54 protein-coding genes (2 of these 54 cut by a window edge) are annotated in these 57,151 nt (G+C 57.8%); 23 read left to right on the top strand and 31 right to left on the bottom strand.

Annotation, left to right across the window (positions count from 1 at the left end; all coding sequences use genetic code 11):
- Positions 1-705: the 5' portion of a LysR family transcriptional regulator gene (locus tag F0319_RS13465; RefSeq protein ID WP_149367179.1), read on the bottom strand. The gene continues 177 nt to the left of window position 1, outside the view; 705 of the gene's 882 nt are visible here — the first part of the coding sequence; it begins with the start codon at positions 703-705; its stop codon lies beyond the left edge, outside the window.
- 99 nt (positions 706-804) lie between these two features.
- Between F0319_RS13465 and F0319_RS13460 the strand changes: the two genes are divergently transcribed.
- The 8 genes from F0319_RS13460 to arnF all read left to right on the top strand — a co-directional run bounded on the left by F0319_RS13460 (position 805) and on the right by arnF (position 9,011).
- The gene (locus F0319_RS13460) at positions 805-1,308 is read left to right on the top strand and encodes a phenolic acid decarboxylase (protein WP_008503103.1); all 504 of its coding nucleotides are present in this window, start codon (positions 805-807) and stop codon (positions 1,306-1,308) included.
- A gap of 327 nt (positions 1,309-1,635) precedes the next feature.
- Positions 1,636-2,775, top strand: coding sequence for a UDP-4-amino-4-deoxy-L-arabinose aminotransferase (gene arnB / locus F0319_RS13455; RefSeq protein WP_149367178.1), 1,140 nt, complete (start codon positions 1,636-1,638; stop codon positions 2,773-2,775).
- A gap of 1 nt (position 2,776) precedes the next feature.
- Complete coding sequence (arnC, locus tag F0319_RS13450; protein ID WP_149367193.1) at positions 2,777-3,760, top strand: undecaprenyl-phosphate 4-deoxy-4-formamido-L-arabinose transferase; 984 nt, start codon at positions 2,777-2,779, stop codon at positions 3,758-3,760.
- Complete coding sequence (arnA, locus tag F0319_RS13445; RefSeq protein ID WP_149367177.1) at positions 3,757-5,739, top strand: bifunctional UDP-4-amino-4-deoxy-L-arabinose formyltransferase/UDP-glucuronic acid oxidase ArnA; 1,983 nt, start codon at positions 3,757-3,759, stop codon at positions 5,737-5,739. The genes arnC and arnA overlap by 4 nt, the downstream gene beginning before the upstream one ends.
- Complete coding sequence (gene arnD, locus F0319_RS13440) at positions 5,736-6,638, top strand: 4-deoxy-4-formamido-L-arabinose-phosphoundecaprenol deformylase (protein ID WP_149367176.1); 903 nt, start codon at positions 5,736-5,738, stop codon at positions 6,636-6,638. Before arnA ends, arnD begins: the two co-directional genes overlap by 4 nt.
- Positions 6,635-8,290 carry a lipid IV(A) 4-amino-4-deoxy-L-arabinosyltransferase gene (gene arnT / locus F0319_RS13435; protein WP_149367175.1) on the top strand — a complete coding sequence of 552 codons (1,656 nt, stop codon included), beginning with the start codon at positions 6,635-6,637 and terminating at the stop codon, positions 8,288-8,290. The genes arnD and arnT overlap by 4 nt, the downstream gene beginning before the upstream one ends.
- Positions 8,290-8,625 carry a 4-amino-4-deoxy-L-arabinose-phosphoundecaprenol flippase subunit ArnE gene (gene arnE, locus F0319_RS13430; protein ID WP_223582496.1) on the top strand — a complete coding sequence of 112 codons (336 nt, stop codon included), beginning with the start codon at positions 8,290-8,292 and terminating at the stop codon, positions 8,623-8,625. Before arnT ends, arnE begins: the two co-directional genes overlap by 1 nt.
- Positions 8,622-9,011: a 4-amino-4-deoxy-L-arabinose-phosphoundecaprenol flippase subunit ArnF gene (arnF, locus tag F0319_RS13425; RefSeq protein WP_127732535.1), complete on the top strand. Its 390-nt coding sequence runs from the start codon at positions 8,622-8,624 to the stop codon at positions 9,009-9,011. Before arnE ends, arnF begins: the two co-directional genes overlap by 4 nt.
- Here the strand turns inward: arnF and acpT are convergent.
- The 20 genes from acpT to F0319_RS13325 form a co-directional block, all read right to left on the bottom strand.
- Positions 8,959-9,576, bottom strand: a complete 618-nt coding sequence (acpT, locus tag F0319_RS13420; RefSeq protein ID WP_149367173.1) for a 4'-phosphopantetheinyl transferase AcpT — start codon at positions 9,574-9,576, stop codon at positions 8,959-8,961. The genes arnF and acpT overlap by 53 nt on opposite strands.
- Positions 9,577-9,578: 2 nt before the next feature.
- Positions 9,579-10,808, bottom strand: a complete 1,230-nt coding sequence (locus F0319_RS13415) for a beta-ketoacyl-ACP synthase (protein WP_149367172.1) — start codon at positions 10,806-10,808, stop codon at positions 9,579-9,581.
- Positions 10,805-11,536 (bottom strand): 3-ketoacyl-ACP reductase FabG2, encoded by a 732-nt coding sequence (locus tag F0319_RS13410; protein WP_149367171.1) that lies wholly within the window; start codon positions 11,534-11,536, stop codon positions 10,805-10,807. Before F0319_RS13410 ends, F0319_RS13415 begins: the two co-directional genes overlap by 4 nt.
- On the bottom strand, positions 11,533-12,006 hold the full coding sequence (locus F0319_RS13405) for a hotdog family protein (protein WP_115876830.1): 474 nt from the start codon (positions 12,004-12,006) through the stop codon (positions 11,533-11,535). Before F0319_RS13405 ends, F0319_RS13410 begins: the two co-directional genes overlap by 4 nt.
- Positions 12,003-13,172: a beta-ketoacyl-[acyl-carrier-protein] synthase family protein gene (locus tag F0319_RS13400; RefSeq protein ID WP_149367170.1), complete on the bottom strand. Its 1,170-nt coding sequence runs from the start codon at positions 13,170-13,172 to the stop codon at positions 12,003-12,005. Before F0319_RS13400 ends, F0319_RS13405 begins: the two co-directional genes overlap by 4 nt.
- 1 nt (position 13,173) lies before the next feature.
- Positions 13,174-13,752, bottom strand: a complete 579-nt coding sequence (locus F0319_RS13395; protein ID WP_149367169.1) for a DUF3261 domain-containing protein — start codon at positions 13,750-13,752, stop codon at positions 13,174-13,176.
- Complete coding sequence (locus tag F0319_RS13390; RefSeq protein WP_149367168.1) at positions 13,749-16,073, bottom strand: MMPL family transporter; 2,325 nt, start codon at positions 16,071-16,073, stop codon at positions 13,749-13,751. Before F0319_RS13390 ends, F0319_RS13395 begins: the two co-directional genes overlap by 4 nt.
- Positions 16,042-16,647 (bottom strand): LolA family protein, encoded by a 606-nt coding sequence (locus tag F0319_RS13385; RefSeq protein ID WP_008503088.1) that lies wholly within the window; start codon positions 16,645-16,647, stop codon positions 16,042-16,044. Before F0319_RS13385 ends, F0319_RS13390 begins: the two co-directional genes overlap by 32 nt.
- On the bottom strand, positions 16,644-17,066 hold the full coding sequence (locus F0319_RS13380) for an acyl-CoA thioesterase (RefSeq protein WP_008503087.1): 423 nt from the start codon (positions 17,064-17,066) through the stop codon (positions 16,644-16,646). The genes F0319_RS13385 and F0319_RS13380 overlap by 4 nt, the downstream gene beginning before the upstream one ends.
- A gap of 3 nt (positions 17,067-17,069) precedes the next feature.
- Positions 17,070-18,761 (bottom strand): glycosyltransferase family 2 protein, encoded by a 1,692-nt coding sequence (locus F0319_RS13375; protein ID WP_149367167.1) that lies wholly within the window; start codon positions 18,759-18,761, stop codon positions 17,070-17,072.
- Positions 18,752-19,105: an ApeI family dehydratase gene (locus F0319_RS13370; RefSeq protein WP_149367166.1), complete on the bottom strand. Its 354-nt coding sequence runs from the start codon at positions 19,103-19,105 to the stop codon at positions 18,752-18,754. Before F0319_RS13370 ends, F0319_RS13375 begins: the two co-directional genes overlap by 10 nt.
- Positions 19,092-20,453: a class I adenylate-forming enzyme family protein gene (locus F0319_RS13365; protein WP_149367165.1), complete on the bottom strand. Its 1,362-nt coding sequence runs from the start codon at positions 20,451-20,453 to the stop codon at positions 19,092-19,094. Before F0319_RS13365 ends, F0319_RS13370 begins: the two co-directional genes overlap by 14 nt.
- Positions 20,446-21,033 carry a COG4648 family protein gene (locus F0319_RS13360; protein ID WP_149367164.1) on the bottom strand — a complete coding sequence of 196 codons (588 nt, stop codon included), beginning with the start codon at positions 21,031-21,033 and terminating at the stop codon, positions 20,446-20,448. Before F0319_RS13360 ends, F0319_RS13365 begins: the two co-directional genes overlap by 8 nt.
- Before the next feature lie 6 nt (positions 21,034-21,039).
- Positions 21,040-21,291: an acyl carrier protein gene (locus tag F0319_RS13355; RefSeq protein WP_024908875.1), complete on the bottom strand. Its 252-nt coding sequence runs from the start codon at positions 21,289-21,291 to the stop codon at positions 21,040-21,042.
- A 10-nt stretch (positions 21,292-21,301) separates the two neighbouring features.
- A complete protein-coding gene (locus F0319_RS13350; protein ID WP_008503081.1) occupies positions 21,302-21,559 on the bottom strand; it encodes a phosphopantetheine-binding protein in 258 nt (85 codons plus the stop codon).
- Entirely contained in the window at positions 21,540-22,355 is an 816-nt protein-coding gene (locus tag F0319_RS13345) for a lysophospholipid acyltransferase family protein (RefSeq protein WP_133295272.1), read from the bottom strand. The genes F0319_RS13350 and F0319_RS13345 overlap by 20 nt, the downstream gene beginning before the upstream one ends.
- Positions 22,352-23,074 carry a beta-ketoacyl synthase chain length factor gene (locus F0319_RS13340; protein ID WP_149367163.1) on the bottom strand — a complete coding sequence of 241 codons (723 nt, stop codon included), beginning with the start codon at positions 23,072-23,074 and terminating at the stop codon, positions 22,352-22,354. The genes F0319_RS13345 and F0319_RS13340 overlap by 4 nt, the downstream gene beginning before the upstream one ends.
- Before the next feature lie 67 nt (positions 23,075-23,141).
- Positions 23,142-24,206: a methyltransferase gene (locus F0319_RS13335; protein WP_149367162.1), complete on the bottom strand. Its 1,065-nt coding sequence runs from the start codon at positions 24,204-24,206 to the stop codon at positions 23,142-23,144.
- A 69-nt stretch (positions 24,207-24,275) separates the two neighbouring features.
- Positions 24,276-24,665, bottom strand: a complete 390-nt coding sequence (locus tag F0319_RS13330) for a lipoprotein (RefSeq protein WP_111963747.1) — start codon at positions 24,663-24,665, stop codon at positions 24,276-24,278.
- 333 nt (positions 24,666-24,998) lie between these two features.
- On the bottom strand, positions 24,999-26,048 hold the full coding sequence (locus F0319_RS13325; RefSeq protein ID WP_023309517.1) for an AI-2E family transporter: 1,050 nt from the start codon (positions 26,046-26,048) through the stop codon (positions 24,999-25,001).
- Between the two features lie 145 nt (positions 26,049-26,193).
- On the opposite strand from F0319_RS13325, the gene F0319_RS13320 reads away from it, so the two are divergent.
- On the top strand, positions 26,194-27,411 hold the full coding sequence (locus tag F0319_RS13320) for an MFS transporter (protein WP_111963748.1): 1,218 nt from the start codon (positions 26,194-26,196) through the stop codon (positions 27,409-27,411).
- A 4-nt stretch (positions 27,412-27,415) separates the two neighbouring features.
- On the opposite strand, the gene F0319_RS13315 is transcribed toward F0319_RS13320, so the two are convergent.
- Entirely contained in the window at positions 27,416-27,973 is a 558-nt protein-coding gene (locus F0319_RS13315) for a DcrB family lipoprotein (protein WP_111963749.1), read from the bottom strand.
- Positions 27,974-28,045: 72 nt separating this feature from the next.
- A complete protein-coding gene (locus F0319_RS13310) occupies positions 28,046-28,711 on the bottom strand; it encodes a 7-cyano-7-deazaguanine/7-aminomethyl-7-deazaguanine transporter (protein WP_149367161.1) in 666 nt (221 codons plus the stop codon).
- Positions 28,712-28,878: 167 nt separating this feature from the next.
- On the opposite strand from F0319_RS13310, the gene tusA reads away from it, so the two are divergent.
- On the top strand, positions 28,879-29,121 hold the full coding sequence (tusA, locus tag F0319_RS13305) for a sulfurtransferase TusA (RefSeq protein ID WP_017693840.1): 243 nt from the start codon (positions 28,879-28,881) through the stop codon (positions 29,119-29,121).
- A 102-nt stretch (positions 29,122-29,223) separates the two neighbouring features.
- On the opposite strand, the gene yhgN is transcribed toward tusA, so the two are convergent.
- The gene (gene yhgN / locus F0319_RS13300) at positions 29,224-29,817 is read right to left on the bottom strand and encodes an NAAT family transporter YhgN (protein ID WP_003861574.1); all 594 of its coding nucleotides are present in this window, start codon (positions 29,815-29,817) and stop codon (positions 29,224-29,226) included.
- Positions 29,818-29,996: 179 nt separating this feature from the next.
- Between yhgN and asd the strand changes: the two genes are divergently transcribed.
- From asd to glgP, 6 genes are all read left to right on the top strand, one after another.
- On the top strand, positions 29,997-31,100 hold the full coding sequence (gene asd, locus F0319_RS13295; RefSeq protein WP_033146834.1) for an aspartate-semialdehyde dehydrogenase: 1,104 nt from the start codon (positions 29,997-29,999) through the stop codon (positions 31,098-31,100).
- 249 nt (positions 31,101-31,349) lie between these two features.
- Complete coding sequence (glgB, locus tag F0319_RS13290) at positions 31,350-33,536, top strand: 1,4-alpha-glucan branching enzyme (protein WP_149367160.1); 2,187 nt, start codon at positions 31,350-31,352, stop codon at positions 33,534-33,536.
- Complete coding sequence (glgX, locus tag F0319_RS13285) at positions 33,533-35,506, top strand: glycogen debranching protein GlgX (protein WP_149367159.1); 1,974 nt, start codon at positions 33,533-33,535, stop codon at positions 35,504-35,506. Before glgB ends, glgX begins: the two co-directional genes overlap by 4 nt.
- Before the next feature lie 17 nt (positions 35,507-35,523).
- Positions 35,524-36,819: a glucose-1-phosphate adenylyltransferase gene (glgC, locus tag F0319_RS13280; protein ID WP_008503066.1), complete on the top strand. Its 1,296-nt coding sequence runs from the start codon at positions 35,524-35,526 to the stop codon at positions 36,817-36,819.
- Positions 36,819-38,252: a glycogen synthase GlgA gene (glgA, locus tag F0319_RS13275; protein ID WP_008503065.1), complete on the top strand. Its 1,434-nt coding sequence runs from the start codon at positions 36,819-36,821 to the stop codon at positions 38,250-38,252. The genes glgC and glgA overlap by 1 nt, the downstream gene beginning before the upstream one ends.
- Positions 38,253-38,270: 18 nt before the next feature.
- Entirely contained in the window at positions 38,271-40,718 is a 2,448-nt protein-coding gene (glgP, locus tag F0319_RS13270; RefSeq protein WP_149367158.1) for a glycogen phosphorylase, read from the top strand.
- Positions 40,719-40,813: 95 nt separating this feature from the next.
- Here the strand turns inward: glgP and glpD are convergent, their stop codons facing one another.
- Positions 40,814-42,322: a glycerol-3-phosphate dehydrogenase gene (gene glpD, locus F0319_RS13265; RefSeq protein ID WP_111963753.1), complete on the bottom strand. Its 1,509-nt coding sequence runs from the start codon at positions 42,320-42,322 to the stop codon at positions 40,814-40,816.
- 188 nt (positions 42,323-42,510) lie between these two features.
- On the opposite strand from glpD, the gene glpE reads away from it, so the two are divergent.
- From glpE to F0319_RS13250, 3 genes are read left to right on the top strand one after another with little or no spacing between them, the layout of a single operon-like run.
- A complete protein-coding gene (gene glpE, locus F0319_RS13260) occupies positions 42,511-42,843 on the top strand; it encodes a thiosulfate sulfurtransferase GlpE (protein ID WP_008503062.1) in 333 nt (110 codons plus the stop codon).
- Between the two features lie 47 nt (positions 42,844-42,890).
- Positions 42,891-43,721 (top strand): rhomboid family intramembrane serine protease GlpG, encoded by an 831-nt coding sequence (glpG, locus tag F0319_RS13255; RefSeq protein ID WP_111963755.1) that lies wholly within the window; start codon positions 42,891-42,893, stop codon positions 43,719-43,721.
- 16 nt (positions 43,722-43,737) lie between these two features.
- Positions 43,738-44,496 (top strand): DeoR/GlpR family transcriptional regulator, encoded by a 759-nt coding sequence (locus F0319_RS13250; RefSeq protein ID WP_008503060.1) that lies wholly within the window; start codon positions 43,738-43,740, stop codon positions 44,494-44,496.
- A gap of 61 nt (positions 44,497-44,557) precedes the next feature.
- Here the strand turns inward: F0319_RS13250 and malT are convergent, their stop codons facing one another.
- The gene (malT, locus tag F0319_RS13245) at positions 44,558-47,263 is read right to left on the bottom strand and encodes an HTH-type transcriptional regulator MalT (RefSeq protein WP_008503059.1); all 2,706 of its coding nucleotides are present in this window, start codon (positions 47,261-47,263) and stop codon (positions 44,558-44,560) included.
- A gap of 586 nt (positions 47,264-47,849) precedes the next feature.
- Here malT and malP point away from each other — a divergent pair.
- Positions 47,850-50,243 (top strand): maltodextrin phosphorylase, encoded by a 2,394-nt coding sequence (malP, locus tag F0319_RS13240; protein WP_149367157.1) that lies wholly within the window; start codon positions 47,850-47,852, stop codon positions 50,241-50,243.
- Positions 50,244-50,252: 9 nt separating this feature from the next.
- Complete coding sequence (gene malQ / locus F0319_RS13235) at positions 50,253-52,331, top strand: 4-alpha-glucanotransferase (RefSeq protein ID WP_149367156.1); 2,079 nt, start codon at positions 50,253-50,255, stop codon at positions 52,329-52,331.
- 87 nt (positions 52,332-52,418) lie between these two features.
- On the opposite strand, the gene gntT is transcribed toward malQ, so the two are convergent.
- The 3 genes from gntT to gntX form a co-directional block, all read right to left on the bottom strand.
- A complete protein-coding gene (gene gntT / locus F0319_RS13230; RefSeq protein WP_024907902.1) occupies positions 52,419-53,735 on the bottom strand; it encodes a gluconate transporter in 1,317 nt (438 codons plus the stop codon).
- 381 nt (positions 53,736-54,116) lie between these two features.
- A complete protein-coding gene (gene nfuA, locus F0319_RS13225) occupies positions 54,117-54,692 on the bottom strand; it encodes a Fe-S biogenesis protein NfuA (protein WP_008503055.1) in 576 nt (191 codons plus the stop codon).
- Between the two features lie 61 nt (positions 54,693-54,753).
- Positions 54,754-55,437, bottom strand: coding sequence for a DNA utilization protein GntX (gene gntX, locus F0319_RS13220; RefSeq protein ID WP_127732505.1), 684 nt, complete (start codon positions 55,435-55,437; stop codon positions 54,754-54,756).
- A 36-nt stretch (positions 55,438-55,473) separates the two neighbouring features.
- On the opposite strand from gntX, the gene bioH reads away from it, so the two are divergent.
- Together bioH and F0319_RS13210 are read left to right on the top strand one after the other, a co-directional pair.
- Positions 55,474-56,247: a pimeloyl-ACP methyl ester esterase BioH gene (gene bioH, locus F0319_RS13215; RefSeq protein WP_149367155.1), complete on the top strand. Its 774-nt coding sequence runs from the start codon at positions 55,474-55,476 to the stop codon at positions 56,245-56,247.
- 111 nt (positions 56,248-56,358) lie between these two features.
- Positions 56,359-56,628, top strand: coding sequence for a YdgH/BhsA/McbA-like domain containing protein (locus tag F0319_RS13210; RefSeq protein WP_048976276.1), 270 nt, complete (start codon positions 56,359-56,361; stop codon positions 56,626-56,628).
- 33 nt (positions 56,629-56,661) lie between these two features.
- Here F0319_RS13210 and feoC read toward each other — a convergent pair whose 3' ends face one another.
- Positions 56,662-56,898 carry a [Fe-S]-dependent transcriptional repressor FeoC gene (feoC, locus tag F0319_RS13205; RefSeq protein ID WP_149367154.1) on the bottom strand — a complete coding sequence of 79 codons (237 nt, stop codon included), beginning with the start codon at positions 56,896-56,898 and terminating at the stop codon, positions 56,662-56,664.
- Between the two features lie 12 nt (positions 56,899-56,910).
- Positions 56,911-57,151 carry the end of a Fe(2+) transporter permease subunit FeoB gene (gene feoB, locus F0319_RS13200; protein WP_149367153.1) on the bottom strand. It continues 2,078 nt past the right edge of the window, so 241 of the gene's 2,319 nt are visible here — the last part of the coding sequence; the start codon falls outside the window, past its right edge; the stop codon is at positions 56,911-56,913.

Here is a 57,151-nt window from a genome sequence, read left to right as displayed (position 1 = left end):
GCGCTCCTCCGGCAGCCAGCCGTAGCCGACCTGAGAGACCACGGCCTCTATGGCGGCATCGATGGTGGAAAATGTCCACGACTCACTGGCCGCGCGCGCGGCGGGCTGGCTGTCCGCAATCTGGATAAGCGGCCACGGGCGTAGCATGTCGTCGTTAAGAGGTGCGTCGAGGTCAAAGAGAGGATGCTGATGATGGGCCACGGCAACAAAGTCGATATTCATCAGCCATTCGCCGAGCCCGGTAATGTCCTGGCGGCGGGTTAAGACCATCACATCGGCTTCGTCGTTAATGGCATCGGCGCGGGTATTTTCCAGCACCTCGGTCAGACGGACCTGGGTCTGCGGATACTGCTGCTGGAACTCACGTAGAATAGCGAACAGGCGGCGGCGCGGGAAAATGGAGTCCACCACCAGATCCAGCCGTGTGCGCATTCCGTTGCGAAGGGTCGCTGCGCGCGTCTCAACGTACGAAAAGGCTTTCAGCAGCGGTTTAACCTGGTTGAGCAGCAGTTCTCCTGCCGGCGTTAACACCGCCCGTCGTCCTTCCGGCACCAGGAGCGCCACGCCCAGCCGCTCCTGCAGCAGCGACAGGTTATAGCTCACCGAAGACTGGCTGCGGTGCGTTTCTTCCGCGGCTTTGGCAAAGCTGCCCGCTTCGACCACTTTCGCCAGTAAAGACCATTGTTCAAGCGTCGTCTTATGCATGATTTATCTAAAATTTGGATGAATTTGATTAAAACATAGCGTTATTCATTCATTTTTTGAAGGGGTACGATCGTCTCATCAAAACAAAGGAGACATCTTATGAACACCTTCGACAAACACGACTTAAGCGGCTTTGTTGGTAAACATCTTGTATATACCTACGATAACGGCTGGAACTACGAGATTTACGTCAAAAATGAGACCACGCTTGATTACCGTATTCACAGCGGTCTGGTAGCCAACCGTTGGGTGAAAGATCAGCAGGCTTACATCGTGCGGGTAGGGGAGAGCATCTATAAAATTTCCTGGACCGAGCCAACCGGCACCGACGTCAGCCTGATTGTGAACCTGGGCGACAAACTGTTCCACGGCACCATCTTCTTCCCACGCTGGGTCATGAACAACCCGGAAAAAACCGTCTGCTTCCAGAACGACCATATTCCGCTGATGAATAGCTATCGCGATGCGGGCCCGGCGTATCCAACGGAAGTGATTGATGAGTTTGCCACGATCACCTTTGTGCGCGACTGCGGTGCAAATAATGAAAGCGTTATCGCCTGCGCGGCCAGTGAATTACCGAAAAACTTTCCAGATAACCTGTAATAAGCGCGACAATTAACTAAAAAGAAAAGTTCCCGGCTATTTCATATTATTTTGAAATGGCCGGGATTTTTTTTTGTTTGTTGATGTATGGTTTAAATCATCCCATTTCAAAATGTTGCGGAAGATCACATCAAAAATATTTAATATTAAATTAACTTGTTGTTTTTCAATTGGCTGCTAGTTGTCTTATAGCGTTGTAAACGCTGTCTTAATTTTTCCCTAAGGAAAGAGAGATACTTTGATATAAGTTTATGGTTCGTTGAAATAAACGGGCCAGCATTTGGTTAATATCAAAAACGTGCCATTTTGATTGCAAGGAAATTAATAATGAGTGATTTTCTGCCTTTTTCGCGACCGTCGATGGGCGCTGAGGAAATTGCGGCGCTTCAGGACGTTTTGATGTCGGGCTGGATCACCACTGGGCCTAAGAATCAGGAACTCGAAGAGGCATTCTGTCAGCTTACCGGGAATCAACACGCGATTGCCGTCTGTTCAGCCACCGCAGGAATGCACGTCACGCTGATGGCGCTGGATATTGGCCCGGGCGATGAAGTTATTACTCCTTCCCAGACCTGGGTGTCCACGCTGAATATGATCGTATTGCTGGGCGCCACGCCGGTCATGATTGATGTGGATAAAGAAACATTAATGGTGACGCCAGAAGCCGTGGAAGCCGCTATTACTTCGCGTACCAAAGCCATTATTCCCGTTCACTATGCCGGCGCGCCGTGTGAAATCGACGCCATTCATGACATCGGTGAACGTCACGGTATTCCGGTGATTGAAGATGCGGCCCATGCCGCCGGAACGTATTACAAGAATTGTCACGTTGGCTGGAAGGGAACGGCAATTTTCTCCTTCCATGCCATTAAAAACATGACCTGCGCGGAAGGCGGCTTAGTCGTCACGGATAATGCCCAGCTGGCACAGCGGATCCGCAGTCTGAAATTCCATGGCCTCGGCGTAGACGCCTATGATCGTCAGACGCACGGCCGCGCGCCGCAGGCGGAAGTGATCGCACCGGGCTATAAATACAACCTGGCGGACATCAACGCCGCGCTGGCGCTGGTGCAGTTAGGCAAACTGAAAGAGGCCAACAGGCGCCGCCAGGAAATCGCTGAACGCTACCTGCGGGAGCTTGCCGATACGCCGTTCCAGCCGCTCACCATCCCGTCATGGCCGCACGTGCACGCCTGGCACCTGTTTATTATTCGCGTCGATGAAGCGCGCTGCGGGATCTCACGCGACAACCTGATGGCGGCGCTGAAAGAGAAAGGCATCGGTACCGGTCTCCACTTCCGCGCGGCGCACACCCAAAAATACTACCGCGAGCGTTTTCCTGATGTATCGCTCCCGAATTCTGAATGGAATAGCGCGCGTATTTGTTCTCTCCCTCTTTTCCCGGACATGACTCATGACGATACAACCCGCGTCATTACCGCACTCCATCAGCTTGCAGGACATTGATATGTTCAGTGCACCGCCCGTACAAAAAGTTTCCGTGGTAATCCCGGTTTACAACGAGCAGGAGAGCCTGCCCGAACTGATTCGTCGTACAACGGCCGCCTGCGACACGATGGGCAAGGCCTACGAAATTCTGCTGGTGGATGATGGCAGTAGCGACAATTCCGCGCTGATGCTGACCGAAGCCGCACAGGCTGAAGGCAGCCACATTGTGGCCGTGCTGCTCAACCGCAACTACGGCCAGCACTCGGCAATTATGGCGGGGTTTAGCCACGTCACGGGCGATCTAATCATCACCCTGGACGCGGACCTGCAAAACCCGCCGGAAGAGATCCCGCGCCTGGTTGCCAAAGCCGACGAAGGCTATGACGTGGTCGGGACGGTACGTCAGAACCGCCAGGACAGCCTGTTCCGTAAGCTCGCCTCGCGTACCATCAACCGTCTGATCCAGCGCACGACCGGTAAAGCGATGGGCGATTACGGCTGCATGCTGCGCGCCTACCGCCGCCATATTGTCGACGCCATGCTGCATTGCCATGAGCGCAGCACCTTCATTCCGATTCTGGCGAATACCTTTGCCCGTAAGGCAACGGAAATCCCGGTCCTGCACGCCGAGCGCGAGCACGGGGAATCGAAGTACAGCTTTATGCGTCTCATCAACCTGATGTACGACCTCATCACCTGCCTGACCACCACGCCGCTGCGTCTGCTGAGCGTTTTCGGCAGCATCATCGCCGTTGCCGGTTTTGGGCTGTCCGTTCTGCTGGTGGTACTGCGACTGGTCTTTGGTCCGCAGTGGGCGGCGGAAGGGGTCTTCATGCTCTTTGCCGTGCTGTTTATGTTCATCGGCGCCCAGTTTGTCGGGATGGGTCTCCTCGGTGAATACATTGGCCGTATCTATAACGATGTTCGCGCGCGTCCGCGCTACTTTATTCAACGTGTTGTCCGTCAGGAAAACAAAGCATCTCAAGAGGAAATTCACCCATGAAAGCTGTTGTATTTGCCTATCACGATATGGGGTGCACGGGCACGCTGGCCCTGCTGGAAGCGGGCTATGACATTGCGGCAATCTTTACCCATCCGGACACGGCCGGAGAGAACAACTTTTTCGGCTCCGTGGCGCGTATCGCCGCCGAGCGCGGGATCCCGGTTTATGCGCCGGACGACGTCAACCACCCGCTGTGGGTGGAGCGCATTCGCGCCCTCGCGCCTGACGTCATCTTCTCGTTCTACTATCGCAACCTGATCTGCGACGAGATCTTAGGCCTGGCCGCAAAAGGCGCCTTTAATCTTCATGGTTCTCTGCTGCCCGCCTACCGTGGCCGCGCCCCGCTGAACTGGGTGCTGGTGAACGGTGAAACGGAAACGGGCGTCACGCTGCACCGCATGGTACGCCGTGCGGATGCGGGCGCTATCGTGGCACAGCAGAAGGTCGCTATTGATGCGGACGAGACCGCGCTGCAGCTGCATCAAAAGCTGAACGTGACGGCACAGACGCTGCTGCGTGATGCGCTGCCGGGTATCCTTAACGGTAACTTCAGCGAAACCGCACAGGACGAGAGCAAGGCAAGCTGCTTTGGCCGCCGCGCGCCGGAAGATGGTCGTCTGGACTGGAACAAACCGGCACGCCAGCTGCACAACCTGGTGCGCGCCGTAACCGATCCGTGGCCGGGCGCCTACAGCTTTGCGGGCGTAAGCAAATTCATCGTCTGGAAATCCCGCGTGCGTGACGACATCCCGGCCGCTAAACCGGGCACCGTCGTCTCCGTCTCCCCGCTGATTGTGAGCTGCGGCGAGCAGGCGCTGGAGATCGTCACCGGACAAACCGACAACGGCCTGTACGTTCAGGGCACCCAACTGGCGCAGTCTCTGGGCCTGGTGGCCGGGGCGCTGATCACCAGCGCGCCGGTTGTTGCCATCAAACGCCGCACCCGCGTGCTGATCCTCGGCGTGAACGGCTTTATCGGTAACCACCTGACCGAACGTCTGCTCAAGGACGATAACTACGAAATCTACGGCCTGGATATTGGCGCGGATGCAATCAGCCGTTTCCTCGACAACCCGCGCTTCCACTTCGTGGAAGGGGACATCAGCATCCATTCCGAGTGGATTGAATACCATATTAAAAAATGCGACGTGGTGCTGCCGCTGGTCGCCATTGCCACCCCGATTGAGTACACCCGTAACCCGCTGCGCGTGTTCGAACTGGACTTCGAAGAGAACCTGAAGATCATCCGCGACTGCGTGAAATACGACAAGCGCATCATCTTCCCGTCCACCTCTGAAGTGTACGGCATGTGTACCGATAAGAACTTCGATGAAGACACCTCTAACCTGGTGGTCGGGCCGATCAACAAACAGCGCTGGATTTACTCCGTCTCCAAACAGCTGCTGGACCGCGTGATTTGGGCCTACGGTGAGAAAGAGGGCCTGCGCTTTACCCTGTTCCGTCCGTTCAACTGGATGGGGCCACGTCTGGATAACCTGAACGCGGCGCGTATCGGTAGCTCCCGTGCGATCACCCAGCTGATCCTGAACCTGGTGGAAGGCTCGCCAATCAAGCTTATCGAAGGCGGGAAACAGAAACGCTGCTTTACGGATATCAGCGACGGTATCGAAGCGCTGTTCCGCATCATCGAAAACAAAGATAACCGCTGCAACGGTGAAATCATTAACATCGGTAACCCGGACAACGAAGCGAGCATTCGCGAGCTGGCCGAGATGCTGCTGGCCAGCTTTGAGCGCCATCCGCTGCGCGATAAATTCCCGCCGTTTGCCGGTTTCCGCGAAGTGGAAAGCAGCAGCTACTATGGTAAGGGCTACCAGGACGTTGAGCACCGTAAGCCAAGCATTCGCAACGCGAAGCGCTGCCTGAACTGGACGCCGACGGTGAAGATGGAGCAGACCATTGATGAAACGCTCGATTTCTTCCTGCGCACCGTGGAGCTGTCGGAACAGGTCTCATGAAAAAAGTCGGTTTACGCATTGATGTCGACACCTTCAGGGGAACGCGTGACGGAGTACCCAAACTGCTGGAACTGCTGAGCAAGCACGGCGTGCGCTCCAGCATTTTCTTCAGCGTGGGGCCTGACAACATGGGGCGCCATTTATGGCGTCTGATTAAACCGGCATTTCTGTTCAAAATGCTGCGCTCGCGCGCAGCATCCCTCTACGGCTGGGATATTTTGCTGGCAGGCACCGCCTGGCCCGGCAGACGCATCGGCGCGGGTAATGAAGCGGTTATCCGTGAGGCGGCGCAGCATCATGAGGTGGGGCTGCACGCCTGGGATCACCATGCCTGGCAAGCCTGGGCGGGCGTTTGGGATATCCCGCGCCTGTCCCGTGAGGTCGAGCGTGGGATGCTGGAGCTGGAGGCCATTATCGCCCAGCCCGTGCGCTGCTCCGCCGTGGCGGGATGGCGTGCGGATCAGCGCGTAGTGAAGGCCAAAGAAGCCTTCGCGTTTCGCTACAATAGCGATTGCCGCGGAACCGGGCCATTTTTGCCGCTGTTAGGCGAAAATCGCTACGGAACGGTGCAAATTCCGGTTACGCTTCCCACCTGGGATGAAGTGGTCGGGCGCGAGGTGAAAGCGAATGAGTTCAATCGCTACATCCTGGACCGCATTCATCGTGACGCCGGTACGCCGGTGTATACCATCCATGCCGAAGTGGAAGGGATTGCGTATCAGCATGATTTCGACAAACTGCTGACCATGGCCGCTCAGGAGGGAATTGAATTCTGCCCGTTGAGCGAGCTGCTGCCAGACGACCTTAGTACCCTGCCCGCAGGCAAAGTTGTCCGTAATGAAATGGCTGGCCGGGAAGGCTGGCTTGGCTATCAACAAACCGTGAGTCCGGCCCCATGAAAACAGCCCGTTATGGCTTAGCGCTTCTCGCACTGTTTATCGTTTACTACCTCATTCCGGTCGATATCCGCCTGCTCTGGCAGCCTGATGAAACGCGCTATGCGGAAATCAGCCGCGAAATGCTGGCCTCCGGAGACTGGGTAGTCCCGCATTTTCTGGGGCTGCGTTACTTTGAAAAGCCGATTGCCGGCTACTGGATCAACAGCATCGGACAGATGCTGTTCGGGCACACGAACCTCGCCGTGCGCGCCGGGTCTATCTTCTCTACCGGCTTAGCCGCGCTGCTGGTCATCTGGATGGCCTGGCGTCTCTGGCGGGATAAGCGGACCGCCATTTTCTCCGGGCTGATCTTCCTGACCCTGTTCCTGGTGTATGGCATCGGCACGTATGCGGTACTGGATCCTATCATCACCCTGTGGCTGGTGGCGGCGATGTGCAGCTTCTGGCTCGCATCACAGGCCCAAACCGTTGCCGGAAAAGCGGGCGGCTATGTGCTGCTTGGGCTGGCCTGCGGGATGGGGGTGATGACCAAAGGCTTCCTGGCGCTGGCGGTACCGGTGATTGGCGTGCTGCCGTGGGCGATCGCCCAGAAGCGCTGGAAAGAGGTGCTGATTTTTGGCTGGCTCGCGATCCTGAGCTGCGTGCTGATTGTTCTGCCATGGGGGCTGGCCATTGCGCAGCGCGAGCCTGACTTCTGGCGTTACTTCTTCTGGGTGGAACATATTCAGCGTTTTGCCCAGAGCGACGCGCAGCATAAAGCCCCGTTCTGGTACTACATACCGTTCCTGATTGCGGGCAGCCTGCCGTGGCTGGCGCTGCTGCCCGGCGCGTTTCGTCTCGGCTGGAATGACAGACAAAACGCGGGCGGTGGGTTCTATCTGCTGGGTTGGGTGGTGATGCCGCTGCTGTTCTTCAGCATCGCCAAAGGCAAGCTGCCGACCTATATCCTGCCCTGCTTTGCCCCTCTTGCTATCCTGATGGCGCGCTATGCCTGCCTCGCGGCGGAGAAAGGCGCCAGAGCGTTACGCATTAACGGCGGAATTAACCTGGCGTTTGGCGTTATCGGCGTGGTGGCCGCGCTGGTGGTCTCGCCGTGGGGGCTTTCTAAGCATCCGGTCTGGACCTCGGTCGAACTGTATAAAGTGTTCTGCGCGGTGGTCGCGTTCCTCATCTGGGCCGCGGTAGGCTGGTTTACGTTCCGGCAGAGCCAGCAGCGATGGTGGCTGGCGGCTCTGTGTCCAGCAGGCCTGGCGCTGCTGATTGGTTTTGCTATTCCTAACCTGGTGGTGGATTCCAAACAGCCGCAGTCGCTGGTCGATACCGTGCGCGAGCCGCTGCAGGAGAGCCGATTCGTACTCGCCAATAACGTAGGCGTGGCCGCGGGCCTGGCGTGGGAGCTGAAGCGCAATGACATCACGCTGTTTGGTCAGAGCGGCGAACTGCGCTACGGGCTGGATTATCCCGATGTGAAAGATCGTTTTGTCAGTGAAGACGACTTCGCGCAGTGGCTGGTAACGCATCGTCAGCAGGGGCGCGTGTCGCTGGTCATGCTGCTCTCAAAACGCGACGATATTTCACGGGCGAATTTACCGCAGCCGGACAATCTCTATATCCAGGGGCGTCTGGCCTTGCTGGAGTACCTGCCAAAGTGATGACCTGGATCTGGCTGATACTGGCAAGCCTGCTCAGCTGCGCGGGTCAGCTGTGTCAGAAACAGGCTACCCGTCCGGCGAAAGCCGGGCGGCGCGGGACGCACATCGCGCTGTGGCTTGGTCTGGCACTGCTGGCGCTGGGCAGCGGGATGCTGGTCTGGCTGGTGGTGCTGCAACGCCTGCCTGTCGGCATCGCGTACCCTATGCTGAGCCTCAATTTTGTCTGGGTGACGCTCGCGGCCAGGATATTCTGGCGTGAAAACGTCGCGTCGCATCACTGGCTGGGGGTGGGGTTCATCATCATGGGGATTGTTATCCTGGGAGGGAGCCTGTGAAAGGGACTTTCTGGGCCTTATGCAGCGTGCTGTTAGTCAGCGCGGCGCAGCTGTTGCTGCGCGAGGCCATGCAGGCACTGCCGCCGGTCAGCGATGTTCTGGCGCTTATTTCCGCGCTGTGGCACTTCTCATCCGGCACGGGGGCGCTGCTGCTGGGGTTGATGGGGTATGTGGCCTCCATGGGCTGCTGGTATCTGGCGCTGCATCGTATGGCGCTCAGCAAAGCGTATGCCTTGCTGAGTCTTAGCTACATCCTGGTGTGGGCCGCGGCGATCCTGCTGCCCGGCTGGGGAGAACGCTTCTCCTGGCACGGGTTGGTGGGGGTCGGGTTTATTATTCTGGGTGTGTTAGTGATTTTTCTGCCCCGAACGTCCCGACGTGAATAATCGATTCGTGGGTCAGGGTGTAAGGGGTCGATGTACAGACGGCAAGGCTCAGCGAACCGACCTGTAGCTGGCTGACCGCGTGCGTCTGCGCCGTGCTGTCGATGCTGACAATCTGCCAGGCGCTGCCGCCGCGCTGCTTTATGATCGCCTCTTTTCGCGTCCAGATGCGCCAGAAGGCGGCAAGCCGTTCCTCTGGCGCTTCGCGCTCAAGCTCATCATGCTCCGTCATGCTGAAGACCGCATTCGCCAGCGCCTGCCAGTTTTTCCTGGGGCGAATCACTTCGATATCACAGCCGACTTCGCCTTCATCGCTCATCAGCAGGGCGATATCGTCACCGCTGTGGCTCAGGTTAAACCACAGCGGATGACCCTCCGCAAAGGCCGGTTTCCCCTGCTCGCCGTAAATAATGTCGGGGAGTGGGTGAGGGGATAACGTTCTCGCGAGCAGCGTCCTCCCGGCCAGCCAGGAGGCTTGTTGGGCACCCTGAGGCGCCCTGTCTGCGAGCGTTGACGCCAGCGGGTCCGCGCAAAGGGTGGAGATTTTTCCCAGTACAAACTGGTACATAGTTACGCCCAGCGTTTAATGATAATCGAGGTATTGATGCCGCCAAACGCGAAGTTATTGCTCTGCAAATACTCGCAGTCAATCTGACGGGCTTCTCCCATAATATAATCTAAAGCACCGCATTGCTCATCCGGCTGCGTTAAATTGAGCGTCGGGGCAAACCAGCCTTCACGCATCATCTGCAGGCTCATCCACGCTTCCAGCGCGCCACAGGCCCCAAGCGTATGGCCAAAATAGCTCTTCAGCGAGGAAACCGGCACGTTATCACCGTAGATAGCGGCAGTGGCCTGGCTTTCGGCGATATCGCCGCGATCGGTGGCGGTACCGTGCGCGGAAATATACCCTATATCCCGGGCGCTTAATCCCGCCATGGCCAGCGACTGCTCCATGCAAATCTGCATGGTGTCACGCTGAGGCTGGGTGATATGGGCCGCGTCACAGTTGGTGGCAAAGCCCACGATCTCGCCATAGATTGTGGCCCCGCGCGCTCTGGCGTGCTCCAGCTCTTCCAGAATCAGGGTGCCAGCGCCTTCCCCAATGACCAGACCATCGCGCTGCGTATCGAACGGTGAAGGGGTGGTTTTGGGTTCGTCGTTACGCTGGCTGGTGGCAAACAGCGTGTCAAACACCGCTGCTTCAGACGGACACAGCTCCTCAGCGCCACCCGCGACCATCACGGTCTGATACCCGTGGCGAATCGCCTCCCAGGCATAGCCAATCGCCTGGCTGCCGGAGGTACACGCGCTCGACGTCGGGATCACGCGGCCGCGCAATCCAAAGAACAGGCCGGTATTCACCGCGGTCGTGTGCGGCATCATCTGGACGTAGGTTGTCCCGGTGATGTTATTGGTGTGCTTTTCGGTAAGCATGGTGGCGAATTCGCTGACCGGGCCGGTGCTGCCTGTCGAAGAACCGTAGGCGATACCCGTTTGACCATTGGTGAGCACCGCTTCGCCAATCAGCCCCGCCTGCTCCAGCGCCAGCTCGGTGGCGCGGGTCGACATCAGCGACACCCGGCCCATGGCGCGAATACGCTTGCGGGTATAGTGTTCCGGCAGCGTGAAATCATCGATCGGCGCGCCGAGCAGGGTATGCAGGCCATCATAGATCTGCCATTCCGGCATTTTACGCACCGCGTTTTCATACGCCAGCAGCCTGCTGGACACGGATTGCCAGTTTTCGCCAAAGGCGGTCACGCCGCCCATGCCCGTAATCACCACGCGACGCGTCATAGCATTCCTCCGTTAATGGAAATGACCTGGCGGGTAACGTAGCCCGCGATATCCGACATCAGATAGCTTGCCAGCCCGGCGACTTCTTCAGCCTGGCCCATACGTTTCATTGGAATGATGGACATCGCTTCCTTCAGCGCGGCTTCTTCCATCTCAATCATGCCGGTATCAATCAGCCCCGGTGCAATGCAGTTCACGGTGATTTTGCGTTTTGCCAGCTCAATCGCCAGCGCTTTGGTGGCGCCGATAATGCCCGCTTTTGCCGCGCTGTAGTTCACCTGCCCGCGGTTACCCATCACGCCGGACACGGACGATAAGGTGATAATGCGTCCTCCTTTACGGGTGCCAATCATCGGCATAATGCAGGGGTGAATGACGTTATAAAAACTGTCGAGATTGGTGTGGATCACGCTGTCCCAGTCGTCTTCGCTCAGCGCCGGAAAGGCGCCGTCGCGGGTAATTCCGGCGTTGCTGACAACGCCATACCATGCGCCATGGGTTTCAATCTCCTGCTCCAGCACCTCGCGGCACTGTTCGCGGTTGCCCACATCAAAGGCGAGTAGACGACCGTTCCCACCCACCTGCGTGATGGCGTCCAGCGTCTCCTGCGCGCCTGCGGCATCACGATGGTAATGCACGCCTACGGTAAACCCGTCGGCGGCAAGCCGGCGGGCAATGGCGCGCCCTATGCCTTTGCTGGCCCCTGTGACCAGTACGGAACGACTCATGCGTTAGATCCCTGATTAAATAGCGATGTTAATTCTTCTGCGCTCGGCTGGAAGGTATTGACCCGGCCCGTGGCCAGCGTCTCTTCATTAGCGGAAATTGCGCATTCAAAACTGCCGAAGCGTTCGTCCTGCATCAGCAGCTTAACGGTAATGTCCAGCGTCAGGCCTGCGGCGAAATGCCCGCTGGCGCAGACCAGCTCGCGCGCGCCGAGCACCATGCCCAGCGCGATATGTTCCTGCCCCTGCTGCTGACGATGCCAGCCTGACCAGACGCCAACGGTCTGCGCCATTAGCTCAAGCGCGTACCAGCCCGGCAGGTCGCCATCGGCATTGAGAAACGGCGCCAGCACGCTTTGCCCGTTGACTGCCACGCGGCAGACCGCCATCTCGTCCGTAACTTTCTCTACGGACCCCAGCAGCATCATCGGCGCCTCGTGCGGCAGATAGGCTTCGGGTGATAAGTAGCTCATGAGGCTCTCCCCAGCAGAATGCTGGCGTTGTTGCCGCCAAACGCGAACGAGTTAGACAGAATAACCGGCTTTTTCAGCGCGATGTGCCGGTGCAGCAGGCCGCACGGCGCCAGCGTGTCGTCGGGCGCGTAGCGGGCGAAGTCCTGCGGCGGCAACGGTAGATCGCGCGAAAGAATCAGCCAGCTCAGGGCCGCTTCGGTAATACCGGCAGCGCCCAGCGTATGGCCGGTAAGGTGTTTGGTTGAGCTGCACGGCACGCTTTCCCCGAAGAGATCGTGTACCACCTGCGATTCAATCTGATCGTTAAGCGGCGTGGCCGTGCCGTGCAGGTTGATGTAGCCGATATCCTCCGGCTGCATGCCCGCTTCGTTAAGCGCCTGAGTAATCGCCCTTATCGCCCCTTCACCCTGCGGATGCGGGGCGGAAATATGGTACGCATCGCTGGATTCACCCGTCCCGAGCAGCGCCACGTCGGCGGGCTCGCGGCTCAATACCATCAGCGCGGCGGCTTCTCCGATGGTGATCCCCTTGCGGTCGCGACCAAACGGTTCGCAGAGCGTAGGGGAGAAGGATTCAAGGCTGTTAAAGCCGTTGACGGGCATCCGGCTCAGGGTATCTGCTCCGCCGACGATGGCGATGTCAACCAGCCCGGCTTCGATCAGACGTTTGCCGCCGATCATCGCCCGCGCGCTGGAAGAGCAGGCTGTTGAAATCGTATAGGCCGGGCCTTCGAGCTGAAGCCAGTTGGCGAGGAAGCGGGACGGATCGCCAAGCTCCTGCTGCGGGTACTGCCAGCGCGTGCTCGCTTCGCCATGGGTCATGCGCTGTACGTGCTCATCGCCTTCATCCAGCCCGGAGGTACTGGTTCCCAGCACCACGGCCACACGGTCACGACCGACGCGGGCGATAGCCTCGTCGACGGCTGGCTGAATCTGCGCCAGCGCGGCCAGCAGCAGCTGGTTATTGCGGGTGCGGTGTGCGGAGAAGGTGTCCGGGATGGGCGGCAATTCGCCTTCAACGCCGCCCAGAACGGCTTCGGGTGAGTCCTGCAACCAGCCGGTCCGGGCGTGCATACCCGGCGCCACGCCTGCCACCAGGTTCGCGGCAATCATATCAGGCGAGTTGCCCAGCGCGTTGACCATGCCAACAGCGGAAATATAAATCATCTCAGTCACCCAGATATTGAATGGTGATGTGGTATTTGAATATGTGTTGCTCGATGCTGATCGGCTCGCGCTTGCCTTTACGCTGCAGGTAGACAATCTCCGTCACCAGCTTGCCGCTGGCGTTACGCAGCTCGCGTCGATCGCCATTGTCCGTTAGCGTCCAGCCCTTCGGCAACTGCGGCTGCCAGGCGCTAATCGGCCAGTGGCTTAGCATCACGTCCGCCAGCACCTGGCTTGCGGGCGGCAGCTGCGGCACAACGATCGACTGTTCGGTATGAATACCGGTCTCATCGTACGTCGCCAGGAACAGACGGATCCCCACGGAAGAGAGCCCGGCCAGCGTCACCTTATGCGCATCCGCGTTGAGCATCACCAGCAGGGACTGCGTTTGTCCGTTAAAGCTGCCGGTCAGCAGCTGCTGGGAGCTTACTGCCGGGCTAATGCCGGGCGGCGGGAGCGTCACTCTGGTTCCCGGCTGGAGCCAGGCCTGAGGCCGTGTCTCTTTGGTATCGGTCGAATGGCTGCAGCCCGCCAGCAGCAGCGCTGCGGTTAGCGCGACGGCGCGGTAAAAAGCGTTCATTTACGTTTTCTCTCTTTCTTATCCGGCATCGCCAGCGGCGCCAGCAGGAAGGCGGTAAAAATACCGCTCACCAGCACGATACCAAAGCTGCTGATGGCCTGGGTGGCGCTGAAGACGAGCATGCCCAGCGTCAGCAGCGTGGTCATCATGGCCAGCGTAATCGCCAGCATTGAGGTGAGCGGCGTACCGCGCGGATTGCTGAAAAACAGCGTGTAGTTAATGCCAATGCCGAGCACCAGTACCAGCGCCAGAAGTGAAAACAGATTCACCGGGTGGCCCGTTGCGGCCAGGACCGACAGCCCGCAGGTCAGCGACAGCAGGGACGGCACCAGGCTTATCAGCCCTTTACGCCAGCCGAGGCGCAGCATCGCCCCGCAGGCAATCACCGCCAGCGCCGCAAACAGTAGCCCCGTCAGCAGCGTGCGATAGAGGGCAAACAGGCTGTCAAAGCTGGCTTTGCGATCGACCCAGACGACGCCGTCATGGCGCGCGGCTAGCTCACCGAGGTAAGCGCTGTTTTTCGCACCGTCCACCGGCACGAGCACGCCGCTTTCCCCATCGGGCAGGGTCAGCCAGAGCAGACGCCAGCCTTCGCTCGCCGGGCTTTTAAGCCACGCGTCCACGCTGACCGGCATGGCGTCGAGATTCGGGGAGACGGCGTTGAGCCCGGCGCTTTTCAGCACGTTCGTTACCGCAGGTGCGGCGTTCTGTAGAAGCGTAAGATCGCTTTTCTGGCGGGCCAGCGAGTTCAGCGGCAGGGTGCGCCAGCGGACAATCTCTCCCGCTTTTTGCGCCTCCGCCAGCGCCGGGGTAAAGGCTTCCAGCCGCTCCAGCGTTTGCTGAGGCGAGGCGCCGTGAACCACAAACCATTTCTGATCGACGCTCTGTCCGGTCAGGGCGGTAATGGCCTTCTCCTGCGCCAGAATATTTTTCGGCAGCGCCTGCAGCTGGGCGATGTCGTCGTCCACCCTCAGCGTACTCATCCCCACGGCGGAGAGCAGCGCCAGCGCGACGGGCAAACCAACGGACAATTTTTTACTGCGCCGCCAGGCGGCCAGCCAGCGCAGCATCAGGACCATAAATGGAACCGGGCGCACCGGTAACCCACGGCACAGCCACGGATGCCAGAAAATCACCGTCAGGCAGGAGGCGCTCAGCCCCACGGCGGCGAACACCGCCATCTGGCGGATCCCGGGGAAGGGGGCCAGCATCATAATCAGGTAGGCGGCGACCGTCGTCAGCAGCGCCATCAGCAGCGCATTGCGAACTTTGTCCAGGCTTTGCCAGGGGGAAAGCTCCGCGCCGTGCACCATCCGTTCGGTCAGGTAGTAGAGCGTGTAGTCGGCTGAAATACCGATGATGCTCATGCTCATTACCAGCGTCATCAGATGCAGCTCGCCAAAGAGCAGCAGCGTCACCACCGTGCCCGCCAGCGCGCCGATGGCAATCGAGAGCACGCTCAGCAGCAGCGGACGCAAAGAGCGGAACACCGCCACGATGAGCAGGAACACGCCAAGCAGGGTGGCGATGCCCAGCGTTGAGACGTCGCGTTTGGCCTGCTGGCTGGCGTAATCGCTGTAAAACACGGTTCCGCGGGAAAGCAGCTGCGCCTGCGGGTAACGGGCTTTGAGCGTCTCCTGCAGCGCGTTAAGCGTCGTCACGAGCCGGTGGGTCTGCTGCATATCAAACGACGAGCCCGCCAGTTCACCGTGAAGCAGATACCAGTAGTTTCCCGCCTCATCTTTTGTGACCAGCCAGCCGTCCATCAGCCGCAGCTTCTGGCCGTTTTGCGCCAGAGCGAGCTGTGAGCCGCGCATCAGCATCAGGGGATCGTTTTGCAGCTCTTTGCCGCTGACGCCGGAAAAGGCCGAATAAAGCTGAGATAAAATCCACTGCGCCTGCGCTTCTCCGCCGTTTTGCAGGCGGGCGCGGGTGGCGGGGTCGATCAGGCCATTTCGGTGCTGCCAGAAGAACTCTCCCCAGGCCTTTTGCCCTGCGGCGTCCATCGGGCCTTTGACCTCGCTAAGCGAATCAGTGCTTTGCAGCAGCGCCAGCCACTGCTGCGCCACGAGCGGATCGGGCTCTTTGCCGGGGCTGACCAGCCAGACCAGCTGGCGGTCGAGACGCTGCATAAACCCGTCGTTGAGCGCCGGCGGGATCGCCCCCAGCGTCTGTTTCGGCAGCATGGCCAGCACGCTGCTGTTCAGACGCGCGCCGGGCAGCATCGACATCAGCACGCCCAGCAGAATCAGGCATAGCGTGGCCCACAGCAGCGCCGGGCCCAGGGATTTACGGTGCGGCAAAGCGTTGGCGTTCGTCATCGGTCAGGCTGGCGGGCGTCAGTTGGTGGCGTGAAAGGGCGATATCGGTACGGTCGCCCTGTTTGTCGTTGAGGCGAATCGTCTCCAGATAGGTCGCTCCGCCCAGATCGAGGGTGGCGAAAATCTTGTCCAGCGGCGTCGTTTTTGGCGTAAGCACCAGCGACCAGCGGCCCGCCCCCAGGTCTTTAAAATCGATGCGGAAGTTCTCTTCCAGCACCTTGCGGTCGGCCTGGAACAGGGCGCGCAGAAGATGATTGAACTGGAACATCTGCGGATTATTGTCGGCAGTGATGGTCTGCGGCGGCTGGCCGTTGATTGCCTGAACCATCCGCTTGTCGTCCAGCAGCAGCGTCATCGGAAAAGGCGCTTTTTGATCCCACAGCAGGCCGCTGTCGCGGGCGATCAGCATTTCGCCCTGCGAGCGCAGCGGCTGCGGCATATCTTTTATGGTGCGAACCTGTTCGAAGTGCGCGCGCACCACGGGCTGCTCGGTGAAGCGCTGCTGCAGCTCATCCAGCGTCACGGCGCTGACCAGCGGGCTGACGATCAGCGCCAGCAAAGGCAACCATTTCATGGCGTTACTCCCATACGTTCAAACAGTATTGCCGGGCTCACAAAGCACATTTCGCGGGTGGCTTCTTCCACCGCCACCTGGATGGTGTAACCGGTGGTCGTGCGTTTGCCGGTCTGCGCATCGAAAATTTGATAGGCAATGCGCAGGCGATTTTCATACTCTTCAATGTGCGCGCGGACGCGAATACGCTGCTCAAAGGTCACCGCATCGCGGTATTTCACCCGCGTGTCGACGACGGGCCAGACGTAGCCGGAGGCCTTCATCTGGCGATAGCCATAGTCAAACTGATTGAGCAGCGCCTCGCGGGCGATCTCAAAGTAGCGGAAATAGTTACCGTGCCAGACCACGCCCATCATATCGACGTCGTGGAACGGAACGGTGATCTCGACTTCAGTCGTAAAGCGGGGATCGGTCAGCACCCTTTACTCCTTTTCACTGGACTCTGGCAGATGCCAGAAATCGAAAAAATTAAACCAGTCGAGCGGCGACATGAGGGCGTAATGCTCCAGCCGCTGCGCGTAGCGATCGACGGTATCCTGCAGCGCCTGCTGGCGTTCACCGCGCGGCAGGCGCAGCGGATCTGCAAACGGTTCACAGTGCAGGACGAGCTTACCCTGCTGGCGCAGGGCAAAAATCAGCACCACCGGGCAGCGCAGGATGGAGGCCAGGATAAATGGCCCCTGTGGGAACGGCGCTGGCTGGCCCATAAACGTACTCCAGATCACCCGCCACTCGCCGCCACGCTGCGGATTCACCGCGATGCGATCGCCCACAATCGCGACCCATTCTCCCCGCTCAAGCTTCTCTTTGATGGCAATCGCGGTGTCCGGGCCGATGTCGGTGACCGACATCAAATTCACGCTGGCCTCGGGCGCCATTTCGCTCATGATCTGCTTAAAGCGCTGGGCGTTCTCGCTGAAGACCAGGGCGGTGATAATTTTGCTGCCGTCCAGCTGGGCCAGAGCCCGGCAGGCTTCTACGTCGCCAAGATGCGAGGCCAGCAGCAGCTTGCCCTGCGGCGCCGCGATATTAAGCGTTTCGCTCGCACCGGCGGCAAAGACCACGTCGCGATCAAACTTCAGCTCGCCGCGCCAGCCGGCGACCTTATCCAGCATCGCGTTGCCGAAGCGCATAAAATGGAAAAAGCTGTTGAGCCGTGAGGGAACGGGCATGTTCCGCTTATGCAGTTCTTGCTTGACCCTTCCAATCCACTGCCGCGAGGCCTGCCGTGCGGGACGTGCGATAAGCCAGTACACGCCGATCACCGGCCACAGCAGCACGGTAAAGGCCCGCCGACCCAGCAGTTTCCAGACGCGCAGCATCAGGCGCATCCCCCACAGACCCTTGACCTCGTCCTGCTGCGCCCAGTGCTGGCGGCGTCGACGGAAAAGCAGGCCGGGCATGCGGGGCAGCATGCCGAAGAAGAGTCGGGTATGCATCAGGGAGATCCGCACGTTATCTTTTAACGCATCGAAGTGGGACAAGCCGTCCTGTGGGTAAGTGACGCGGGTGGGCAAAAAGACGCTGGTGTTGCCCTGCCAGTAAAGACGGACCATCACTTCGGTGTCAAAGTCCATCCGTTTACCGAGCGTTTCACGCGCTGCCAGCCGCAGCGTGGGCGAGACCGGGTAGACCCGAAAGCCGCACATGCTGTCTTTAAGCTGCAGGGATAAGGTCTCAATCCAGACCCAGACGTGTGTTATCCAGCGCCCGTAGAGTCGCGAGCGCGGAATGGAATCATCGTAAATGGGCTGGCCGGAAATCAGCGCGTCCGGGTGGCGCTCCGCCAGCGCCAGCAGTTTGGGGATATCTTCGATGGCGTGTTGGCCGTCCGCGTCCACCTGCACGGCGTGGGTATAGCCCGCGCGCGCGCACTCTTCCAGCCCCCTGATGACCGCGGCACCTTTTCCGGCGTTTTGCGCCAGACGGACCAGCGTCATCTGCGGGTGCTCAGCCGCCAGGCGCTCAAGCTCCTGACGGGTGACTGCGTCGCTGCCGTCATCCACCACCAGGCACGGCAGGCCGAACGGCGCGAGACGTGAGAGCACGCTGGCGATCATGGCGCCGTGGTTGTAGCACGGGATCAGCACGCAGGGGCGGAAGGTTACTGACATAGCCGAATTTTCCCGCTGCTGGCGGTATGGCGCTCAGCCCCTGCGTGACGCTGGTAGCTGAAGGTCAGCATCTGACGTTCAGCATGCCACTCAAGCATCAGCGTCACCGTGGTTTCCGGCAGCAGAGGTGCCTGGAACTTCACGTTTTGAATGCTGTGAAAGCGGTAGCCCGGTGCCAGTAACGTCGTGGCGTAGTGCATCACCCAGTCAAGCTGCGCAACGCCGGGCAGCAGCGGCTGTACGGCAAAATGGCCCTGAAACCAGAACAGCGCCGAGTCGAGATGCAAAACGATCTCCAGCTTCTCCGGCTGTGTCTGGTGGCGCTCAATTTCATGAATTTTCATGAAATAACTCCTCTAACTGCGCATAGACACGCTTGTTCATACTGTTTACCGGCATTTCATCGACAATACGCCAGTAGCGTGGAACGGCGACCGGCTCAAGCCACGGCAGCAGGGCGCGACGCCAGGCAAACTCCTGCGCTTTTTTATCCTGCATATACCCGCGCTGGCGAACCGCTTCGTCCAGAACCAGCAGGGCGCCAATCCCCTGACGGCCCCCGCGCGTGACCGGCAGGGCCGCCGCTTCGCAAATGCCGTCGAGCTCCAGCAGGCGACGTTCGATCTCGTTAAGCGAGATGCGCTTTTCTTCAATTTTGACCACCCGCCCGCGACGCCCGGCGATGCTGAAAAGCCCCTCGCTGTCGAAGTGGAGGATATCGTCCAGCTGGAGTCCTTCAGCCTCGTGGATCAGTGGCGACGTGACGCGACAGGCGTCATCTTCCTGATGGAAGATAACGCCGGGGAACGCGAGCCACGGCACGTTATCCTGCTGGCGATGGCGCCAGGCGAGGATCCCGGTTTCGGTGCTGCCATAAATTTCATCCGGGCAGATGTTAAGCCAGCCCGCGGTGGTGGCGACGTCACACCAGGGCAGCATTCCGCCTGCTGAAATCAGCATTCTGACGGGCGGCGCAGGCAGCTCCGTATCCAGGCGCTTCAGGAACGCCGGGCTGCTGATGAACAGGTAATGCCTGTCATGAGGAAGGGCGGCCAGCTGCTCTGCATAGTAGAGCATCGCAGCATGCAGCGGCAGGCCCAGCGCCATCGGCAAGACGATACGGAAGGTCAGGCCGTACAGATGTTGCGGTACGACCGAGGCGACAACGCTACAGCCAGTCAGACGCTCGCCGAAGCGGTCAGCCAGCAGACGGGCTTCGCGATCCAGACTGACGATGTGCTTAATCACCCGACGCGGCGTCCCCGTGGAGCCGGAGGTGAACAGTTCAACAAAGCGGCTTTCGTCAATGTCCGGCAGGGGCGTCCAGTGGCGAGCAGTCTGATGGCTGGAGGCCACCACAATCAGCTTGCCATGGAAATCGAGAGTCCTGTCGCTCAGGACGCCGCTAAACAACGACTGCTGTTCTTCAAGCTGCGAGACGCGGCTATGGCCGGGAATGACTGGCGTTTTACCGGCATGCAGCGAGGCCAGCAGCGCAACGATAAACAGATAGCTGTTTTCAAAGCACAGCGCCCAGCGCTCGCCTTCCTGCTGACGCAGGATGTCAACCAGCAAGGTCACGTCGTGGCGCAGCTGGCCCAGCGTCCAGGTACGATCGTCAAGCCAGGCAACGGGCATGTCGTCAGGGCGCGGGGCGTTTAACCACTGGCCCAGCGGAAGGGGGTTAGTCATTGTGCATCTCTTTTTTTATCACCCGCTGGCGGACCAGCCACTCGGTCACCATCAGCGTTCCCATCAGGATATAAGCCACCATACCGTTCCACAGCGTCCACAGATGCAGGTCGCCGTGGAGAACGGTGAACAGCGCCATTGCGCCGTTTCCGATGAAAAAGCCGCACCAGACGAGGGTCACCCTGCGGGTATAGCGCACGCCCTCCGGGGGCAAATCCGGCTCGCGCAAGCGCGCCAGCCGTTCGACCAGCGGCATCGCGGTCCACAGCGAACCGCCAAACACGGCCAGCATCACAAGGTTGACGACCACCGGGTAGAACAGCAGCCACTGGTGGGTTTTCAGCAGGTAGCTTGCCGCGCAGAGCGCAATGCCCGCGAGCGCCACGCACTGCACCACATACCGCATCGGGCCAGCGTTCCGCCGCGCCTGGCGCAGCCGCAGCAGCAATACCAGCGCCATCACCGGCAACAGCCACTGCAGGCTGTTGTGCGTCAGCCCAAATCCAATCAGAAAAGGCCACGCCAGCAGCATCAGCCCCGTCAGCAGTGGGATGACCGGGAACGTCCGTCCACCACGCACGACGTCTTACTCTTCGCGCAGAAGCTGTTCGACGGCGTCTACCACATCCTGAACGGTACGAACCGATTTGAAGGTTTCCGGCTTGATTTTCTTACCGGTTTTCTTCTGCAGGTGAACGATCATGTCCACCGCGTCAATGCTGTCCAGCTCCAGGTCTTCATAAAGACGGGCTTCGGGCGTAATGTCCTGCGGGTCGATTTCAAAGAGCTTGGTCAGAAGGCCGCAGACTTCCTGATAAATGGTTTCTTGTTCAGTCATCGTTCACATCTCAGGCGCGTTGAGCGTTGATAAAGGACGCCAGCGTGGCGACGGAAAAGAAGTGCTGGCGCATCTCTTCGCTTTCGGCAGAAAGCACCACGCCATACTGGTTTTTTACCGCCAGACCCAGTTCCAGCGCGTCAATGGAGTCCAGACCCAGCCCATCGCCAAACAGCGCGGCATCGGTATCAATATCCTCTGCGGTAAGCTCGTCCAGATTCAGCGTGGTGATAATGAGATTCTTAATTTCAAGATAAAGCGCTTGCATCATTAATTCCTGACAAAGATTGAAGGCCTGATGTTAATCGATGCTCCAGATGCCGGTTTAACTGCCTTGCCGCCAGCGCCGGTTCTTGTTCATTTGCATCGTAAAATTCGTCGATGTTCACGCGGTCGCGGACATCCACGGTGAAAACAGGTTTTTCTGGCGGTACATCATACCAGTGACTTTTTTTATCCAGCAGATGTTCGCTACAGTGGATCAGCACCACCCGCAGATCGCTGTTACAGCGCACGGCGATATTAGCCGCGCCGCGCTGGAGGGAGATAGCCTCGCCAAACCGGGTTCGCGTGCCTTCCGGGAAGATCAAAAGCGTGTCGCCCTGAGCCAGACGCTGCTGGCTGGCCGCGAGCAGGGGCTCGGCTTCGCTGTTAATCAGGTAATCCGCCGCGCGGATGACGCCGCTGACAAAGGGATTACGCAGCAGCGCGCTCTTCACCAGACAGTCGGTTTCTGGCATCACCGACGCCAGGATCACGTAGTCAATTAACGTGGGGTGGTTAGCTACCACCAGACAACCCCGATCGCTGCGCAGCGCGTCAAGATTGTGAATGCGATAGTCCAGTACCCCGAGGCCGCGCGCAACGGTCAGGAAGAAACGGAAGCTGGCCGCAATGCTGCGACGCGCCAGACGTCGACGGTTGGCGCGGTCGCGCTGGACGATCAGCAGCAGGTTGAACCAGACCAGCGACAGCAGCAGTCCGCCCACGCCAAACAGCGCGAAGCAGAATCCGGTCATCACCAGACGCCATAACCAGTTGATACGGGCAGCCAGGTGGTTCATGCGCGCGTCCATTGCCACAGCAAACGTTCGCCGGGCACTACAAACTGACGTTCCTCGCTGAGATAGCGCTGCAGGAACATCAGGCTTTGCGGCAGGGCGGGTTCTTCACCCGTGCTGCCGCTGTGGGTTTCACACTGCAATTCCTGGCCGGATTCAATGACCAGCGCCAGCGCGTAGGGCCAGGTGGGCATCTGCTGCGGTAACGCCGGATGGTAAAATTCCGGCAGCGCGCCGTCAAAATCGACCAGCAAGACGCGGGAGTAGCCGGCATGCAGCAGGCTCAGGACTTCACATAAAGCCTGCTGGAAGGTGTCCAGCCCGGCAGAAATGGATGACGAGACGATGGGCTGGCGTGCGGTAATCGTGAGATTGCCCACCGCCGAGTTGTGCACGGACATGGCGAAGTCGGTGGGCGATACGGACTGGCCGGTTGCCAGAGCATGCAGAATACGGTAGTTACGCTCCAGCTCGCCGTGGCGGCTGGAATAGACGACGGCATCAATGGCGTGGTTTTGCAGCATGGCAAGACCAATATCCACTGCCAGCTTACTGCCTGAATTGAGGCGGCGCGCGGTCATCATAGGTAAAGCGGTCAACCGGGGAAGCGGGGCAGCTGGATCGACGGCCAGCTGCAGGCGAGACCACGCCTGCCACTCTGTGGCATCGCTGAGTCCTGGCGCTCTGGCCTGCCAGTCGATAATGTTCAGTGAAAATTTCATCTACGCGCGTCCGCGAAAAAAACCGTATTCAAAAGGCAGACTGGGCCACCCGGGCAGCTAAGCTGCTCTATTGTTCACGTTTGGTGCATATCAGCAGGGTATGACCGACCCCAAGATTGTCCAGCCGCTGTTCAACGTTGAAACCTGCGCTCTCCAGGTAGCGATAAAACTTTTCTACGCTGTAAAACCGGCTATTGCCATTCGCCATACAGGTGAAATAGAGCGAGGTGGCATTCAGGCTGAAAGAGGCTGCTTCAAATTTCTGAGCATCCCAGAAAAGCTCCATAATGCACAAACGTGCGCCTGGCTTCATGGCCTGTGCGACGCGCGTCAGCATGGCGACAATCTGATCCGGAGAGAAACAATCCAGGAACTGGCTCATCCACCAGACGTCGGCGTCACCCGGCAATCTTGCTGGGCTAAGCATATCGACAGCATGGAATGCAATACGATGAGAAAAACCTGCTTTTGCGATGTTTTCCTGCGCCAGCGCTATCTGCTGCGGCAGATCGAGGATCGTCACGGCAACATTTTCGTCATAGCGGCAGCAGCGTAACGACCATTTACCCGTATTTCCGCCCACATCGTACAATTTTGTCGGCGAGCTTGCGAATATATATGGCAAAGCAGCGTCAAAAGCGGCGTCAGAATAGTAATGATCAAAGGCGAACCAGCTATCCTTCGCCGGAGCAGGTAATTGGGATAAAGCCGGGTAGATGGTTGGCCAGTTGCCAAACACGGCTAATCCGGCAGGTTTTTCTTCCTGCAGGGCGTCCGCCAGGTGAAATAGCCCCTGGTAACAAACGTCCTGGGTGAAATCCATATTTACGCGGGTCATTTCGTCGTGCAGTAAAAAATGGCCCACTTTCGCCAGGAAATAACGTCCTTGCTGTTGGGTTACGATTCGACCGCTTAATCCCATATCCAGCAGTACGCTGACACCATAGCTACCTAGCGTGCTGTGTTCTGTTATTTCCTCAAGGCTGGCACCTTCTTTCCCTTGTTTATCGAGCCAGGCGAGAACGCCTGAGTTACGCAGACAAAGCGCAGTCTGGAATAACATCGGGGCAAAAGCGATGCGTTGCGCTTCGGTAATGGCATCCAGTGCGCTGAGTGTGTCCTTTTCGTACATTACTACGTAACCTTTGAGGATAATAAAGAGAGGTTATCGGGCCATACGCGGCCCGACTTTAGAAAAATATTACAGCGTGGCGCCTGCGGAGAGGTTCAGCTGAATATCGTGGTCGAGGTTATTCACCCAGCGGTTATAATTTTTGTGAATTTTACCGTCTGCCGCTTTCAGATTAAGGCTGTTTTCATAGTTGATTGAATAGCTTGTTGCCGTATACGGAATACTCACCTGGACCGAGTGATCGCGCGACTGCAGACGCCCCTTAATCATTCCCGGGCCCGCTTCCGTCATGATCCAGTCACGTTTTTGGCCTGCTTTCAAAATTGCCGTTTTTACCTGATCGGCAGTATGACCCGCGCTTACAATAGAGTGAACCTGAGCGATTGGGGCGGTACGCGCACAGCCTGCCAGTGCGCCAACGAATACGGCAGCAGCACACCATTTAACGATCTTTTTCATCAACAACTCCATATCAATATTAACAATTAAAGGTAGTGGTTTTACAAATAATATTCATCCGGCTATCCGTTGGCGCCAGGCGTATTTTTAATCAATATTAATGTTTGCATTACGATGAAGCGAAGACGGAAATAATAACATGGAAAGTAAGTAACTATTTCATTTTTTATAATTTGCGTTAAATCATAAATTGCGTTTGAGCGTAATGCGCACGACGTAAATAAAACAGGGTGAATATCGCCTTAACGCAAATAAAATACCGCGACGGATTAAGGACGCGGTAATTTACGGTGTATTACTGATGGTTTAAACCTACCTGTACAGGTAGGTCGGTTATCCGGGTAATCGGCTTTTCGGCCTCCCCGGACCGAGCAGGATCGCCAGCTTGCTGCCGCCTTTGGTGGTTTCCATCCAGATTTTACATACGCTGGTCAGGGGGACCGACAGCAGCATACCGACCGGGCCCAGCAGCCATCCCCAAATCAGTAAGGATAAAAATACCACCAGCGTCGACATGCCCAGACGGTGTCCCATCATGCGCGGTTCAAGAATATTGCCCAGCACCATATGCACGACGAGGAACAGCGCGCCGACCAGCATGCATTCGTAGAAACCGTTGAACAGAAACGCCTGAATCATCGGCGGTACGGCGGAAAGCACCGCGCCAATATTCGGCACGTAGTTCAGCAGAAATGCCAGCACGCCCCACATCAGCGCGAACTGCACGTCCATCAGCATCAGCCCCAGCCAGACAATGACCCCGGTCCAGACGCTCAGAAGCGTTTTCAGCGCCAGATATTTTGAGACGCCCTTCAGTGCCCGGTGTAATCCGGCAATGTGAATTTGTGGGTTGTTCAGTGCAAAGCGCAGCTTATAGGGAACGTGGCGGACTTCGAACAGCATAAACACTACCGTCATGACCAGCAGCAGAATGCTGGCCATCGCGCCGGAAAGCCCCGTCATCAACGTGGTGGCGTAGGTCATGACCTTCTCGGAGTCCATTCTGCGCAGCATCCGTTCGGGTGAAATATGCAGATTAAGAAAGGGTACCATCTCCTGCAGCGCGACAATCTTACGCGTCAGCTCTTTGTTGTACTGTGGCAGCATGGTGGAGAATTCGCTCAGCGATGCCGCCAGTACGCCGAAGAGCGCCGTCAGGCCAATCAGCATAACAATAACCACAATGGTGATGGCTACCGGGCGGCTGACGCCCCGACGTAAAAACCAGGTGACCAGAGGATTAAGCACAATGGCAAAAAAGAGCGCCAGCAGGAGCTGAACAATAATGTCGGCGGCAGCATGAATACCCGCAAGGATAACCACCAGACAGGCGAGTTTTAATAAGATGTGAAGTCCAGCTTTGTCGGACGGGTTAGCGATCATGCGTGTTCCTTAATATGATGACCCGATAAGTGTAGTGCCCGGGCTTCGCTTCGTCTGGAGCCGTTAATCTGAAAGTCGGTGCTGATTTTCTTATTGCGCCGTGGTAATAGTGAAACACGGTTGTAAAAAATCCAGGTAAAACTCCATGCCCGAACCTGCCGCTGAACCGGCACTGAGCGGATTGCGCCTCAATCTGCGCATCGTTTCCGTTGTGATTTTCAACTTTGCCAGCTATCTGACCATTGGCCTGCCGCTGGCGGTCCTGCCGGGCTATGTCCATGACGTGATGGGCTTCAGCGCCTTCTGGGCGGGGCTGGTCATCAGCCTGCAGTATTTCGCCACGCTTCTGAGTCGCCCCCATGCCGGGCGCTACGCGGACCTGTTCGGTCCAAAAAGCATTGTGGTGGTGGGTTTATGCGGCTGTTTCCTCAGTGGTCTGAGCTACCTGCTGGCTGCCGCAACCAGCCACTGGCCGCTGGTCAGCCTGGCGCTGCTCTGCCTGGGCCGCGTCATTCTTGGCATCGGGCAAAGCCTGGCGGGAACCGGCTCGACGCTCTGGGGCGTGGGGGTGGTAGGTGCGCCGCACATTGGCCGGGTGATCTCCTGGAACGGGATTGTCACCTACGGGGCAATGGCGCTCGGGGCGCCGCTCGGCGTGGCCTGCTATGCGCTTGGCGGGCTGTATGGGCTGTCTATCACCATTATGGCGGTCGCGCTGCTGGCAATTCTCTTTGCGCTGCCGCGTCCGAAAGTAAAGGCCAGCAAAGGCAAGCCGCTGCCGTTTCGGGCGGTGCTGGGGCGCGTCTGGCCGTACGGCATGGCCCTGGCGCTGGCAACCACCGGCTTTGGCGTAATTGCGACCTTCATCACCCTGTTTTACGACGCCAAAGGCTGGGACGGCGCGGCCTTTGCGTTAACCCTGTTTAGCTGTGCGTTTGTAGGTGCCCGCCTGCTTTTCCCTAACGGCATCAACCGTCTCGGCGGGCTGAATGTGGCGATGATCTGCTTTGCGATAGAGATTGTCGGGCTGCTGCTGACCGGAATTGCGATGGTGCCGTGGGTCGCCAAAGTGGGCGTGTTCCTCGCGGGGGCTGGCTTTTCCCTGGTCTTCCCGGCGCTGGGCGTGGTGGCGGTAAAAGCCGTGCCGCAGCAGAATCAGGGGGCGGCGCTGGCGACCTATACGGTATTCATGGATATGTCTTTAGGCATTACCGGCCCGCTGGCGGGGCTGGTGATGGCCTGGGCAGGCGTGCCGGTGATCTATCTTGCCGCGGCGGGTCTGGTTGTTATTGCGCTTCTGCTGACGTGGCGACTAAAAAAATGGCCCCCGGTGCAGGCACCGGAGGCCACGTCATCGTCGTGAGGCGTTACTGGATCACGATGGTGTTAATGATGTTTTCAGCGGCTGTCTGCGCTTTCTGCTGATCTTCCGCTGGCAGGGTGATCTGCAGGGTCAGCAGTTTGTTATCGACCTTGCCCAGCACGACAGAGGAGTAAGCGGTCTGGCCTTTTGCGGAGATGATGCTATCGAGCTGCTGCAGCTTATGGCCTTTCAGCTCGATGGATTTATTGGTCACGACCTGAAGCTGTGGGTCGCGTCCGCGCTGCTGATCTTCAAGACGTTTGGACAGGACGGCCAGGTCTTCGCTGGTGTCGTCGCCCACAATCACAATGACCGCTTTCTGCCCGGTTGCGTCGGAGTAAACGTGCATGTTGTTCGCCTGGGTGCCCAGCTTGCCGCTCTGGTCAGTCATATCGGCTGGCAGAGAGAAACTGAGTTTGCCATCCATCAGATTCACCGGCTGGCCGGTCGCATTGCTTTCTGCGGATGTGCCCTGAGCAGGCGTTTTCGTGTCGCTGTTATCACAGGCTGCAAGACCCACAACCAGCAGGCCAATCCCGACATATTTAACCAGATTGCGCATTGACTTCTTCCTTTCGATAAACGGCCATAACGGCTCATTCGCTCATCTTATCACAACTGATAAAGCGAACCCTTAACCAGCCTGCAATGCTGTGATTTCAGATTTATCTGCCAGCCTTTTCAGCAGCATATTGAGCAGCACGCCGTACATCGGCAGGAAGAAAACAATGCTGATGAGGACCTTGAAGCAGTAGTCCACCAGCGCGATTTCCATCCAGTGCTCGGCCATGAACGCATCCGGGCTGCGCCAGAAGGCGATGAAGAAGAAGGCCAGCGTATCGCTCACGTTACCGAACAGCGTGGAGGCGGTTGGCGCCATCCACCAGCGATGATTCTGACGCAGGCGGTTAAACACATGCACGTCGAGGATCTGCCCCAGCGCGTAGGCCATAAAGCTTGCCGCGGCGATACGGGCAACGAACAGGTTGAAGTGGGTTAACGCCTCAAAGCCCTGCCAGCTTCCCATATAAAACAGAGACGAAATCACGTACGAGATGAACAGCGCCGGGAGCATGACCGAAAAAATAATACGGCGAGCCAGCGGTGCGCCAAAAATACGCACGGTCAAATCCGTCGCGAGGAAAATAAACGGGAAACTAAACGCGCCCCAGGTGGTATGGAAACCAAAGATGGAGATCGGGAGCTGCACCAGATAGTTGCTGGAGGTGATCACCAGCAAATGGAAAATCGAAAGCCAGAACAACGCTTTTACGCGCTGAGATTCAGAAAACTGCGTCATATTGTGACCTTTTTATACGTTGGGGTGAGGGAACCCAATAAAAACCGCAGCATGATACTGCTTTGTCAGGACATTGCAATGGTTAGTTTTTACGCAATCGTTAACCTGGTTTGCATTGATCGCAACCGGGCGTAAACTACAGCCGTTTTTATCAGACCGAGAAGATCATGACCGACCTGTTTTCCAGCCCAGACCACACTCTTGATGCCCAGGGCCTTCGCTGCCCGGAACCGGTAATGATGGTACGTAAAACCGTGCGCAACATGCAGACCGGTGAAACGCTGCTGATCGTTGCCGACGACCCGGCCACCACGCGCGATATTCCCGGTTTTTGTACCTTTATGGAGCATGAGCTGGTGGCACAGCAGACGGAAACGCTGCCGTACCGGTATTTGATTCGTAAGGGTTAAGTTTTGTAGGCCGGGTAAGGCGAAGCCGCCACCCGGCAAAAATACGGCCTCTGCGGCCTGATGCCCTCACCCCGCCCCTCTCCCACAGGGAGAGGGAGAACGTCATCCTTTCATCCACGCCCGGATCCCATCCAGGAACATCTGCGTTGCCATCATTACCAGAATCAGCCCCATCAGGCGCTCCAGCGCGTTTACCCCTTTCTCACCCAGCAGGCGCAGGAACAGGGATGACTGCAGCAGGATAATAAACGTTCCGCCCCAGGCAATCAGCAGGGCAATCACCAGATGGCTCATCTGGTTCGGATACTGGTGCGACAGCAGCATCAGCGTGGCCAGAATGGTCGGCCCGGCAACGAGGGGAATAGCCAGCGGCACAATAAACGGCTCTTCACCCGCAGGCAGGCCGCTGCTGCTGCCTTCCGCGCTCGGGAAAATCATCTTAATCGCAATCAGGAAAAGAATAATCCCGCCGGAAATCGACACGGTTTCGGCGCGCAGGTTCAGGAATGCGAGGATTTTTTCACCCGCAAACAGGAAGATAAACATCACCAGCAGGGCGATGAGCAGCTCGCGGATCATGATCGCACGGCGGCGCTTCGGTTCGGTGTGCTTCAGCACCGACATGAAGATCGGCAGGTTACCCAGTGGATCCATAATCAGGATCAATAAAACCGCCGCGGAAATGATTTCACTCATCTTTAAATTATCCCTGATACTTAGTAGTGTTATTTCGATGATTAGCGCTTTTTCTGATTGCCGGGCAATCATCGATTAATTTCGCTTGCGACTTTGGCAGCATTTTGTAATGTGAAGCATATCCCAGTTCAATACTGGCTTGCACAATCAGCACACACCCTCAGCAGGAAAAAAATGCTATGAAAAACGTTGGTTTTATCGGCTGGCGCGGTATGGTCGGCTCTGTACTCATGCAACGCATGGTTGAAGAGCGCGATTTCGACGCTATCCGCCCGGTCTTCTTCTCCACTTCCCAGCTCGGCCAGGCTGCTCCGTCCTTTGGTGGTACCACAGGCACGTTGCAGGATGCTTACGATCTGGAAGCGCTGAAGGCACTCGACATTATTGTGACGTGCCAGGGCGGCGATTATACCAACGAAATCTATCCAAAGCTGCGTGAAAGCGGCTGGCAGGGCTACTGGATTGACGCGGCTTCTTCGCTGCGCATGAAAGACGATGCCATCATTATTCTCGACCCGGTGAACCAGGGCGTGATCACCGATGGCCTGAACAACGGCGTAAAAACCTTTGTTGGCGGCAACTGCACCGTCAGCCTGATGCTGATGTCCCTCGGCGGCCTGTTCGCTCAGGATCTGGTGGAGTGGGTCTCCGTGGCGACCTACCAGGCCGCGTCCGGCGGTGGCGCGCGCCATATGCGCGAGCTGCTGACCCAGATGGGCCAGCTGCACCAGAGCGTTGCGACCGAGCTGGCAAACCCGGCATCCGCTATTCTGGATATCGAGCGTAAGGTCACCCAACTGACCCGCAGCGGTGAGCTGCCGGTGGATAACTTTGGCGTACCGCTGGCCGGCGGTCTGATACCGTGGATCGACAAACAGCTGGATAACGGCCAGACCCGCGAAGAGTGGAAGGGCCAGGCTGAGACCAACAAAATCCTCGCGACCGCGAACACCATTCCGGTTGACGGACTGTGCGTGCGTATCGGCGCGCTGCGCTGCCACAGCCAGGCCTTCACCATTAAACTGAAAAAAGATGTGTCTATTCCGACCGTGGAAGAACTGCTGGCCGCGCACAACCCGTGGGCTAAAGTGGTGCCAAACGATCGCGATATCACCATGCGCGAGCTGACCCCGGCTGCCGTTACCGGCACGCTGACCACGCCGGTTGGCCGTCTGCGCAAGCTGAACATGGGGCCGGAGTATCTCTCCGCGTTCACCGTCGGCGACCAGCTCCTGTGGGGTGCCGCCGAGCCGCTGCGCCGCATGCTGCGCCAGCTGGCGTAATAATTTGTTAACTACCGGGGGTGATTTTCACCCCTTTTTTTTGCGTACTACATGGAGTAACACGCGTATGTCTTATTTTTTATCAGGAGTCATCTAGAGCGTTGGCTATGCTTTAAGGAAGAGTCATTTCTTACCTGAGGTTCGAACGGAGCAGAATGGATGCACATTTTTGTGCTGTCCCGTTCAGGTCACATTAAAAGTCGTCCCGGAGCGCTTAAAAAGGACGACATAAAAAACAGGATGAATACCATGTCCGATCGTGTGGATAGAGACGTGATTAATGCGCTTATTGCGGGTCATTTCGCTGACCCCTTTTCTGTGCTTGGGATGCATCGTACTGAGGCGGGTCTGGAAGTTCGGGCGCTATTACCGGATGCCACAGAAGTCTGGGTGATTGAACCCAAAACTGGCCGCAAGGTCGGTAATCTTGAATGCCTCGATTCGCGTGGCTTCTTCTCGGGCGTAATGCCCCGTCGTAAAAACCCTTTTCGCTATCAGCTCGCCGTTCTCTGGCACGGTCAGCAAAACCTGATTGACGATCCTTACAGCTTTGGTCCGCTCTTAAAAGAGATGGACGCCTGGCTGCTCTCCGAAGGGACGCATCTTCGACCTTATGAAACGCTGGGTGCCCATGCCGATACCATGGACGGCATTACCGGCACGCGGTTCTCCGTATGGGCGCCTAACGCCCAGCGCGTCTCCGTTGTCGGCCAGTTCAACTACTGGGATGGCCGCCGCCACCCGATGCGCCTGCGCCGGGAAACCGGCATCTGGGAGCTTTTTATCCCCGGGGCGCACCCCGGGCAGCTTTATAAATTCGAGATGATCGACGCCAACGGCAAGCTACGCATTAAAGCCGACCCGTATGCCTTCGAAGCGCAGATGCGCCCGGATACCGCGTCGCTGATTTGCGGCCTGCCGGAGAAGGTCGTCCAGACGGAAGAGCGTAAACAGGCCAACCGCTTTGATGCGCCGATCTCCGTCTATGAAGTTCATCTCGGCTCCTGGCGCCGCCACACCGATAACAACTTCTGGCTGAGCTACCGGGAGCTTGCCGACCAGCTGGTGCCGTACGCCAAATGGATGGGCTTTACTCATCTTGAGCTGCTGCCGGTCAATGAACACCCGTTCGACGGCAGCTGGGGCTATCAGCCCACCGGGCTGTATGCGCCAACGCGCCGCTTTGGCACGCGCGACGACTTCCGCTATTTCATTGATGCCGCGCACGCCGCCGGGCTGAACGTCATCCTCGACTGGGTGCCGGGCCATTTCCCTGCGGATGATTTCGCGCTGGCAGAATTTGACGGCACGAAGCTGTACGAGCATAGCGATCCGCGCGAAGGCTATCACCAGGACTGGAACACGCTGATCTACAACTACGGTCGTCGTGAGGTCGCCAACTATCTGGTCGGGAATGCCCTGTACTGGATCGAGCGGTTTGGTATTGATGCCCTGCGCGTCGATGCGGTGGCGTCGATGATCTACCGCGACTACAGCCGCAAAGAGGGGGAGTGGATCCCGAACGAGTTTGGCGGCCGTGAAAACCTGGAAGCCATTGAGTTCCTGCGCAATACCAACCGCATTATCGGCGAGCAGGTGGACGGTGCCGTGACCATGGCGGAAGAATCCACCGACTTTGCGGGCGTCTCCCGTCCGCCGTCATTGGGCGGCCTGGGGTTCTGGTATAAGTGGAACCTGGGCTGGATGCACGACACGCTCGACTACATGAAGCTGGACCCGGTTCACCGTAAGTATCATCACGATAAGCTGACGTTCGGGATGCTCTACAACTACACCGAAAACTTCATGCTGCCGCTGTCGCACGATGAGGTGGTACACGGTAAAAAATCGATTCTCGACCGCATGCCTGGCGACGCGTGGCAGAAGTTTGCCAACCTGCGCGCCTATTACGGCTGGATGTTTGCCTTCCCGGGTAAGAAACTGCTGTTCATGGGCAATGAGTTCGCCCAGGGACGCGAGTGGAACCACGACGCCAGCCTCGACTGGCATCTGCTGGAAGGCGGCGACAACTGGCACCACGGGGTGCAGCGTCTGGTGCGCGATCTGAACCTGACCTATCGCCACCACAAAGCGCTGCACGAGCTCGACTTCGATCCGTACGGCTTTGAATGGCTGGTGGTGGACGACCATGAGCGCTCGGTGTTTGTCTTTGTGCGACGTGACAAAGCGGGTAACGAGATCATCGTCGCCAGCAACTTCACCCCGGTGCCGCGCGAACACTACCGCTTCGGCATTAACCAGCCGGGAAAATGGCGTGAAATTCTGAATACCGATTCGATGCACTACCACGGCAGCAACGCCGGTAACGGCGGGCTGGTACAGAGTGACGCCATAGAAAGCCACGGGCGACCCAACTCCCTGAGCCTGACGCTGCCGCCGCTTGGCACCATCTGGCTGATGCGGGAGGGCGAATGACGCAGCTTACGGCAGGTAAACCCGAACCGCTCGGGGCGCGTTTTGACGGAAAGGGTGTCAATTTCACCCTCTTTTCCGCTCACGCCGAGCGGGTAGAACTGTGCGTGTTTGACGGGGAAGGTAACGAGCACCGTTACGATTTACCCGCGCGCACGGGGGATACCTGGCACGGCTACCTGGCCGGAGGACGGCCAGGCATGCACTATGGCTTTCGCGTACACGGTCCGTGGGATCCGGCGCAGGGTCACTGGTTTAACCCGGCGAAGCTGCTGATTGATCCGTGCGCGCACCGGGTGGACGGTGAGTTTAAAGATGACCCTCTGTTCCACGTAGGCTACGGCGAGCCCGACCACCGCGACAGCGCGCCCGTCGCGCCTAAAAGCGTGGTGGTGAACGATCTTTATGACTGGGAAGACGATGCCCCGCCGCACACGCCGTGGGGCAATACCGTCATTTATGAAGCCCACGTTAAAGGGCTGACGTACCTGCACCCGTCGATCCCCAAAGAGATGCGCGGCACCTATAAGGCACTCGGGCATCCCACCATGATCGCCTACCTGAAACATCTCGGTATCACCGCCCTGGAACTGCTTCCCGTTGCCCATTTTGCCAGCGAGCCGCGTCTGCAGCGGCTGGGGCTCAGCAACTACTGGGGCTACAACCCGCTGGCGATGTTCGCGCTCGAACCGCGCTATGCCGTCCTTCCGGAAAAAGCGCGGGACGAGTTCCGCGATGCGGTGAAGGCTCTCCACGCGGCGGGCATTGAGGTCATTCTGGACGTGGTGCTCAACCACAGTGCAGAAAGCGATCTCGACGGTCCGACGCTCTCCATGCGCGGAATTGATAACCGTAGCTATTATTGGATCAGGCAGGATGGCGATTATGAGAACTGGACCGGCTGCGGTAACACGCTCAACCTCAGCCATCCGGCGGTCACGCATTTTGCGTATGAATGCCTGAAATACTGGATTGAGACGTTCCACGTCGACGGTTTTCGTTTCGACCTGGCGCCCGTGATGGGGCGCACGCCGGCGTTCAGCCGGCAGGCTCCGCTGTTCGAGGCGATAAAAAACTGTCCGGTGCTCTCGCAGGTGAAGCTCATTGCCGAGCCGTGGGACATTGGCGAAGGCGGTTATCAGGTCGGGAATTTCCCGCCGCTGTTTGCCGAGTGGAACGATCACTACCGCGACGCCGTACGCCGCTTCTGGCTGGAACGCAATCTGTCGCTGGGGGAATTTGCCGGGCGCTTTGCCGCGTCGAGCGATCTTTTTAAGCGCGACGGCAAACGTCCGTCGGCCACCGTCAACCTGTTGACGGCGCACGACGGTTTTACGCTCAGGGACTGCGTTTGTTTCAATCAGAAACACAATGAGGCGAACGGCGAAGAGAATCGCGATGGCACTAACAATAACCATAGCTTTAATCATGGTATAGAAGGGTTAGGCGGAAGTCTGGATGTGATAGAGCGGCGACGCGCCAGCGTTCATGCGCTGCTGACAACGCTTTTACTGTCGCAGGGCACGCCGATGCTGCTGGCAGGCGATGAGCATGGTCACAGCCAGCACGGTAATAACAATGCGTATTGCCAGGACAACACCTTAACCTGGCTCGACTGGGGGGAAGCCAACAGCGGGCTGATTCATTTCACCGCTGCGCTGATCCATCTTCGCCAGCAGATCCCCGCGCTGACCGCCAACAGCTGGTGGGAAGAGGGTGACGGCAACGTTCGCTGGCTGAATAAAGACGCGCAACCTTTAAGCGCGCAAGAGTGGCAACACGGCGTACCACGCCTGCAAATCCTGCTGTCGGATAAATGGCTGGTCACGCTGAACGCGACGGATGACGTCGCAGAGATTGTTTTACCTGACGGGGAGTGGCGCGCCGTTCCCCCCTTTGCCGGAGCGGATAATCCGGTAGTAATGGCTGTCTGGCACGGGCCTGCGCACGGAGTGTGCGTATTCCAAAGATGATAAAAAAGGAGTTAGTCATGGTTAGATTAGAGAAGAACGATCCCTTAATGTTGGCACGCCAGCTACCATTAAAAACGGTTGCCCTGATCCTTGCGGGTGGGCGTGGTACCCGTCTGAAAGATTTGACCATCAAGCGCGCCAAACCGGCTGTTCACTTTGGTGGTAAGTTCCGCATCATCGACTTTGCGCTCTCCAACTGCCTGAACTCGGGCATTCGCCGCATCGGCGTCATTACGCAGTATCAGTCGCACACGCTGGTTCAGCATATCCAGCGCGGCTGGTCATTCTTCAGCGAAGAGATGAACGAGTTTGTCGATCTCCTTCCTGCTCAGCAGCGCGTTCACGGCGAGAATTGGTACCGCGGTACGGCGGATGCGGTGACCCAGAACCTCGACATCATTCGTCGCTATAACGCGGAATACATCGTGATCCTCGCCGGGGACCACATCTACAAGCAAGATTACTCCCACATGCTGATCGACCACGTCGAAAAAGGGGCGCGCTGCACCGTGGCGTGTCTGCCTGTGCCCGTTGCCGAAGCGACGGCGTTTGGCGTCATGCACGTGGATGCCGACGACAAAATTATCGACTTCGTTGAAAAACCGGCGAATCCGCCAACCATGCCGGGCGATGACACCAAATCGCTCGCCAGCATGGGGATCTATGTCTTTGACGCAGATTATCTTTATGAGCTGCTGGAAGAAGACGACAAAGACGAAAACTCCAGCCACGACTTCGGTAAAGACATCATTCCGAAAATCACGAAAGCTGGCATGGCGTATGCACATCCATTCCCGCTGTCCTGCGTACAGTCCGATCCGAATGCGGAACCCTACTGGCGCGATGTGGGTACGCTGGAAGCCTACTGGAAAGCGAACCTCGATCTGGCATCGGTCACGCCTGAACTGGATATGTATGACCAGAACTGGCCGATTCGTACCCATATGGAGTCGCTACCGCCGGCCAAATTCGTGCAGGACCGCTCCGGCAGCCACGGTATGACGCTGAACTCGCTGGTGTCCGGCGGGTGCATTATCTCCGGTTCGGTCGTGGTGCAGTCGGTGTTGTTCCCGCGCGTGCGGATAAATTCATTCTGTAATATCGATTCGGCAGTCTTGTTGCCGGATGTCTGGGTAGGGCGCTCGTGTCGTCTGCGTCGTTGCGTGATCGACCGTGCCTGCGTCATCCCTGAAGGGATGGTTATTGGGGAGAATGCGGAAGAAGACGCGCGTCGTTTCTACCGTTCGGAAGAGGGGATCGTGTTAGTCACACGGGAAATGTTGCGGAAGCTGCAGATCAAACAGGAGCGATGATGCAGGTTTTACACGTATGTTCTGAGATGTTCCCGTTATTAAAAACGGGCGGACTGGCAGATGTGCTTGGCGCATTACCGGCGGCGCAAATCGCCGGAGGCGTGGATACCCGAGTCCTGCTGCCCGCCTTTCCGGATATCCGGCGCGGTATACCCGATGCAAAAGTGGTGACCCGCCGTGAAACGTTTGCCGGACGCATTACCCTGCTGTTTGGACATTACAATGGCGTAGGGATTTACCTGATCGACGCGCCGCACTTATACGATCGCCCGGGCAGCCCGTATCACGATACGAACCTGTTCGCCTACACCGACAACGTGCTGCGCTTTGCGCTGCTCGGCTGGGTCGGCGCCGAAATGGCGACGGGGCTGGATCCGTTCTGGCGTCCGGATGTGGTGCACGCGCACGACTGGCACGCCGGGCTTGCCCCGGCGTATCTCGCCGCGCGCGGCCACCCGGCGAAATCGGTCTTTACCGTGCATAACCTGGCGTATCAGGGGATGTACTACGCCCATCACATGAATGACATCGATCTGCCATGGTCGTTCTTTAACATGCACGGTCTGGAGTTTAACGGGCAGATCTCGTTCCTGAAGGCGGGTCTGTATTACGCCGATCACATCACGGCGGTGAGCCCAACCTACGCGCGTGAGATCACCCAGCCGGCGTTTGGCTATGGCATGGAAGGGTTGCTGCAGCAGCGCCATCGCGAAGGCCGCCTGTCGGGCATTCTGAACGGCGTGGATGAACAGATCTGGAGCCCGGAAACCGATCTCCTGCTGGCGGCGCGCTATGGCCGTGATTCCGTTGAAGACAAAGCGGAAAACAAACGCCAGCTGCAGATTGCGATGGGCCTGAAGGTTAACGATAAAGTGCCGCTGTTCGCCGTCGTGAGCCGCCTGACCAGCCAGAAAGGGCTGGATCTGGTGCTGGAGGCGCTGCCCGGTTTACTGGAGCAGGGCGGACAGCTGGCGCTGCTCGGCGCGGGCGACCCGGTGCTGCAGGAAGGTTTCCTTGCCGCCGCCGCGGAACACCCGGGACAGGTAGGCGTGCAGATTGGCTACCACGAGGCGTTCTCTCACCGAATTATGGGCGGCGCGGACGTCATTCTGGTGCCAAGCCGTTTCGAACCCTGCGGCCTGACGCAGCTTTATGGTCTGAAATACGGCACGCTGCCGCTGGTGCGCCGCACGGGCGGACTGGCGGATACCGTATCCGACAGCTCTCTGGAAAATCTGGCGGACGGTATCGCCAGCGGATTTGTCTTTGAGGACAGTAATGCCTGGTCGCTGCTTCGGGCGATTCGGCGTGCTTTCGTCTTGTGGTCCCGTCCATCACTCTGGCGTTACGTTCAGCGTCAGGCGATGTCCATGGACTTTAGCTGGCACGTCGCGGCGCAGTCATACCGCGATCTCTATCAACGCTTGATGTAACGAGGCGAAGTTACTGATATGAACGCTCCATTTAGCTACTCTTCACCCACGCTCAGCGTTGAGGCGTTAAAGCACTCCATCGCCTACAAGCTGATGTTCACCATCGGGAAAGATCCGGTTATTGCCAACAAGCACGAGTGGCTGAACGCCACCCTGTTTGCCGTGCGTGACCGCTTAGTTGAACGCTGGCTGCGCTCAAACCGCGCCCAGCTCTCGCAGGAGACGCGTCAGGTTTACTACCTGTCGATGGAATTTTTGATTGGCCGCACGCTGTCCAACGCGCTGCTGTCGCTCGGTATTTATGACGATGTCAAAACCGCACTCGAAGAGATGGGGTTAGATTTAGAAGAACTGATCGACGAAGAGAACGACCCGGGCCTCGGCAACGGCGGTCTGGGGCGTCTCGCCGCCTGCTTCCTCGACTCGCTGGCGACGCTGGCGCTGCCGGGCCGCGGCTACGGTATTCGCTACGACTACGGTATGTTCAAACAGAACATCGTCGACGGGCGTCAGAAAGAGTCGCCGGACTACTGGCTGGAGTACGGCAACCCGTGGGAGTTCAAGCGCCACAACACGCGCTACAAGGTGCGCTTTGGCGGGCGTATCCAGCAGGAAGGGAAAAAATCCCGCTGGGTGGAAACGGAAGAGATCCTGGCCGTGGCCTACGACCAGATTATCCCCGGCTACGACACCGACGCCACCAACACGCTGCGCCTGTGGAGTGCCCAGGCCAGTAGCGAAATTAACCTCGGGAAATTTAACCAGGGTGACTACTTCGCGGCGGTGGAGGATAAAAACCACTCCGAGAACGTGTCCCGCGTGCTGTACCCGGATGACTCGACCTACTCGGGTCGCGAGCTGCGCCTGCGTCAGGAGTATTTCCTCGTTTCGGCGACCATTCAGGACATCCTCAGCCGCCACCATCAGTTGCACAAAACCTACGCCAACCTGGCGGAGAAAACCGCGATCCACCTTAATGACACCCACCCGGTGCTCTCTATTCCGGAGCTGATGCGCCTGCTGATCGACGAGCATAAGTTCAGCTGGGATGACGCCTTTGAGGTGACCTGTCAGGTATTCTCCTACACCAACCACACGCTGATGAGCGAAGCGCTGGAGACGTGGCCGGTGGACATGCTCGGCAAAATCCTGCCGCGCCATCTGCAGATTATCTTTGAGATTAACGACTACTTCCTCAAGACGCTGCAGGAGCAGTACCCGAACGATACCGGCCTGCTGAGCCGCGCGTCCATCATTGATGAGTCGAACGGTCGTCGCGTGCGCATGGCCTGGCTGGCGGTTGTCATCAGCCACAAGGTCAACGGCGTGTCCGAGCTCCACTCGAATCTGATGGTGCAGTCGCTGTTTGCGGACTTCGCGAAGATCTTCCCGACGCGGTTCTGCAACGTGACCAACGGCGTCACGCCGCGCCGCTGGCTGGCGCTGGCCAACCAGCCGCTCTCTGAGGTACTGGACGAGAATATCGGCCGCACCTGGCGTACCGATTTGAGCCAGCTGAGCGAGCTGGAACAGCATATTGATTTCCCGACGGTGAACAAAGCCGTGCGCGAAGCCAAGCTGCTGAACAAAAAGCGTCTGGCGGTCTGGCTGGCGATGCACCTCTACGTGGTCGCAAACCCGAAAGCGCTGTTTGACGTTCAGATCAAACGCATCCATGAATACAAGCGTCAGCTGATGAACGTGCTGCACGTGATCACCCATTACAACCGCATCAAGGCCGATCCGACGGCTGAATGGGTGCCGCGCGTGAAGATCTTCGCCGGTAAGGCGGCTTCCGCCTACTACATGGCGAAGCACATTATTCATCTCATCAACGACGTGGCGAAGGTGGTTAACCAGGATCCGGACATTGGCGACAAGCTGAAGGTGGTGTTCATTCCGAACTACAGCGTCAGCCTGGCGCAGCTAATCATCCCGGCGGCGGATCTCTCTGAACAGATTTCCACGGCGGGAACGGAGGCATCCGGTACCAGTAACATGAAGTTTGCCCTCAACGGCGCGCTGACCATCGGCACGCTGGACGGGGCGAACGTCGAGATGCTGGAGCACGTGGGCGATGAGAATATCTTTATCTTCGGTAATACGACGGAAGAGGTGGAGGCGCTGCGCAGGAAAGGCTACTCGCCGCGTCAATATTACGAAGAGGATGAAGAGTTGCGTCAGGTGCTGACGCAGATCGCGACCGGCGTGTTTAGCCCTGATGAACCTAGCCGCTACCGCGATCTGGTGGATTCGCTGATTAACTTTGGCGATCACTACCAGGTGCTGGCGGATTATCGCAGCTACGTGGACTGTCAGGATAAGGTGGACGAACTTTATCGCCAGCCGGAGAAGTGGACCAGCGCCGCGATGTACAACATCGCCAATATGGGCTATTTCTCGTCAGACAGGACCATCAAGGAGTATGCCGAGACGATCTGGCATATTGATCCGGTGAGGCTATAAAAGCAAAACGGCAACCTCGGTTGCCGTTTTTAGTGTTTGTTCCCTCTCCCTGTGGGAGAGGGGCAGGGTGAGGGCATCAGTCCGCACCAGTCGTATTACGATGCCAGCGACAGCTCACGCTTCCCCACATTTTGCAGTAACCACTGCGCCACGCGAGACTGCTGCTCGGCGTTGAGCCACATCCCTTCTTTGGTACGACGCCAGATAGCATCGTCCAGACGACGCACCCACTCGTGCTCAACCAGGTAACGCAGTTCGGCTTCGTACAGCTCGTGGCCGAAATGCTCGCCCAGATCCGCAATGTCCTTCGCATCGCCCAGAATCAGCTCGGTATTACTGCCGTAGGTGCGGGCATAGTGGCGCGCCATTCCTTCGGTGATGAACGGGAACCGACGGCGCAGCTTCGCGGCGTAATCATCGCGGTTATCGCCGATATCACCGCCGGGCAATACCGCGCCCTTGGTCCATGCCGGGCCAATGCCTTTATAGTACGGCGCCAGTTTTTCCAGCGCGTGCTCGGCCAGCTTGCGGTAGGTGGTGAGCTTACCGCCAAACACGGAAAGCAGCGGCGCCTGACCGTCAACGTCGTGAATATCGAGCGTATAGTCGCGGGTAATGGCCTGCGGTGAGTCAGACTCGTCATCGCACAGCGGACGCACGCCGGAGTAGGTCCATACAACGTCGTCGCGCGACAGCTGTTTCTTAAAGTGCGCGTTATACACTTTGAGCAGGTAGTTCACTTCGCTCTCGTCGATCTCGACGTTCTTCGGATCGCCTTTGTACTCCACGTCGGTGGTACCGATGATCGAAAACTCGTCCATCCACGGGATCACAAACACGATGCGCTTGTCTTCGTTCTGCAGGATGTAAGCCTGCTTCTGGGTATGCACGCGCGGCACCACAATGTGGCTGCCCTTGATCAGGCGAATGCCGTATGGAGAAGGCAGATGCATGCCGTCGTCGAAGAACTGCTTCACCCACGGGCCGGTAGCGTTCACCAGGCCGCGCGCTTTCCAGCTGAATTTCTCGCCGGTATCAATGTCTTCCGCTTCCACAATCCACAGGCCATTTTCACGACGGGCAGCGGTTGCGCGGGTGCGGGTTTTCACCTCGCCACCTTTCTTCTCAACCATCTGCGCATTCGCCAGTACCAGGCGGGCATCATCCACCCAGCAGTCGGAATATTCGAATCCGCGCACGATTTCCGGCTTAAGGACCGATTCTGAGCCAAAACGCAACCCTTTCGAACCCGGGAGGCTGGTGCGTTTACCCAGATGATCGTACATAAACAGACCGATTCGGATCATCCACGCCGGACGCAGATGCGGGCGATGGGGCAGCCGGAAGCGCATCGGAATCGCCAGATGCGGGGCCATTTTCAGCAGCACTTCACGTTCGGCCAGTGCTTCACTGACCAGGCGGAATTCGTAGTGTTCCAGGTAGCGCAGGCCACCGTGAATCAGTTTGGAGCTGGCGGACGACGTCGCGCAGGCGAGATCGTTAGCTTCCAGCATCAGTACGGACAAACCGCGTCCTGCGGCATCGACCGCAATACCGGCACCGTTGATGCCACCGCCTATCACAATCAGATCTTTGGTTTCCATAACACCCTCATGCACTTTCGTTAAAGCTCAGAAATGTTCGATATCGCTCATAATAGCAAAGGAACGCGCTTTTGGTAACATCAAAAAAACAATTTAGAGTGATATGGATAACATAATGGCGTTTACCCGCCGCCAGGACGTACACTACGGGGTAAAATCTTGTCGTTGACCACTGTAAAGAGAACACCATGGATCAGTTTGAATGTATTAACGTAGAAGAAGCCCACCAGAAGATGCACCAGGGAAAAGCGGTGCTGGTGGACATCCGCGATCCGCAGAGTTTTGCGATGGGCCATACGCCGGGCGCGTTCCATCTCACCAACGACACGCTGGGCGCGTTTATGCGCGATAACGACTTCGACACGCCGGTGATGGTCATGTGCTACCACGGCAACAGCAGCAAAGGCGCGGCGCAGTATCTGCTTCAGCAGGGTTACGACGCGGTTTACAGCGTCGACGGCGGTTTCGATGCCTGGCATCGTCATTTCCCGGCGGAAGTGGAATACGCTTTTGAGCGCTGATCCCGCTATACTGTCCTCTTTTGTGTGGAAATAAGCGACCGCTGCCCATGTTGATGATCACCTCTTTTACTAACCCGCGTGTCGCCCAGGCGTTTGTCGACTATATGGCGACGCAGGGTGTTATTCTGACTATTCAACAACATACGCAGACCGACGTCTGGCTGGCCGATGAGAGCCAGGCCGGACGGGTAAACGAGGAGCTGGCGCGTTTTCTTGAGAACCCTGGCGACCCGCGCTATCTGGCGGCCAGCTGGCAGTCCGGCCAGACCGGCAGCGGATTGCACTACAGCCGCTTTCCTTTCCTCGCCACCATTCGCGAGCGCGCGGGCCCGTTTACGCTGCTGCTGATGGCGGCCTGCATCATCGTCTTCATTATCATGAACGTGGTCGGCGACCAGAGCGTAATGATTGCCCTGGCGTGGCCCTATGACCCGTCTCTTGAGTTTGACGTCTGGCGCTACTTTAGCCACGCGCTGATGCATTTCTCGGTGATGCATATCCTCTTTAACCTGCTCTGGTGGTGGTATCTCGGCGGTGCCGTTGAAAAGCGTCTGGGCAGCGGCAAGCTGATCGTTATCACCATCATCAGCGCGCTGTTGAGCGGCTACGTACAGCACAAGTTCAGCGGGCCGTGGTTCGGCGGGCTGTCGGGTGTCGTATATGCCCTGATGGGCTACGTCTGGCTTCGCGGGGAGCGCGATCCGCAAAGCGGCATCTATCTGCAACGCGGATTGATAACCTTTGCGTTAATATGGCTAATTGCCGGATGGTTTGATCTGTTTGGTATGTCTATCGCCAACGGTGCGCACGTCGCCGGGCTGGCCGTGGGGCTGGCGATGGCCTTTGCCGACACGCTCCATGCGCGAAAACGAACATAATTCTCAGGGATAATTGATGAAACAAACACAACGTCATGACGCCATTATCGAACTGGTAAAAAAACAGGGATACGTCAGCACCGAAGAGCTGGTGGAGCAGTTTGCCGTCAGCCCACAAACCATCCGTCGTGACCTGAACGACCTGGCCGATCAGAACCGTATTCTTCGCCACCACGGCGGCGCGGCGCTGCCGTCCAGCTCGGTCAACACCTCCTGGCATGACCGTAAAGCCACGCAGACGGCAGAGAAAGAGCGCATTGCCCGCAAGGTCGCCAGCCAGATCCCGAACGGCGCGACGCTGTTTATTGATATCGGCACCACGCCGGAAGCGGTCGCCCATGCGCTGCTGGATCACGAGAACCTGCGCGTGGTCACCAACAACCTGAACGTGGCCAATACCCTGATGCAGAAAGACGACTTCCGCATCATCCTCGCGGGCGGCGAGCTGCGCAGCCGCGACGGCGGAATTATCGGCGAAGCCACCCTCGACTTTATCTCGCAGTTCCGCCTCGACTTCGGCATTCTGGGGATAAGCGGTATCGACAGCGACGGCTCGCTGCTGGAGTTTGATTACCACGAGGTGCGCACCAAGCGCGCGATTATTGAAAATTCACGCCACGTGATGCTGGTGGTGGATCATTCCAAGTTTGGCCGTAACGCGATGGTGAACATGGGCAGCATCAGCATGGTGGATGCGGTCTATACCGACGTGATGCCGCCGGCGGGCGTGATGCAGGTAATTAAAGATAATAATTTGCAGTTAGAGTTGTGTTGAAAAGCCGTTCTCCCTCTCCCTGTGGGAGAGGGCCGGGGTGAGGGCGTCAGGCCGCACAAACCTAAACGCCGTACCCCATCATCTTCAACAGCTGCTGTGCATGCTGTACCGCATCCTGACGATGCGCCACGCCCAGCTTCTGATACAGATTGCGGATATGCGTTTTGATGGTGGTCGCCGCCACCGCAAGCTCACCGGCAATCTGCTCGTTGCTGTAGCCTGAATAAATCAGCCCCAGAACCTGCCATTCGCGCTGGGTGAGCGGGCTGGTGCGGATAAGTTCCGGCACTTCCGGGTGGTTCAGCAGACGTTCAACAAAGTTCTCATCGAAATGCGCGAACTTGTGCCGATGATGCTGGTTAATCTCGCGCAGAATGCGCTGGGCGCGATGCTGATCAAGCTCAGGCAGCGTGTTGAGCTGAATCAGCTGGCGCAGCTGCTGCGCCATCACTTCCCCTTCAATTACAAAGTGGCTGATAAACCCGGTGCGGTTAGCCAGCTGCAGCGCTTCCAGAAGCACGCGCTGGGCATCATTTTTACGACCCGCCTGCCAGTAAAGCTGGTTTTGCAGCAGCAGGTTGCGGTTCAGGTCGCTCATCAGGCGCAGGCTGCGCGCGTTCTCGTTCAGCTCCTCCAGCACAATCTCAGCGGGCTCTAATTCACCTAGCAGGATCTGCGCGCGGGCAATATTGCGCCACTGGCTCTGCAGGAAGTGGTTGTTGGCAAATTCCGGTTTTGGCGTCTGGCGCAGCCAGTTGGCGGCGGATTTTTTATCGCCGGTCATCTGCCAGTAAATCACCCGGACCTTGTCGGCGTTTGACACCCAGTCGCTATGATACTGGCCGTTGCCGAGCAGGTTTTCCAGGCGGTTAAGATGGTTGCGGGCGTTGTCGAGATCGCCGCGCGCCAGCGAGCACTGCACCAGCAGCGCCAGGCACTGCAGCTGCTGCTGAGGCTGGAAGCTGGAAAGAACATCCACACCCTGACGGGCGCAGCTTTCCGCTTCATCCAGACGCGACCATGCCCACAGCAGCTGGGCGCGAATACGCAACAGGAACTCGTGCATCGGCAGCTGTTCCAGATGTTGTTCACGAATCAGCTGGAACGCTTTTTCCTGGTTTTCCCAGGCGGCCTGCAGGAACCCCTGCGCGAATAAAATCTCGCTCTGTTGGATCAGGCTCCACAGGGCGTAATGCCAGACATCATGACGACGCGCCATCTGTTCGGTTTGCTGCATCAGTGAAAGTGAACGCGTGAGGTCGCCTTTGCAGTGCAGCACTTCGCCGTGCACGGAGGTCGCCACGATGCGGCTGTAGAAGTTGGCCAGCGGCAGTTCATCCAGCGCGACCATCGCCAGCCGTTCAGCTTCGTCCGGGTCGCCATCGTTAATCGCCACCTGAGCGCGCAGCGCGTTGAACTCGCCGTGCAGGGTGGTATCCATTTCGCTTTCCATCTCCTGCTCGGCGCGCGCCAGCAGGGTGTTCACTTCGCTGTAGCGATGCTGGCTCTGCATCAGCCAGGCCTGCAGCAGCACCAGACGCGGGTTCTCCAGCAGGCTTTCCCACGGCAGGGCTTTGAGGGATTCTTCCAGCAGCGTCAGCTCGCTGTGGTTAAACAGGCCCCACGCATGATTGAGGAGAATATCGCGCAGCATGCTGGCATCACCGGCGGCCAGCGCGTGGTGGATGGCTTCGCTCGGGAAGCCTTGCGCCATCCAGCTTTCGGCAGCGGCGCGGTGGATCTCCGGCAGTTCAACCGCCAGCTCCCACTGACAGCGCTGGCGCAGGAAGCTACCAAACAGCGGATGATAGCTAAACCACTCGCCCGGATCGTCCATGCGCGTCAGGAAAAGGCCCTGACGTTCAATCTCTTCGAGCTGCAGCTGGCCGTTTTCACAGCCCGTCACCCGCACGATGAGCGCATCGTTCATGGAGCGCAGCAGAGAGCTTTTCAGCAGGAAATTACGCGTTGAGGGATCGACGCTGTCCAGCACCTCATCCACGAGATAGTCAGAAAGGTGGCTGGCGTTGATGCCCGCCAGGCGCCGCGCAGACTGATGTGCCGGACTGTTGTTTTGCCGGGCAGAGAGCGCGATGAGCTGCAGCGCCGTGGCCCAGCCGGCAACGTCATCACACAGACGGCTGCTTTCGGCGGCCTCAATCGGTGAGTTCAGGCGGCAGTCAAAGAACTGTTTCGCTTCCTGGTGGGTAAAGGCCAGCTGCTGGCTGCCCACTTCCAGGAGCTGATCGCGCACGCGCAGGTTGGCAATACCCAGCTGCGGCAGGTTGCGTGACAACACGACTAAGGTCAGGTTTTCCGGCTGATGGCGCAGGAAGAAACGCATCGATTCATGAATTACCGGGTTAGTGATGAGATGGTAATCATCTATCACCACGTAAAGCGGGCGATGCCATTCGGCCAGTTCGATAAACAGCTGAGAGAAAAGGGAGGACAGGCTTGCGTACTGGCGCTTTTGCACCATCACCTCACTGGCGACGCAGTGTCCATGGGTTGCTTGCTGTATGGCGGCAATCAGATAGCTGGCAAAACGCTCTTGCTGGTTATCGCCCTCGTCGAGGGAATACCAGCCAAGATCGCTCTTACCCGCGGCCCATTGCGAAATGAGCGTTGTTTTTCCATAACCTGCAGGGCTCGTAACCAGCGCCAGTCGGAAATTATGCGCGCCGGAAAGTTTAGCCAACAGACGCTCGCGGACCACTGTATGGTCAAGGCGAACCGGGCGACTTAATTTAGACGGAATCAACATAGGTTTCACTTCACTGTGGGGAACGAGAGATTTTATTTTTTTTGCGCTTCGTAATTAATAGGATATAAGGTCGAACAGAAAGAGAACTATTGCAAGTTATGTCTGGGTTTTGTGGCTCTGAATTTGCACTCTGTCACAAAACATTCAGGCAAATGTTGGAACTTTCTCAGAAGGGGTTTAACGCCGCGTCACAGCTGGTTTGTCTGGATACATTGCCGCTGCGCTGAAACTGGTTTCAGAAAGGTATAGTGACGTCAAATTTAATAAAGTGCGGGTAAAGTTGAGTGAGAGTAATAGTCTCCTGAGGTGCAACCCGATGGCTAAATTATTATTCTACGTAAGTAATCATTTCAGAACGTTTTAATTTCACCCAAAACTGCATTTCATTTCTTTGACATTCTCCCGGGTTACTTTTTTATCTTACGGGCACACTCGAACTATGCTCTGAGAGTGGCCTCGATCACACTTTTATGCTCATCCCCGCTACTCCTCCCTGTCTAATCCCCCACAGGAGGAGGAAGAGGGGAAATGAGCCAGGCACACTAGCGCCAACTTGTGTTTTCTTTCTAAAGGATGCCGATCCCCTATGTCACAGCCTACCTTCAACAAAGCTCAATTCCAGGCTGCCCTGACGCGTCAGTGGCAGCGTTTTGGCCTTCATGCTGCAAACGACATGACGCCTCACCAGTGGTGGCAGGCAGTGAGCGGTGCGCTCGCAGAGCAGCTGGATGCTCAGCCCCTGGCAAAACCGGTAAAAGGCCAGCGCCATGTAAACTACATTTCAATGGAATTCCTGATTGGCCGTCTGACGGGCAACAACCTGTTGAACCTTGGCTGGTATCAGGAGGTCGGTGACGTCCTCAAAGAACACGACATTAACCTGACCGACCTGCTGGAAGAAGAGATTGACCCGGCGCTGGGCAACGGCGGCCTGGGACGCCTGGCGGCCTGCTTCCTGGACTCCATGGCGACCGTCGGCCAGTCCGCGATTGGCTATGGTCTGAACTATCAGTACGGCCTGTTCCGTCAGTCGTTTGCCGACGGGCATCAGATGGAAGCGCCGGACGACTGGCATCGCAATACCTATCCGTGGTTCCGCCACAACGCGCAGCTGGACGTACAGGTTGGCATTGGCGGGAAAGTGACAAAGCAGGGTCTCTGGGAACCGGCGTTCACCATCACCGGCGAAGCCTGGGATCTGCCGGTGCTTGGCTACCGTAACGGCGTGGCGCAGCCGCTGCGTCTGTGGCAGGCGAAGCACGCGCATCCGTTTAACCTGACCAAATTCAACGACGGCGATTTCCTGCGCGCCGAGCAGCAGGGCATCGACGCCGAGAAGCTGACCAAAGTCCTCTATCCGAACGACAACCACCTGGCCGGTAAAAAGCTTCGCCTGATGCAGCAGTACTTCCAGTGCGCCTGCTCCGTGGCGGACATTCTGCGTCGCCATCACCTGGCGGGCCGCAAGCTGGCGCAACTGCCGGACTTTGAAGTGATTCAGCTCAACGACACGCACCCGACCATTGCCATCCCGGAGCTGCTGCGCGTGCTGATCGACGAGCACCAGCTGAGCTGGGATGACGCCTGGGCCATCACCAGCCGTACCTTTGCCTACACCAACCACACCCTGATGCCAGAAGCGCTTGAGTGCTGGGATGAGAAGCTGGTGAAAACGCTGCTGCCGCGCCACATGCAGATCATCAACAAAATTAACGACCAGTTTAAAAAGCTCGTGGATAAAACCTGGCCGGGCAACAAGGCGGTCTGGGCGAAGCTGGCGGTGGTTCACGATAAGCAGGTGCGCATGGCGAATATGTGCGTGGTCAGCGGCTTTGCGGTGAACGGCGTGGCGGCGCTGCACTCGGATCTGGTGGTCAAAGATCTCTTCCCGGAATACCACCAGCTGTGGCCAACCAAATTCCACAACGTGACCAACGGCATCACGCCGCGTCGCTGGATCAAGCAGTGCAACCCGCTGCTGGCCGGCCTGCTGGATAAGACCCTGAAGAAAGAGTGGGCCAACGATCTGGACCAGCTCATCAACCTGGAAAAATACGCTGACGACGCGAAATTCCGCGAGCAGTACCGGGCGATCAAGCTGGAGAACAAGGTTCGCCTGGCGGAGTTTGTGAAAGTGCGTACCGGGATTGAGATCAACCCGAACGCCATATTCGATATCCAGATCAAACGTCTGCACGAGTACAAACGCCAGCACCTGAACCTGCTGCACATTCTGGCGCTGTACAAAGAGATCCGCGAGAACCCGCAGGCCGACCGCGTGCCGCGCGTGTTCCTGTTCGGTGCGAAAGCGGCGCCGGGCTACTACCTGGCGAAAAACATTATCCTCGCCATCAATAAAGTGGCGGCGGCGATCAACAGCGATCCGAAAGTGGGCGACAAGTTGAAGGTAGTGTTCCTGCCGGACTACTGCGTCTCGGCGGCGGAAATGCTGATCCCGGCGGCGGATATCTCCGAGCAGATTTCAACCGCAGGAAAAGAAGCCTCCGGTACCGGCAACATGAAGCTAGCGCTGAACGGCGCGCTGACCGTCGGCACGCTCGACGGGGCGAACGTCGAAATCGCCGAGAAGGTGGGCGAAGAGAACATCTTTATCTTCGGCCATACGGTGGAAGAGGTGAAAGCCATCAAGGCCAAAGGCTATGACCCGGTGAAATGGCGTAAGAAAGACAAAGTCCTCGATGCGGTGCTGAAGGAGCTTGAGAGCGGTAAATACAGCGACGGCGATAAGCACGCGTTTGACCAGATGCTGCACAGCATGGACAAACACGGCGGTGACCCTTATCTGGTAATGGCGGACTTCACGGCCTACGTTGAAGCGCAAAAGCAGGTCGACGTGCTGTATCGCGACCAGGAAGCGTGGACCCGCGCGTGCATCCTGAATACCGCCCGCTGCGGTATGTTCAGCTCTGACCGCTCAATCCGTGATTATCAGGCCCGTATCTGGCAGGCAAAACGCTAAGGAAGCGCGATGGAGAGTAAACGTCTGGACAGTGCCGCGCAGGCGGCGGGAATTAGCCTCAGTTACATCAATGCGCACGGCAAACCGCAGTCTATTGGTGCGGACACCAAAAGACGTTTGCTGGATGCCATGCACAAAACCGACGCGAAAGCGTCGGCTGCTCCGGTGCCGAACGTGAAGGTATTCACCGCAGGCAAAAAGATGCCGCTGGCGGTGGAGGGGCACGGCGAGTTTAGCTGGCTTCTTACCACCGAAGAGGGGCATCAGCATAAAGGTCACGCCACCGGCGGCAAAACGTTAAACCTTCCGGCAAAGCTGCCGGAGGGGTATCACACCTTAACGCTCACCCAGGACGATCTGCGTTTCCACTGCCGGGTGATCGTCGCGCCAAAACGCTGCTACGAGCCGCAGGCGCTGCTTGAAGGCAAAAAGCTGTGGGGCGCCTGCGCGCAGCTCTACACTCTGCGTTCCGACAGCAACTGGGGCATCGGTGATTTTGGCGATCTGAAAAAGATGCTGGCATCCGTGGGCGAGCGCGGCGGCGCGTTTATCGGTCTCAACCCAATCCACGCGCTCTATCCGGCCAACCCGGAGAGCGCCAGCCCGTATAGTCCGTCGTCCCGTCGCTGGCTGAACGTTATTTATATCGACGTTAACGCCTTAGATGATTTCAAAAACAGCAAAGAGGCGCAGGCGTGGTGGAAACTCAGCACCACACAGCAGGCGCTGAAGCAGGCGCGCGAAGCCGACTGGGTGGACTATTCCACCGTCACGGCGCTGAAAATGGCCGCGCTGCGTCTGGCGTGGAAAGGCTTTTCGCAGCGCGATGACGAGCAGATGGCGGCGTTCCGCCAGTTCGTGACGCAGGAGGGCGAGAGCCTGTACTGGCAGGCGGCGTTCGATGCGCTGCACGCATATCAGGTAAAAGAGGACGAAATGCGCTGGGGCTGGCCGGTCTGGCCCGAAGCGTATCAGAGCGTCGACAGGCCTGAAGTGAAAGCGTTCTGTAAAAAAAATGCCGATGAAGTGGACTTCTACCTGTGGCTGCAGTGGCTGGCTTATAGCCAGTTTGCCGCCTGCTGGCAGGTGAGCCAGGGCTATAAAATGCCGATTGGCCTGTACCGCGATCTGGCCGTGGGCGTGGCGGAAGGCGGCGCGGAGACCTGGTGTGACCGTGAGCTTTACTGTCTGAAAGCCTCTGTCGGCGCGCCGCCGGATATCCTTGGCCCGCTGGGCCAGAACTGGGGATTGCCGCCGATGGATCCGCACGTCATGGCGGAGCGCGCCTACGAGCCGTTTATCGACCTGCTGCGCGCTAACATGCAGAACTGCGGCGCGCTGCGTATTGACCACGTAATGTCCGTGCTGCGTCTGTGGTGGATCCCGTACGGTGAAACGGCCGATCACGGGGCGTATGTGCAGTATCCGGTTGACGATCTGCTGTCGATCCTGGCCCTGGAAAGCAAGCGCCATCAGTGCATGGTGATCGGTGAAGATCTCGGTACCGTGCCGGTGGAAATTGTCAGCAAGCTCCGCGACAGCGGCGTCTATTCCTATAAAGTGCTCTATTTTGAAAACGACCATGAGAAAACCTTCCGCGCGCCGCAAGCGTACCCTGAACAGTCAATGGCAGTCGCGACGACGCATGACCTTCCTACGCTTCGTGGCTATTGGGAAAGCGGCGATCTGACGCTCGGGAAAACGCTGGGGCTGTATCCTGATGAAGAGGTTCTGCGCGGCCTGTATCAGGATCGCGAGCTTTCCAAACAGGGGCTACTGGATGCGCTGCACAAGCAGGGCTGTCTGCCGAAACGTGCCGGACATAAGGCGTCATTGATGTCGATGACCGCGACCCTCAACCGCGGTTTGCAGCGCTATATTGCCGACAGCAACAGCGCCCTGCTGGGCCTGCAGCCGGAAGACTGGATTGATATGGCGGAGCCGGTGAACATCCCAGGCACCAGCTATCAGTACAAGAACTGGCGTCGAAAGCTGTCCACCACGCTTGAGGCGATGTTTGCCGATGATGGGGTGAACAGGCTGATCAAGGATTTGGATAAGCGGCGAAAAGCTGCTGGTAAGAAGTAATAAAAAACCCGCCAGTGGCGGGGTTTTTATTATCAGGCGGTGCTCATGCAGGTCGGGTAAGGCGTAGCCGCCACCCGACTTAGGGCATCAGACCACCATATTGAGCAGCAGCACCCCGACCAGACCGCACACCGAAATAATGGTTTCCAGCGCGGACCAGGACTTGATGGTTTCACCGATCGTCAGGTTGAAGTACTCCTTGAACAGCCAGAAGCCAGGGTCGTTAACGTGAGAGAAAATCACGCTACCGGAACCGACGGCGATAACCATCAGCTCAGGGCTTACGCCCGTGGTCGCAATCAGCGGGGCAACGATACCGCCTGCGGTGATCGCCGCAACGGTCGCTGAACCCAGCGCAATACGCAGAACCGCGGCAATAGACCAGGCCATCAGGAGCGGCGATACGTTGGTTTCATGCATCATGGCGGCGATGTATTTGTCCACGCCGCTGTCGACCAGAACCTGCTTGAATGCACCGCCACCGCCGATGATCAGGAGCATCATGGCAATGATTTTGATTGAAGAGGTCAGCGTGTCGTTGATCTGATCCATGGAGCGGCCACGGTTCAAACCGAAGGTGAACATCGCGATCAGCACGGCAATCAGCGTTGCCATCACCGGGTCACCCAGGAATTCCGCCACGGACAGGAACGCATGACCTTTAGGCAGGATCATCTCTGCCACGGCGCGCATCGCCATCAGGATCACCGGTACCAGGGAGGTCCAGACGCTGACGCCAAAGCCCGGCATCTCTTCTTCGGTGAAGGTTTTGGCGCTGTACAGACCTTCCGGAATCGGCTTATCAATGCCTTTCAGGAAGCGGGCATAAACCGGGCCGGCCAGAATCACCGTCGGGATCGCCAGAATCGTACCGAACAGCAGAGTTTTACCCATATCCGCGTGGAAGATGGTCGCGATAGCGGTTGGACCCGGGTGCGGCGGCAGGAAGCCGTGGGTCACGGACAGCGCCGCAGCCATTGGCACGCCGACATACAGCAGCGGGATGCTCGCGGCAGCCGCAATGGTGAACACCAGCGGCAGCATCAATACGAAGCCCACTTCATAGAACAGCGCGAAACCAACGGTAAAGCCGGTTAACACTACTGCCCACTGAATGTTCTTCTTACCGAATTTGTCGATAAGCGTGGTGGCAATACGCTGCGCGCCCCCGCAGTCCGCCAGCATTTTACCGAGCATGGCGCCGAAGCCCATGATCAATGCCAGGCTGCCGAGCGTGCCGCCGACACCGGCTTTAATCGAGCTGATAACTTTCACCAGCGGCATCCCTTGCATCAGACCGACTGCAAGTGCCACCAGAACCAGAGCGATAAATCCGTTCATTTTGAAACGGATCATCAAGAGCAGTAATAACACAACACCGATAGCAACGATGACTAATGGCATGATTTACCTGGCCTTTGAATTGTTATGGGTAACGTCATTGTTTCAACGACAAATTCCGATTGTCCCAACTGGGAACAGAGAAGTAACGGCACTAATACTGATGCCTTTTAAACGATTAAGTTTAGTCGGCTGTTATGGGTGTGCTTAGTGCCCATGAGAATGATACGGGTAACATGACGTGATTGAGAATCACCCTGGCAGGCAAAATGTGAATTATGAGACGCAGGTCAACATATAGAGGGAGAGGTAAACGCAAAACGGTAACCACGAGGTTACCGTTTTTAATGTTTCACCCTCGCACGAGGAAGAGGGCGTCAGACCGCACTGTTTCTGTAGGCCCAGTAAGCGCAGCGCCACCGGGCAATACAAATCGGCACTGAATTAGTAGTAGGAGTGCTCGCCGCGCTGGTGTTCGGTCAGGTCACGCACGCCTTTCAGTTCCGGGAACTCGTTCAGCAGCTGCTTCTCGATCCCTTCTTTCAGGGTGACATCGACCATTGAACAACCGTTACAACCGCCGCCAAACTGCAGGATGGCAAAACCTTCGTCGGTGATTTCCATCAGGGAAACACGGCCGCCGTGGCCCGCCAGCTGTGGGTTGATCTGGGATTGCAGCAGATACTCAACGCGCTCCATCAGAGGGGCATCGTCAGACACTTTACGCATTTTCGCGTTCGGCGCTTTCAGGGTCAGCTGAGAACCCAGCTGATCGGTGACGAAGTCGATCTCCGCATCTTCAAGATACGGTGCGCTCAGCTCATCAACATAGGCGGTGAGCTGTTCAAACTTAAGGGCAGTGTCAGTAGCTTCCACAGCGTCCGGAGGACAATAAGAAACACCACATTCTGCATTCGGCGTGCCTGGATTGATCACAAACACACGGATCTGCGTCCCTTCTTCCTGATTTGCCAGCAGTTTGGCAAAGTGCGCTTGTGCAGAATCGGAAATACGGATCATAGCTTTGGCCTAATAGTTGACTAAATTACCTGGGTATAATCATACGCCCATTGAAGAAGGGCTACAAGGTACGGCACAGACACCATACCTGAACCGACGCGGCGCCGCTTTGCAAAAGCAGTCGGGAAAGTTCAGCAACGGTACTGCCTGTGGTGACAACATCATCCACAATCGCGATATGGAGCCCGTCGACCGGCAATTCAAGGCGAAAGGCATTTTTGAGGTTTCTTTTGCGAAGCCGGGCGCTGAGCTGATGCTGGATGGCGGTGGCATGAACACGTGTCAGCGCGCGGGCATCATACCGACAGCCGAGCCACCGTGCGAGGGGACGGCAGAGCAGGTCACTCTGGTTATAGCCGCGCCGCCAGTGACGACGCCGGTATAGGGGGACACTCACCACCATGTCGATTTTTGGCAGAGCCCGCTGACGTCGCGCCTGCAAAACCGCCAGCAACAGCAGGCGAGCAAGGGGCTGTGCCAGCGAGCTCTGCCCGGAAAACTTCAGCGCGTGGATCAGCCTGTTCAGCGGCGGAACATAATCATCCACCGCCACCATCGCGCTCCACGGCGGGGACTTTTTCAGGCAACGGCCACAGGGCAAAGCGGGATTCGTGGCCGGTAAACCACATTGTGGGCAGATCCCGATACGCCATTGCAGCGATCGCGTACAGACGGAGCAGATGCCCCACCCGCCTAGTGCCAGCGGCATTCGGCATAGCCAGCACAACCCAGGTACTGTTAGCATGTGCAACCTCCATGTGAAAAAAGAGAACAGTAACTGATGAAGACGCTGTGGTGGCAGACCGTCGGGACAGGAAATTGCCATCTTGTGCTGCTGCACGGATGGGGACTGAATGCTGAAGTATGGCGTTGCGTAAGCGAGGAACTCGCCTCGCATTTCACGCTGCATCTGGTGGATTTGCCGGGGTATGGCCGCAGCCGCGGTTTTGGGGCCATGTCGCTTGATGAGATGGCGGAGCAGGTTCTGAACGCTGCTCCGCAAAATGCCATCTGGCTGGGCTGGAGCCTGGGCGGGCTGGTGGCGAGCCAGATTGCGCTGTCGAGACCTGACCGCGTAAAAGCGCTGGTGACCGTGGCGTCGTCGCCCTGTTTTAGCGCGCGGGACGCGTGGCCCGGTATCAAGCCAGAGGTGCTGGCGGGGTTCCAGCAGCAGCTGAGCGACGATTTCCAGCGGACAGTAGAGCGGTTCCTCGCGCTGCAGACGATGGGTACTGAAACCGCGCGTCAGGATGCCCGTACGCTGAAGCAAACTGTGCTTTCGCTGCCGATGCCGGAGGTTGAGGTGCTTAACGGTGGCCTGGAGATCCTGAAAACGGTTGATCTGCGCGAGCCGCTGGCCGCCCTGACGATGCCGCACCTGCGTATCTATGGCTACCTCGACGGAATTGTCCCGCGCAAAGTGGCTCCGCTGCTGGATTCGCTCTGGCCGGACAGTGAATCGCAGATCGTTGCCAAAGCTGCACATGCCCCGTTTATCTCTCATCCGACGGAATTTTGTTCAGCGCTGATTGCGTTAAGTCAACGTTTCGACTGATTATTTTCTATCCTGCCTGGAAAAAGTAACACACCGCAACCATACTCCAGATGTCGTTGCGGTTGTTCTGCCTACGATAATCAAAACAACAATCCTATGGAGAGTCAGGCTATGAAACTTGTTACAGGTATTGTCACTTCTCTGGTTATTGGGTCACTGTCATTTGGCGTCTTTGCGGCAAAAGAGCTGGAAAAAGATAAAGTTGCCAGCATGAATCTGACGAAAATTGGTGAAATTTCTACGTCTGACACCACCGCGCCGATGGATGCTCGCAGAGAGCTCTCGAAGAAAGCGGATGAGCTGGGCGGAACGTACTACGTCGTCACCAGCGCAGAAAAACAGACCAAAAACGTACGCGCAACGGCGGACGTCTACAAGTAATACGACAAAGCCAGGCAGCAATGCCTGGCTTTATTAACGCAGTGCCCACCACTCCCTGAGGCAGGCCTTTCCTTCCGGACAGCTTTTACAACTGCCGGAGAGACAGCCTTCCGCGTCTTCCTGAATCCGCACGGCTTTCCCCATGGCTTCCAGTCTTTCCAGCATGGCATCGATCATCGGCTGCGGCGTATGCAGGCTGAGGCTCAGCTGTTTCGCCTCCATTCGCCCCTGCAGTGCCAGCATGTCACGAACCTGAATCAACGATGCCATGGGGTGTGCTCCTTAGTGACAGTCGCCCGCCGGGCTGCTGCAGCAGGTCGCGGCGGTTTTACGGTTTGCCAGCAGGTCGATGTCGACGCGGCTGCGCGCCCGTCGCAGCAGACCGAGCACGACCACGTTAAACAGCACAACCGCAAGAATGCAGACCAGGCTGTAGCGCGGATGCTGGTTGAAGTTAACGGTTTGATAAAACAGCGTGGCCAGCGAGTAAGCGATATTCAGCCCCCACAGGATGGAGAAGCCC

The organism is Enterobacter vonholyi, from assembly GCF_008364555.1.
Taxonomy (GTDB): domain Bacteria; phylum Pseudomonadota; class Gammaproteobacteria; order Enterobacterales; family Enterobacteriaceae; genus Enterobacter; species Enterobacter vonholyi.
This window is presented reverse-complemented; position numbering and strand designations above follow the sequence as displayed.

Coding starts and splice junctions, on each gene's coding strand:
- F0319_RS13460 (WP_008503103.1), top strand. CDS start 805: ATGAACACCTTCGACAAACACGACTTAAGCGGCTTTGTTGGTAAACAT.
- arnB (WP_149367178.1), top strand. CDS start 1,636: ATGAGTGATTTTCTGCCTTTTTCGCGACCGTCGATGGGCGCTGAGGAA.
- arnC (WP_149367193.1), top strand. CDS start 2,777: ATGTTCAGTGCACCGCCCGTACAAAAAGTTTCCGTGGTAATCCCGGTT.
- arnA (WP_149367177.1), top strand. CDS start 3,757: ATGAAAGCTGTTGTATTTGCCTATCACGATATGGGGTGCACGGGCACG.
- arnD (WP_149367176.1), top strand. CDS start 5,736: ATGAAAAAAGTCGGTTTACGCATTGATGTCGACACCTTCAGGGGAACG.
- arnT (WP_149367175.1), top strand. CDS start 6,635: ATGAAAACAGCCCGTTATGGCTTAGCGCTTCTCGCACTGTTTATCGTT.
- arnE (WP_223582496.1), top strand. CDS start 8,290: ATGACCTGGATCTGGCTGATACTGGCAAGCCTGCTCAGCTGCGCGGGT.
- acpT (WP_149367173.1), bottom strand. CDS start 9,576: ATGTACCAGTTTGTACTGGGAAAAATCTCCACCCTTTGCGCGGACCCG.
- F0319_RS13415 (WP_149367172.1), bottom strand. CDS start 10,808: ATGACGCGTCGCGTGGTGATTACGGGCATGGGCGGCGTGACCGCCTTT.
- F0319_RS13410 (WP_149367171.1), bottom strand. CDS start 11,536: ATGAGTCGTTCCGTACTGGTCACAGGGGCCAGCAAAGGCATAGGGCGC.
- F0319_RS13405 (WP_115876830.1), bottom strand. CDS start 12,006: ATGAGCTACTTATCACCCGAAGCCTATCTGCCGCACGAGGCGCCGATG.
- F0319_RS13400 (WP_149367170.1), bottom strand. CDS start 13,172: ATGATTTATATTTCCGCTGTTGGCATGGTCAACGCGCTGGGCAACTCG.
- F0319_RS13395 (WP_149367169.1), bottom strand. CDS start 13,752: ATGAACGCTTTTTACCGCGCCGTCGCGCTAACCGCAGCGCTGCTGCTG.
- F0319_RS13390 (WP_149367168.1), bottom strand. CDS start 16,073: ATGACGAACGCCAACGCTTTGCCGCACCGTAAATCCCTGGGCCCGGCG.
- F0319_RS13385 (WP_008503088.1), bottom strand. CDS start 16,647: ATGAAATGGTTGCCTTTGCTGGCGCTGATCGTCAGCCCGCTGGTCAGC.
- F0319_RS13375 (WP_149367167.1), bottom strand. CDS start 18,761: ATGTCAGTAACCTTCCGCCCCTGCGTGCTGATCCCGTGCTACAACCAC.
- F0319_RS13370 (WP_149367166.1), bottom strand. CDS start 19,105: ATGAAAATTCATGAAATTGAGCGCCACCAGACACAGCCGGAGAAGCTG.
- F0319_RS13365 (WP_149367165.1), bottom strand. CDS start 20,453: ATGACTAACCCCCTTCCGCTGGGCCAGTGGTTAAACGCCCCGCGCCCT.
- F0319_RS13355 (WP_024908875.1), bottom strand. CDS start 21,291: ATGACTGAACAAGAAACCATTTATCAGGAAGTCTGCGGCCTTCTGACC.
- F0319_RS13350 (WP_008503081.1), bottom strand. CDS start 21,559: ATGCAAGCGCTTTATCTTGAAATTAAGAATCTCATTATCACCACGCTG.
- F0319_RS13345 (WP_133295272.1), bottom strand. CDS start 22,355: ATGAACCACCTGGCTGCCCGTATCAACTGGTTATGGCGTCTGGTGATG.
- F0319_RS13340 (WP_149367163.1), bottom strand. CDS start 23,074: ATGAAATTTTCACTGAACATTATCGACTGGCAGGCCAGAGCGCCAGGA.
- F0319_RS13335 (WP_149367162.1), bottom strand. CDS start 24,206: ATGTACGAAAAGGACACACTCAGCGCACTGGATGCCATTACCGAAGCG.
- F0319_RS13330 (WP_111963747.1), bottom strand. CDS start 24,665: ATGAAAAAGATCGTTAAATGGTGTGCTGCTGCCGTATTCGTTGGCGCA.
- F0319_RS13325 (WP_023309517.1), bottom strand. CDS start 26,048: ATGATCGCTAACCCGTCCGACAAAGCTGGACTTCACATCTTATTAAAA.
- F0319_RS13320 (WP_111963748.1), top strand. CDS start 26,194: ATGCCCGAACCTGCCGCTGAACCGGCACTGAGCGGATTGCGCCTCAAT.
- F0319_RS13315 (WP_111963749.1), bottom strand. CDS start 27,973: ATGCGCAATCTGGTTAAATATGTCGGGATTGGCCTGCTGGTTGTGGGT.
- F0319_RS13310 (WP_149367161.1), bottom strand. CDS start 28,711: ATGACGCAGTTTTCTGAATCTCAGCGCGTAAAAGCGTTGTTCTGGCTT.
- tusA (WP_017693840.1), top strand. CDS start 28,879: ATGACCGACCTGTTTTCCAGCCCAGACCACACTCTTGATGCCCAGGGC.
- yhgN (WP_003861574.1), bottom strand. CDS start 29,817: ATGAGTGAAATCATTTCCGCGGCGGTTTTATTGATCCTGATTATGGAT.
- asd (WP_033146834.1), top strand. CDS start 29,997: ATGAAAAACGTTGGTTTTATCGGCTGGCGCGGTATGGTCGGCTCTGTA.
- glgB (WP_149367160.1), top strand. CDS start 31,350: ATGTCCGATCGTGTGGATAGAGACGTGATTAATGCGCTTATTGCGGGT.
- glgX (WP_149367159.1), top strand. CDS start 33,533: ATGACGCAGCTTACGGCAGGTAAACCCGAACCGCTCGGGGCGCGTTTT.
- glgC (WP_008503066.1), top strand. CDS start 35,524: ATGGTTAGATTAGAGAAGAACGATCCCTTAATGTTGGCACGCCAGCTA.
- glgA (WP_008503065.1), top strand. CDS start 36,819: ATGCAGGTTTTACACGTATGTTCTGAGATGTTCCCGTTATTAAAAACG.
- glgP (WP_149367158.1), top strand. CDS start 38,271: ATGAACGCTCCATTTAGCTACTCTTCACCCACGCTCAGCGTTGAGGCG.
- glpD (WP_111963753.1), bottom strand. CDS start 42,322: ATGGAAACCAAAGATCTGATTGTGATAGGCGGTGGCATCAACGGTGCC.
- glpE (WP_008503062.1), top strand. CDS start 42,511: ATGGATCAGTTTGAATGTATTAACGTAGAAGAAGCCCACCAGAAGATG.
- glpG (WP_111963755.1), top strand. CDS start 42,891: ATGTTGATGATCACCTCTTTTACTAACCCGCGTGTCGCCCAGGCGTTT.
- F0319_RS13250 (WP_008503060.1), top strand. CDS start 43,738: ATGAAACAAACACAACGTCATGACGCCATTATCGAACTGGTAAAAAAA.
- malT (WP_008503059.1), bottom strand. CDS start 47,263: ATGTTGATTCCGTCTAAATTAAGTCGCCCGGTTCGCCTTGACCATACA.
- malP (WP_149367157.1), top strand. CDS start 47,850: ATGTCACAGCCTACCTTCAACAAAGCTCAATTCCAGGCTGCCCTGACG.
- malQ (WP_149367156.1), top strand. CDS start 50,253: ATGGAGAGTAAACGTCTGGACAGTGCCGCGCAGGCGGCGGGAATTAGC.
- gntT (WP_024907902.1), bottom strand. CDS start 53,735: ATGCCATTAGTCATCGTTGCTATCGGTGTTGTGTTATTACTGCTCTTG.
- nfuA (WP_008503055.1), bottom strand. CDS start 54,692: ATGATCCGTATTTCCGATTCTGCACAAGCGCACTTTGCCAAACTGCTG.
- gntX (WP_127732505.1), bottom strand. CDS start 55,437: ATGCTAACAGTACCTGGGTTGTGCTGGCTATGCCGAATGCCGCTGGCA.
- bioH (WP_149367155.1), top strand. CDS start 55,474: ATGAAGACGCTGTGGTGGCAGACCGTCGGGACAGGAAATTGCCATCTT.
- F0319_RS13210 (WP_048976276.1), top strand. CDS start 56,359: ATGAAACTTGTTACAGGTATTGTCACTTCTCTGGTTATTGGGTCACTG.
- feoC (WP_149367154.1), bottom strand. CDS start 56,898: ATGGCATCGTTGATTCAGGTTCGTGACATGCTGGCACTGCAGGGGCGA.